The sequence below is a fragment of the Staphylococcus sp. GDY8P196P genome (assembly GCF_017891705.1).
GTDB lineage: Bacteria > Bacillota > Bacilli > Staphylococcales > Staphylococcaceae > Staphylococcus > Staphylococcus ureilyticus.
The window spans coordinates 1-42,279 of the sequence record NZ_JAESJS010000004.1 but is presented as its reverse complement, the minus strand read 5'-3'; the positions used below and the strand labels follow the sequence as shown (position 1 = coordinate 42,279).

At 33.3% G+C, this 42,279-nt stretch carries 27 protein-coding genes and 1 riboswitch; of the genes, 8 read left to right on the top strand and 19 right to left on the bottom strand.

Going from position 1 to position 42,279, the window contains the following annotated elements; translation table 11 throughout:
• The coding region (locus tag KA814_RS02870) for an Ig-like domain-containing protein (protein WP_210122663.1) at positions 1-4,151 on the bottom strand (4,151 nt) is incomplete at its 3' end.
• A gap of 375 nt (positions 4,152-4,526) precedes the next feature.
• Here KA814_RS02870 and KA814_RS02865 point away from each other — a divergent pair.
• On the top strand, positions 4,527-4,940 hold the full coding sequence (locus KA814_RS02865; RefSeq protein ID WP_046206960.1) for a DUF2871 domain-containing protein: 414 nt from the start codon (positions 4,527-4,529) through the stop codon (positions 4,938-4,940).
• Positions 4,941-5,005: 65 nt separating this feature from the next.
• On the opposite strand, the gene KA814_RS02860 is transcribed toward KA814_RS02865, so the two are convergent.
• Positions 5,006-5,746 carry a sulfite exporter TauE/SafE family protein gene (locus KA814_RS02860; RefSeq protein WP_046206959.1) on the bottom strand — a complete coding sequence of 247 codons (741 nt, stop codon included), beginning with the start codon at positions 5,744-5,746 and terminating at the stop codon, positions 5,006-5,008.
• A gap of 370 nt (positions 5,747-6,116) precedes the next feature.
• On the opposite strand from KA814_RS02860, the gene KA814_RS02855 reads away from it, so the two are divergent.
• From KA814_RS02855 to KA814_RS02845, 3 genes are read left to right on the top strand one after another with little or no spacing between them, the layout of a single operon-like run.
• Entirely contained in the window at positions 6,117-7,043 is a 927-nt protein-coding gene (locus KA814_RS02855; RefSeq protein ID WP_046206958.1) for a VOC family protein, read from the top strand.
• A gap of 12 nt (positions 7,044-7,055) precedes the next feature.
• A complete protein-coding gene (locus KA814_RS02850; protein WP_064210014.1) occupies positions 7,056-8,117 on the top strand; it encodes an LLM class flavin-dependent oxidoreductase in 1,062 nt (353 codons plus the stop codon).
• A gap of 12 nt (positions 8,118-8,129) precedes the next feature.
• A complete protein-coding gene (locus tag KA814_RS02845; protein WP_046206956.1) occupies positions 8,130-8,696 on the top strand; it encodes an NADPH-dependent FMN reductase in 567 nt (188 codons plus the stop codon).
• Between the two features lie 198 nt (positions 8,697-8,894).
• Here the strand turns inward: KA814_RS02845 and KA814_RS02840 are convergent, their stop codons facing one another.
• From KA814_RS02840 to KA814_RS02790, 11 genes are all read right to left on the bottom strand, one after another.
• Entirely contained in the window at positions 8,895-22,295 is a 13,401-nt protein-coding gene (locus KA814_RS02840; protein WP_210122662.1) for a GA-like domain-containing protein, read from the bottom strand.
• A gap of 291 nt (positions 22,296-22,586) precedes the next feature.
• Positions 22,587-23,573: a choloylglycine hydrolase family protein gene (locus KA814_RS02835; protein ID WP_064209980.1), complete on the bottom strand. Its 987-nt coding sequence runs from the start codon at positions 23,571-23,573 to the stop codon at positions 22,587-22,589.
• 125 nt (positions 23,574-23,698) lie between these two features.
• On the bottom strand, positions 23,699-24,232 hold the full coding sequence (gene nrdG, locus KA814_RS02830; RefSeq protein ID WP_064209979.1) for an anaerobic ribonucleoside-triphosphate reductase activating protein: 534 nt from the start codon (positions 24,230-24,232) through the stop codon (positions 23,699-23,701).
• Positions 24,229-26,079 carry an anaerobic ribonucleoside-triphosphate reductase gene (nrdD, locus tag KA814_RS02825; RefSeq protein WP_064209978.1) on the bottom strand — a complete coding sequence of 617 codons (1,851 nt, stop codon included), beginning with the start codon at positions 26,077-26,079 and terminating at the stop codon, positions 24,229-24,231. Before nrdD ends, nrdG begins: the two co-directional genes overlap by 4 nt.
• A gap of 165 nt (positions 26,080-26,244) precedes the next feature.
• Entirely contained in the window at positions 26,245-27,243 is a 999-nt protein-coding gene (locus KA814_RS02820) for a ThiF family adenylyltransferase (protein WP_064209982.1), read from the bottom strand.
• Positions 27,243-28,010 (bottom strand): thiazole synthase, encoded by a 768-nt coding sequence (locus KA814_RS02815; protein WP_046206951.1) that lies wholly within the window; start codon positions 28,008-28,010, stop codon positions 27,243-27,245. The genes KA814_RS02820 and KA814_RS02815 overlap by 1 nt, the downstream gene beginning before the upstream one ends.
• Position 28,011: 1 nt before the next feature.
• A complete protein-coding gene (gene thiS, locus KA814_RS02810; protein WP_046206950.1) occupies positions 28,012-28,212 on the bottom strand; it encodes a sulfur carrier protein ThiS in 201 nt (66 codons plus the stop codon).
• 39 nt (positions 28,213-28,251) lie between these two features.
• Positions 28,252-28,845, bottom strand: a complete 594-nt coding sequence (locus tag KA814_RS02805; protein ID WP_081254298.1) for a thiamine phosphate synthase — start codon at positions 28,843-28,845, stop codon at positions 28,252-28,254.
• A gap of 76 nt (positions 28,846-28,921) precedes the next feature.
• Positions 28,922-29,034: riboswitch (TPP riboswitch) on the bottom strand.
• 155 nt (positions 29,035-29,189) lie between these two features.
• Positions 29,190-30,677 (bottom strand): xylulokinase, encoded by a 1,488-nt coding sequence (gene xylB / locus KA814_RS02800; protein ID WP_064209977.1) that lies wholly within the window; start codon positions 30,675-30,677, stop codon positions 29,190-29,192.
• 339 nt (positions 30,678-31,016) lie between these two features.
• The gene (locus KA814_RS02795; RefSeq protein ID WP_210122661.1) at positions 31,017-31,940 is read right to left on the bottom strand and encodes an AEC family transporter; all 924 of its coding nucleotides are present in this window, start codon (positions 31,938-31,940) and stop codon (positions 31,017-31,019) included.
• A 285-nt stretch (positions 31,941-32,225) separates the two neighbouring features.
• The gene (locus KA814_RS02790; protein WP_155390634.1) at positions 32,226-32,396 is read right to left on the bottom strand and encodes a hypothetical protein; all 171 of its coding nucleotides are present in this window, start codon (positions 32,394-32,396) and stop codon (positions 32,226-32,228) included.
• A gap of 633 nt (positions 32,397-33,029) precedes the next feature.
• On the opposite strand from KA814_RS02790, the gene KA814_RS02785 reads away from it, so the two are divergent.
• A complete protein-coding gene (locus tag KA814_RS02785; protein ID WP_064209976.1) occupies positions 33,030-33,851 on the top strand; it encodes a helix-turn-helix domain-containing protein in 822 nt (273 codons plus the stop codon).
• Positions 33,852-33,900: 49 nt separating this feature from the next.
• Here KA814_RS02785 and KA814_RS02780 read toward each other — a convergent pair whose 3' ends face one another.
• From KA814_RS02780 to KA814_RS02765, 4 genes are all read right to left on the bottom strand, one after another.
• Complete coding sequence (locus KA814_RS02780; RefSeq protein ID WP_046206947.1) at positions 33,901-34,467, bottom strand: DUF4064 domain-containing protein; 567 nt, start codon at positions 34,465-34,467, stop codon at positions 33,901-33,903.
• 121 nt (positions 34,468-34,588) lie between these two features.
• Complete coding sequence (locus tag KA814_RS02775) at positions 34,589-35,041, bottom strand: MarR family winged helix-turn-helix transcriptional regulator (RefSeq protein ID WP_046206946.1); 453 nt, start codon at positions 35,039-35,041, stop codon at positions 34,589-34,591.
• Between the two features lie 21 nt (positions 35,042-35,062).
• The gene (locus KA814_RS02770; RefSeq protein ID WP_064209974.1) at positions 35,063-36,496 is read right to left on the bottom strand and encodes a YhgE/Pip domain-containing protein; all 1,434 of its coding nucleotides are present in this window, start codon (positions 36,494-36,496) and stop codon (positions 35,063-35,065) included.
• A gap of 264 nt (positions 36,497-36,760) precedes the next feature.
• Positions 36,761-37,234, bottom strand: coding sequence for a peptide-methionine (S)-S-oxide reductase (locus tag KA814_RS02765; RefSeq protein ID WP_064209973.1), 474 nt, complete (start codon positions 37,232-37,234; stop codon positions 36,761-36,763).
• Between the two features lie 134 nt (positions 37,235-37,368).
• Here KA814_RS02765 and KA814_RS02760 point away from each other — a divergent pair, with 134 nt between their 5' ends.
• The 3 genes from KA814_RS02760 (at position 37,369) to KA814_RS02750 (ending at position 40,402) form a co-directional block, all read left to right on the top strand.
• Positions 37,369-37,587, top strand: coding sequence for a hypothetical protein (locus tag KA814_RS02760; RefSeq protein WP_046206943.1), 219 nt, complete (start codon positions 37,369-37,371; stop codon positions 37,585-37,587).
• A 289-nt stretch (positions 37,588-37,876) separates the two neighbouring features.
• Positions 37,877-38,824: an oxygen-dependent tRNA uridine(34) hydroxylase TrhO gene (trhO, locus tag KA814_RS02755; RefSeq protein ID WP_046206942.1), complete on the top strand. Its 948-nt coding sequence runs from the start codon at positions 37,877-37,879 to the stop codon at positions 38,822-38,824.
• 660 nt (positions 38,825-39,484) lie between these two features.
• Positions 39,485-40,402, top strand: coding sequence for an AEC family transporter (locus tag KA814_RS02750; protein ID WP_046206941.1), 918 nt, complete (start codon positions 39,485-39,487; stop codon positions 40,400-40,402).
• Positions 40,403-40,533: 131 nt separating this feature from the next.
• On the opposite strand, the gene KA814_RS02745 is transcribed toward KA814_RS02750, so the two are convergent.
• Positions 40,534-41,373, bottom strand: coding sequence for a YitT family protein (locus KA814_RS02745; protein WP_046206940.1), 840 nt, complete (start codon positions 41,371-41,373; stop codon positions 40,534-40,536).
• 371 nt (positions 41,374-41,744) lie between these two features.
• On the bottom strand, positions 41,745-42,279 hold a 535-nt coding region (locus KA814_RS02740; RefSeq protein WP_204170978.1), incomplete at its 5' end, for a transglycosylase family protein.

Below are 42,279 nucleotides of genomic sequence, written 5' to 3'. Positions count from 1 at the left end.
GTTGTTGTCGCTTCTTCTGATGTATTACCATCTTTATCTTTAGAAGTAACTATAATGTTTTCTCCACCATCTAATTTGACATCTGATGGAATTTCAATCGTATAGTTGCCTTGATCATCAGCTGTGCCTGTTGCCGTTTTACCGCCTGGGAATGTCACTGTGACCGTTGAGCCTGGTTCGGCAGTGCCACCGATTGTTGTATCTTCGCTTGTTACTTCTTTCACCGTCGGTGCATCTGGTGCTGTTGTATCTTTAACCGTTGTTTTAACTGGTTCTGTTTCATTACCAGCATCGTCTGTAGATGTAACTTGTATTTCTTCGCCGCCTTCTAAACTAACTTCATTCGGAATTGCTATTGTATAATTTCCTGTTTCATCTGTTGCACCAGTAGCTGTTTCACCATTTGGAAATTTGATTGTTATTGTAGAATTTGGTTCTGCTGTCCCACTAATATTTTTATCTTGGCTAGTTACACCATTAACCGTTGGTGGTGCAGGTGCTGTTGCATCTGTTACTGTTGTTGATCCAGCATGAGAAACATTACCAGCACTATCTTTTGATGTAGCACTGATCGTTTCTTTACCTTGTAACCCTTCATTTTCTGGGATAGTTACATTGAAATTCCCATCTTGATCAGCATTAGTTTCCACAACTTTGCCACTTGGGAATGTCACACTAACTGTCGAATTTGCTTCTGCTGTGCCTTTAACCTCTGTACTTACACTTGTCACATGGCTTATTTGTGGTGCATCTGGCGCTGTTGCATCTATGACTTGAGTGCTACCTTTTTGAGAAACGTTACCTGCTTTGTCCTTCGACGTAGCTACTATCGTTTCCCCACCTTGTAATCCTTCGTTTGCTGGTATATCTACTGTGAAGTTTCCATCTTGATCTGTTACTGCATCTACAACTTCGCCACTCGGGAATGTCACACTAACTGTTGAATTTGCTTCTGCTTGCCCATTCAATTGCTTACTATTACTATTGACGTCATTTAATGTAGGAGCATCTGGAGCTGTTATGTCTGTTACTATACGCGTCGCAACAGGTGATTCATTACCTGCTTTATCTGTTGCTATAGCTTTAAATACTTCGCCACCTTGAAGAGTGACACCACTTGGTATATCTACTGTATATTTACCCTGACTGTCAGCAGTTATTGAAACTTTACCACCACCTGGGAAAGCAACAGTTACTGTTGAATTAGGTTCTGCTGTACCAGTTACTTGTGTGGCTTTACTTGTTATTGGATTTATCACTGGTGCGTCTGGTGCTGTCGCATCTGTTACTGTAATTTGATCTGAAACTTCACTTGTTTTTCCACCTTTACTAGCTGTTGCAGTTAAAATAGTTCCAGCTTTCAATGGTTGATTCAATGTTAAAGAGGCAGCTGAACCATCATTAGGAATTTGAACTTTTCCAATTTCAACATTGTTATTATCTTTAACCGTAACAGTTGCACCCGCTGCACCATTAACTTTAATTACTGTATCATTGTCATCAACTGGATTAATTGATGGTGTTGGTACCTTGGAAATATCAATAACTTCGAATGTATTCACTTCATCATTTTCATAATTAGGTGAATCGATTGCGATAGTGTAGGTGCCCTCAGGTGATTGTGGTATAGATACTGAGAAAGTGCCATCAGGATTGACTGTTGATGTACCAATGACTTTTCCAGTTGCATCTAACACTTTTGCAGTTTGAGTTGCTGCACCTTCTTTTAATGGAACTGACCCAGTTACAACTCTAGCCTCATTTGTAATATCAGCCGCATCAGGTTTACCAACTAATGGTGACGTTTTATAATTGATAACTTCATCACCATCATTTTTACCATCTCCATCTGTATCTTCGTTTTCAGGATCTGAAAGTGATACTTGTCGTTCATATCGATCTAGTAAACCATCTTTATCATAATCTTGTAGTGCTAAAGTTGAAGTCCCTAACGTATTATTTATTAAAAGATTATTACTATCAGTTAAATAACCTGCGAAAGTAAAATCTTCTTTTTGTTTTGTTGTTTCTCGAATAAGATTACCTTCAGAATCATATTCCGCATCTTTAGTTAATATATTATTTACACTTTGATTTAATTTAATTACAATACGAACGCCTACTGTTTCAGGTAAAGAATTGTTAAACTCGATTAATTTATTTAAGTCATTACTAGTAATTGTGCCATTACCGATACTATCAAGCTGTAAATCAGCTACTTTGTCTCCAGCATGATAGGTCTTGTCAAAGCCTGAAAGACCTTTGTAGTCATATGTGTGTAGTTCTACTCCTTCAATATAAGGTAATAAATCTTTATCTATTTGATAGTTATATGACCATTGTTTTCCTTTAGCTTTAGAATATGCGAAAATACCATTTTTCATTATTTGTTGATCAATCAGTATTCCTCCGTGTTCTCCCACAGAACCATCATATGTAGCAGAGCCGCTACTTGCTTTAAATGCATTACTATTTTCTTGAGAAAGGTTATTTTCTAATTGACTTAAATCTTTGTCAGCTGTAGTTAAGAAATAACCGCTACTTTCAGAAGTCTTAACAATTTTATTAGATAGTGAATCTCTAACAAACATTTGATAATTCAACTTATTATTACTTAATTCTCCAGATGCATTCAAAATGTTACCCACTGTATCATCTAATTCTATTTTACCGTTAGTCGCTGTATACTGTGATAATATTTCAGCGCCTCCGAACAAACCATCATTTGCTCTGATAAAATTAATTTCCCAAGTATTAGTGAAATCACCGTTTTCATCTTTTAATCTTATAAATTCAACAGGGGTATTTCTACCACTAGGATTAGCAGATATTTTTGTGACATGACTTGCTATTTTCGGATCCAATTTCAGATCAATTTTATAGCGATCTCCTGAATTTGAGCCTGACATGTAACTATGAATGTCAAAAGGAATGACATTGCTGTCTAGAGTCTTTTGTGAATCTAACTTACTTGGATCAAAAATCAATGATGCAAATGTATAGTTGTCCATATAGCCCAGTGATTTTTCAACTTTTTCATTTTGTTCTACTGCTGCTCGTAATGCAGTTGGCGTAGCCATTGAACGCAACAAAGTACGTTTTGGAGTGGCTAACGTTTTCGCTTTATCTTGTTCATTCGAAAGTTGAATAATTGAAGCCTTTAAAATTTCAATATTTATTGCTTCATCAGTTGTATTTTTATAATCAATATCAGTGTTTTCTAAAATTGCTTTAGTATCTTCTGTTGAAAGTTGACTATTTAAATAATCTTCAACTGCCTTTTGTTTATTCTCTGTTTCTGACAGTTGTTTTGTTAATTTTGATTGTGTGTGATTACTCGTTTCAGGATTTTTCGTCATTTCTGTAGTTTTTTCATCATCAGAAGATGGTTCAGTTGATGGTTGTTTATCATTTTGCCCATCTAAATTTTCTGTTCTAGTGCCTTCTTTTGTATTATTAGAAGTGTCAGGATTTTTTTCTAGTGATTTTTCAGTTGGCGCTTCATTGCTAGATACATCTGTATCTTTTGTTGTTTCTGTTGACGTCTCATTTGTTGAATCTTTTACTTTATTGTTATCCGTTGTTGTTTCATTACTTTCAGTTGCTCTTTCTTGATCAGATTCTTCTTTGTTCGTACTATCTTCATCTAAATGTGAAGTATCACTGTTTTCATCTTGTTTTGTTTCAGATGTATCTGCTTTTTCTGTTGTTTGTTTATTCAAAACCTCATTTGTAGATTCATTCTCGTTTGTAGACTCATTAGTGTTATTATATTCTTCTTGTTGACCTAAGGTTGCGTCGTTATTATCTGGCTCTTTTTGATCCTTACTTAGATCATTATCAGTTTCTTCTTTTTGTAATTCATTTTTAGAATTTTCTGTCTTTTCTTTAGTAACATTGTTTTCACTGCGACTTAACGTTGTGTCATTTTCTTCTACACTTTTTATGTCTTGCACATCAAGTGCTTCACCTTTATCTGAATCATTAGCCTTATTATCATTCGTAATTGAGTCTAATTCAGCAGCTTTTGCTTCACTACTTACTCCAAATACAAGTGTCGCCCCAATCAATAATGATGCTGTTCCAACTGTAAACTTTCTAATAGAGTATTTATTTAACCTATTAGGTAAAAATCCTTGTTTGTTTTTCATCTTTTCCCACCTCAAAATAAACTTTATCACAATTTAATTCTACTCAATTAATTCGAAAAATCAAGATATTTCTTAAAGGTAAGTTATTAATATGAAAAAATGTCGCAAATTACAGTTGTTCGCCATTTTAAATTTATATGTTTTAGCATGCCACAATCAAGATATTTTCAATATTGTCAATTTCTATATAGTTTCAGAAATTCTGTTTTACGAACAATTTTCTCCATTAAGCATGATAAAAAAATTGTTTTAAATTGTAAAATTAATTAAACAATGAAATGCCATACAAAAATAAAGAAGTTTTCAATCGTTCATATAGAGTTCACAATCTTACCTTATATTTAAATTAAACATTCATTACAGGAGGTCGTTAAAATGAAAAAATTAATGTTCAGTTCAGCATTTTATACATTATTAGGCATGCTAAGTGGTTTATTTTATAGAGAGATGTCAAAAGCAGAAAACTTTAGTGGTTATTCGCAATTAAATGTAACACATACACATTTACTTGTTTTAGGTACAATTATGTTTTTAATATTTATGGTGATAGAACATCAATTAAAACTTACTCAACACCACACTTTATTTAACTATTTCTTTTATGTCTATCATATCGGTGTATTATTAACGGTTGCTATGCAATTTGTTAATGGTATAGCAACTATGAAAGGTTTTGAAGTGAGCCCTGCTATTGCTGGTATTTCAGGATTAGGTCACATTGCTATTTCTATCGCTTTCATTTTATTCTTTGTATTATTAAATAAAAGTATTAATGTCAATTCTAAATAAACGTAGATATAATTAAAGGTCGAATCACATTTCTAAACATAGAAATCGATTCGACCTTTTGACTTTCATATTAACAATAGTAAAAAACCTAAAATTATAATAAACAAGTAAATCCATTTTTCAAAATTATGATAAGTCGTATGGTTTATAAGATACTTTCCAACAACAACTGAAATAATCAAACAAGGTATGCTCAATAAAAATAATGATACCGTTTGACTGGTCCATATTCCTCCAGATGCTTGACCGATCACTACGAATATCGCTGTAATTAAAAAATGGGCTTGTATTGTACTTCTAAAATCTTTAATATGCCAAGGCGCCATTGTGCCATAAATGACAACTGGTACACCATGTGAATTATACAAACTTCCTAATACACCTGAAATCATACCTGTTAGGCTTGGCCATATGTTAGATTTTAATATGATATTATATCTATTTTTAAAAAAGGTAATTTTTCCAAACGCATATATACCATATAATATTAAAAATAACCCAAGCATAATTTGTATAAATGAAGTTGCAATATGTTGTAAAATCAAAATACCAAGTGGAACACCTAATAAACTCCCCAACAACATTAATAATAGTACTTTAATTTTTATATTTCTATAATCTAAAAATATATTTAAACTCGCTACTGTTAGTCCAGCCAACCCCACCAGTGAAATAGATGTATGTAGGTTTAATCCTATCAATGCTAAAAGTGGCATACTCACGAGTGCTTCCCCAAAACCAAAATATGTTCTGACTAATCCACCTAAAAATATAGAAATCAAAATGTAAACTAAAAATAAATCCATGCTTTAACTCCTGATTCAATGCGTCATCCATAACAGCCATATCTCTTCTATTAATATTATGTTACTTATTAATTTATTTTGTTAACACTTACTAACGCTTATAATAATAACATTTCATAAACTATCAAATTGATTATATCAAACTTTCATTATAATATTTTAAAAATCAGAGCACGCTTTATTCTACTATCATTCATAAACGCTCAAACTTGCTTTTTTTCTATAAAGGAAATATATTATACAAAACTAGTATATTTTTTATACCGTTAGTGTTTAATCTACACGATAGTGGTTATGAGTATTGAGAAGTTTTATTACTATCATACTTAAAACACAAGCAACTAGAAAGTTTATTACGAGGAGGTATTATATGAATATCGTTGGTCACCATCACATTTCAATGTATACAAAAAACGCTCAAAAAAACAAAGATTTTTATACTCAAATTTTAGGACTAAGACTGGTTGAAAAGTCAGTTAACCAAGACAATCCTAAAATGTACCATTTGTTTTTTGGAGATGAAATTGGTTCGGCTGGGACACTATTAAGTTTTTTTGAAATACCACTTTTAGGAAAAAACCGTCCAGGAACTGATTCTATATATCGCTTATCATTACTTATACCTGACGAAAGTGCTTTGAATTTTTTTAAAGAAAGATTAAGTCAATTCAATATTACATGGACACCGTTAGTTTATTTAAATCAGCCTGCCATTACCTTTAAAGATATAGATGGTTTGGAGATCATTTTATTAGTTAATGACAATTATTATACACCGAATGCTTGGAGAAAAAATCCATATACTGAGATACCTGAGCAATACCAAATTTTAGGAATGGGTCCTGTAGAACTAAGAGTTAAAAATGCTCAAGCTACACTCGATTTTTTAAAAAATAGCTTATCATATACACTTAGAAGTGATTTAAACGAAACCGTGATGACTTTAGATCATAACGGATTATATACTGATTTTGTTATTGTAGAACAACAAGGTGAACGTGCTCGACCTGGCCAAGGTTATGTGCACCATATTGCTGTTAATACACCAAAAGATAGTGATTTAAATTCAATTCATAAAATAATAGAGCAACAACCTGAAAATAACTCAGGAATTATAGACCGATATTTTTTCAAATCTTTATATTTTAGACAAAACCGTATTTTATACGAATTTGCCACGGATGAACCCGGGTTTACAGTAGATACAAAAATAGAAGATTTGGGTAAACATTTAAATTTACCAGACTTTATGGAACCACAACGTACAGAAATTGAAAATAATCTACATGAATTATAGAAAGGTGATTATATGGCACAGTTAAAAATGAATGAAAATACTCCATTAGAATTTGGACTCTACTCATTGGGTGACCATTTATTAAATCCACATAATGGAGAAAAAGTGAGTTATGAACAAAGAATTAATGAACTTATTGAAGCTAGTCAATTAGCTGAACAGGCTGGTATTGATGTATTTGGTATCGGTGAAAGCCATCAAGAACATTTTACAACACAAGCACATACAGTAGTTTTAGGTGCCGTAGCACAAGCCACTAAAACAATAAAAATTTCCAGTTCTTCTAGTATTATAAGTGCTGCAGATCCTGTAAGGGTATTTGAAGATTTTGCTACTTTAGACTTAATTTCACATGGCCGAGCTGAAATTGTAGCAGGTCGTGCTTCACGAACAGGTATATTTGATTTATTTGGATTAGATTTGAATAATTATGATGAACTTTATGAAGAAAAACTTAATTTATTAATGGAATTAAATAAAACAGATAAAATTACTTGGTCAGGTAAATTCAGACCTGATTTAAATAATATGAAGATTTTCCCACGTCCAATTGATGACACATTACCTATTTGGCGTGCAGTCGGAGGACCTCCAGCAAGTGCTATCAAAGCAGGTAGGCAAGGAATACCAATGATGATTACAACACTCGGTGGTCCAGCAATGACTTTTCAAGATTCTATAGAACAGTACAGATTAGCTGCAAAAGAAAATGGTTATGATAATTCACCTGAATCTTTACCAGTATCAACAGCAAGTTTATTTTATACTGCTGACACTACTCAAGATGCTTTAAAAGAATTCTACCCGCATCTAAATGTTGGAATGTCATTTATCAGAGGTGCAGGTTATCCAAAACAACAATTTGCAAAGGCCCCTGACTATAGAGATGCCTTAATGGTTGGTAGCCCACAACAAATCATTGAAAAAATTCTATATCAACATGAGTTATATAATCACCAACGATTTATGGCACAAATTGATTTTGGCGGTGTTCCATTTAATAAAATTATGAAAAATATAGACCTTATAGGCAATGAAATTATTCCAACAGTAAAAAAACATTTAAGAAAGTAGGTCAATGATACTATGAATATTGTATTACTATCTGGCTCTAGCGTTGGTTCAAAAACGCGTACTGCTATGACATATTTGAATCAAGCACTTATGAATCAAGATGATACACACCATATTAATTTTATTGATTTAAAAGAATTAGAACTAGTGTTTAGTGATGGCAGAAATTATTTAGATTACAATGGCGATACATTATATCTTACGCAAACTTTGATGAATGCTGATGTCATTTTTATCGGATTCCCAATTTTCCAAGCTTCTATTCCCGGTACATTAAAAAATGTATTTGATTTACTACCAGTTAATGCATTTAAAGATAAAATAGTAAGTATACTTGCAACTGCAGGATCGCCAAAACATTATCTCATCCCAGAAACACAACTAAAACCAATATTAGGTTATATGAAGGCACATATTATGCAAACTTATGTATTTATAGAAGAACGCGATTTTTCAAATAATGAGATTGTAAACGATGATATTTTATTTAGGATAGATGATTTAGTTTCATCTACATTACGTACTTCAAAAGCATATGCACAAGTTTTGAAAGAAGAAGAAGATCAATATGATTTCTAATTAATGATCATCAATATATTAAAATTCACGGTTACTAAGTTTTAAGACTTATTTTGTTTACATTATTAGGAACAAAATAAGTCTTTTTTAATTACTATATACCATTAATTTTATTAAAAAAGCACTTTGGAGACTAGACTTTTAATCTAATCATTCCAAAGTGCTTATAAATCCAATGAAACTTTTTAAATTTTAAACTTAATGTTCTGTGTTTTTATCACTTTTTAAGTATCTTCTATAAACAATCATTAATCCTAAAATTCCAAATAGAATTTCGAATGCATAAGGGTTATTTTTGTCTAATCCACTATACGGTAAATTCATATTGAAATTATTTTCTTTGTTTGGATTTACAAATAAGTTTTTGTTTAATCCTTCAAGATTGTGATGATTATTTTGAACATTAAATTGACGTGAATGCATGTCTAGCAACTTATTATTTTTAGTCGCTTTTTCGTCATTTTCAAAATGACTTGAATTATATTTGTCATTTATTTTATCCATACCTAATGACTGTTTCTTATCTAATATACCATTACTATCTATATCTTTTACTTTTGATATTATTTCAGATGTGACTTTATCTAAGTTAGTCTGTAATTCAGCAATATTTGATGTACCGTTTGGCAAGTTACTTATTTTTTCTTTTGCAATACTTCTTAATGAATCTAATTTTTCAATTAGTTTGTCTAAGTCAGCTTGTTCACTTGGCGTAATCAAACCATCTTTTCTAATTTCTTTTATTTTATTAATCACTTTTGTTTGTGCTGCTTTGGCATCAGCAATTGCTTTTTTAGCTTCCGATACTTGTTTTGTATCTTGAACACCATTACTATCTGCATCATTTACTTCTGGTGACGTTACGGATGGAATTTCATTTAATTTTCTTTGTAACTCTGCTTTTCCTACTGTGCCGTTTGGTACTTTGGCTAACTTGTCTTTCACTGCTTGTTTTTCTTTATCTAATTTTTGAATCAACTTATCAATTTCTGCTTTCTCTTTTGGATTTACTAGTCCATCAGATTGAATCTCTGCTAGTTTCTTATCTACTGCTGCTTTTGTTGATTCTGTTGCTTTAATCGCTTTACTTACCCCTGACACTTGTTTTGTATCTAGGACACTATTACTATCTGCATCATTCACTTCTGGTGATGTTACGGATGGTATTTGATTTAGTTTTCTTTGTAACTCTGCTTTTCCTGCTGTGCCGTTTGGTACTTTGGCTAACTTGTCTTTCACTGCTTGTTTTTCTTTATCTAATTTTTGAATCAACTGATCTATTGCTGCTTTTTCTTTTGGATTTACTAGTCCATCGGATTGAATCTCTGCTAGTTTCTTATCTACTGCTGCTTTTGTTGATTCTGTTGCTTTAATCGCTTTACTTACCTCTGATACTTGTTTTGTATCTTGAACACCATTACTATCTGCATCATTCACTTCTGGTGATGTTATCGATACGATATTATCCAATCTTCTTTGTAACGTATCTTTACCCGCAGTTCCGTTTGGTACATTCTCTAATTTCTCTTTCGCTACTTGTTTCGCAGTTTCTAATGTTTGAATCAACTGGTCTATTGCTGCTTTTTCCTCTGGAGCCACTAAGCCGTCGGATGTGATTTCAGTTAATTTTTTATCCACTGCTGTTTTTGCTATTTCAGCTGCTTCTATCGCTTTTTCCGCCTCTGATAATTGTTCTATATCCAAGATACCGTTACTATCTGCATCATTTACTTCTGGTAATGTTACTGATGTGATATTGTCTAATCTTCTTTGTAACACATCTTTACCTGGTATGCCATCCGGTATAGTATTCAATTTATTTTTCGCTGATTGTTTGATTACTTTCAATCCAAAGATTAGTCTATCAATTTCGGCTGCTTCACTTGGAGTTACTAAACCATCGGATGTTATCTCAGACAATTTTTTATCCACTGATGCTTTTGCTTTTTCCACATCTTCTATGATATGAGACATTTCTAACAATTGGTCTGTATCTAAAACGCCATTACTATCTACATCGTTCATTTCTGGTGACGTTACTGATGTGATGTTATCCAATCTTGTTTGTAAATCATCTTTACCCGCAGTGTCGCTTGGTACGCTATTTAGCTTTTCTTTTGCCGTTTGTTTTGCGCTTTCTAATGTTTGAATTAACGTATCTACTTCAGATTTTTCATCTGGCGTTACTAGACCATCTGATGTTATTTCTGTTAACTTGTTGTCCACTGTCGTTTTTGCTTGTTCTGCATTCACTACGGCTTGAGACGCTTCGGATAATTGATCAGTATCTAGCACACCATTGTTATCTGCATCGTTCACTTCTGGTGGTGTTACTGATGTGATATTGTCCAATCTTGTTTGTAACTCGGCTTTCCCTGCGGTACCATTTGGCACACTACCTAATCTCTCTTTCGCTGCTTGTTTCGCGCTTTCTAATGCTTGGATCAACGCATCTACGCTCGCTTTTTCATCTGGAGTCACTAATCCATCTGCTGTTACCTCAGACAATTTTGTATCTATTGCTGCTTTTGCCTGTTCCACATTCACTACTGCTTTTCCTGCTTCAGAAATGTGTTGATTATCTCCATTACCATCACTATCTACATCATTTACTTCTGGTGATGTTACCGATGTAATGTTGTCCAATCTTGTTTGGAGCTCATCTTTCCCTATGGTACCGCTCGGTACGCTATTTAGTTTTTCTTTTGCAGTTTGTTTCGCGTTTTCTAATGCTTGAATTAACGCATCTACTTCTGCCTTTTCGTTTGGAGTCACCAATCCATCTGCTGTGATTTCAGTCAATTTCGTATCCACTGTCACTTTCGCTTTTTCCGCACTTACTACTGCTTGCGTTGCTTCAAACAATTGGTCTGTATCTAATTTACCATTACTATCCGCATCGTTTACTTCTGGTGATGTTACTGAAGCGATGCTGTCTAATCTTGTTTGGAGGTCACCTTTACCTGCAGTACCATTCGGCACACTTTCTAGTTTCTCTTTTGCAGTTTGTTTCGCGCTTTCTAATGCTTGGATTAACGCATCTACTTCTGCCTTTTCATCTGGTGTTAATAGTCCATCTGAAGTTATATCTGACAACTTAGTATCTACTACGGTTTTCGCTTGTTCTGCATTCACTACTGCTTGAGACGCTTCGGATAATTGTTCAGTATCCAAGACTCCATTACTATCTGCATCATTTACTTCTGGTGACGTTACTGATGTGATATTATCCAATCTTGTTTGTAAATCATCTTTACCTTCTGTACTGTCCGGTATATTATCTAATTTCTCTTTCGCTACTTGTTTCTCAGTTTCTAATGCTTGAATTAATACATCTACTTCTGATTTCTCATCTGGTGTTACTAAGCCATCGGATGTTACATCTGTTAACTTCGTATCCACTGCGGTTTTCGCTTTCTCGGCATTCGTTATTGCTTGCGTTGCTTCAGACAATTTCTCTGAATCTAACTTACCATTACTATTCGCATCATTTACTTCTGGTGACGTTACTGATGTGATATTATCCAATCTTGCTTGTAAATCATCTTTACCCGCAGTACCATTCGGTACATTGTTTATCTTCTCTTTCGCCGTTTGTTTCACTGTTTCTAATGTTTGAATTAACGCGTCTACTGAAGTTTTTTCGTCTAGAGTCACTAAACCATCTGCTGTGATTTCGGCCAATTTCATATCCACTGCGATTTTTGCTTGTTCGGCTTTCGTCACTGCTTGCGATGCTTCTGATAATTGCTCTGTATCCAACACGCCATTACTATCTGCATCATTTATTTCTGGTGATGTTACGGATGTGATATTGTCTAATCTTCTTTGTAATACATCTTTACCTGGTGTGCCATCCGGTACAGTATTCAATTTATTTTTCGCTGATTGTTTGATTACTTTCAATCCAAAGATTAGTCTATCAATTTCGGCTGCTTCATTCGGAGTCACTAATCCATCTGCTGTTATCTCAGACAATTTTGTATCCACTGCTACTTTTGCCTTTTCCACATCTGCTATGATATGAGAAATTTCTAACAATTGGTCTGTATCTAAAACGCCATTACTATCTGCATCGTTTATCTCTGGTGACGTTACTGATGTGATATTGTCCAATCTTGTTTGTAAATCATCTTTACCCGCAGTGCCGCTTGGTACGCTATTTAGCTTTTCTTTTGCCGTTTGTTTTGCGCTTTCTAATGTTTGGATTAACGCATCTACTTCGGCTTTCTCATCTGGAGTCACTAATCCATCTGCTGTAATCTCAGATAACTTCGTATCCACTGCGGTTTTCGCTTGTTCTGCACTTACTACTGCTTTTCCTGCTTCAGAAATGTGTTGATTATCTACAATACCATCACTATCTACATCATTCACTTCTGGTGATGTTACCGATGTAATGTTGTCCAATCTTGTTTGTAGCTCGTCTTTACCTACGGTTCCGCTCGGTACAGTGTTTAGTTTTTCTGTTGCCGTTTGTTTTGCGCTTTCTAATGTTTGGATCAATGCATCTACTTCAGATTTTTCATCTGGCGTCACTAAGCCGTCTGATGTTACTTCTGCTAGCTTATTGTCCACTGCTGTTTTCGCTTGTTCTGCATTCACTACGGCTTGACTTGCTTCTGATAATTGATCTGTATCTAGCACACCATTGCTATCCGCATCGTTTACTTCTGGTGACGTTACAGATGCAATGTTATCCAATCTTGTTTGTAAATCTGTCTTACCTGCGGTACTAGATGGTACGCTATTTACCTTCTCTTTCGCTGTTTGTTTTGCGCTTTCTAATGTTTGAATTAATGCATCTACTCCAAATTTTTCATCTGGTGTTACTAGACCATCGGATGTTACTTCTGCTAATTTATTATCTACTGCTGTTTTCGCTTGTTCCGCATTCGCTACTGCTTGCGTTGCTTCAAACAATTGATCTGTATCCAAGACTCCGTTACCATCTGCATCGTTTACTTCTGGTGATGTTACAGATGTTATGTTATCCAGTCTTGTTTGGAGAACTCCTTTTCCTGCAGTACCGTTCGGTACACTATTTACCTTTTCTTTTGCCGTTTGTTTCACGGCTTCTAATGTTTCAATTAACTGCTCTACTTCAGCTTTTTCATCTGGCGTCACTAAGCCGTCTGATGTTACTTCTTTTAGCTTATTGTCCACTACTGTTTTTGCTTGTTCCGCATTCACTACTGCTTGAGACGCTTCAGACAATTGATCTGTATCTAGCACGCCATTATTATCCACATCATTTACTTCTGGTGACGTTACTGAAGTGATATTATCCAGTCTTGTTTGTAAATCTGTCTTACCTGCGGTACTTGCTGGTACATTATTTATCTTCTCTTGTGCTGTTTGTTTCGCACTTTCTAATGTTTGAATTAATGCATCTACTTCGGCTTTTTCGTCCGGAGTCACTAAGCCATCTGCTGTAATATCAGATAACTTCGTATCCACTGCTGTTTTTGCTTGTTCTGCATTCGCTACGGCTTGTGATGCTTCTGATAATTGATCACTATCTAGCACGCCATTGCTATCTACGTCATTTATTTCTGGTGATGCTACAGAGGCGATGTTACCTAGTCTTGTTTGTAGGTCATCTTTTCCTGTAGTACCGTTCGGTACATTGTTTAGCTTCTCCTGTGCTGTTTGTTTCGATGCTTCCAATGTTTGAATTAGCGCATCTACTTCAGATTTTTCATCAGGTGTCACTAATCCATCTACTGTTACTTCTGCTAGCTTATTGTCCACTGCTGTTTTTGCTTGTTCTGCATTCACTACTGCTTGCGTTGCTTCAGACAATTGATCTGTATCTAACACGCCATTATTATCCGCATCATTTACTTCTGGTGACGTTACTGAAGTGATATTATCCAGTCTTGTTTGTAAATCATCTTTACCTGCAGTACCGTTCGGTACGCTATTTACCTTCTCTTTCGCTGTTTGCTTCGCTGTTTCTAATGCTTGGATTAACGCATCTACTTCGGATTTTTCGTCCGGAGTCACTAAGCCATCTGCTGTAATCTCAGATAACTTCGTATCCACTGCGGTTTTCGCTTGTTCTCCATTCACTACTGCTTGAGATGCCTCAAACAATTGGTCAGTATCCAAGACTCCGTTACCATCTGCATCATTTACTTCTGGCGATGTTACTGACGCGATGTTGTCTAATCTTGTTTGTAAATCATCTTTACCTGCAGTACCGTTCGGTACACTATTCACCTTCTCTTTCGCCGTTTCCTTCGCTGTTTCTAATGTTTGAACCAATGCATCTACTACTGATTTCTCATCTGGAGTCACTAAATCATCTGATGTTACTTCTGCCAATTTCGTATCCACTGCGGTTTTCGCTTGTTCTGCACTTACTACTGCTTGAGACGCTTCGGACAATTGATCTGTATCTAACATGCCATTACTATCCGCATCATTCACTTCTGGCGATGTTACTGATGCAATGTTATCCAATCTTGTTTGAAGATCAGCCTTACCTTCGGTACTAGACGGTACACTATTTACCTTCTCTTTCGCCGTTTGTTTTGCATTTTCTAATGTTTGAATTAATGTATCTACTGCGGCTTTTTCGTCTGGTGTTACTAGACCATCTGTTGTGATTTCAGTCAATTTCGTATCCACTACGGTTTTCGCTTGTTCGGCATTCGCTACTGCTTGAGATGCTTCGGACAATTGATCAGTATCCAAGACTCCGTTACTGTCTACATCGTTTACTTCTGGTGACGTTACAGATGAAATGTTATCTAATCTTGTTTGGAGTTCACCTTTGCCTGCGGTACCGTTCGGTACGCTATTTACCTTCTCTTTCGCCGTTTCCTTCGCTGTTTCTAATGTTTGAACCAATGCATCTACTGCTGATTTCTCATCTGGAGTCACTAAACCATCTGCTGTAATCTCAGATAACTTCGTATCTACTGCGGTTTTCGCTTGTTCTGCATTCGCTACAGCTTGAGACGCTTCGGATAATTGATCTGCATCTAGCACACCATTACTGTCTACATCATTTACTTCTGGCGATGTTACGGATGTGATGTTATCCAATCTTGTTTGTAGCTCACCTTTGCCTGTAGTACCGTTCGGTACGCTATTTACTTTCTCTTGGGCTGTTTGTTTTGCGCTTTCTAATGTTTGGATTAACGCATCTACTGCTGATTTTTCATCTGGTGTTACTAATCCATCTGATGTTGCTTCTGCTAGCTTATTGTCCACTGCTGTTTTTGCTTGTTCCGCATTAGTCACTGCTTGAGACGCTTCGGATAATTGGTCAGTATCTAGCACACCATTGCTATCTACGTCATTTATTTCTGGTGATGTTACTGACGCGATGTTATATAGTCTTGTTTGTAAATCTTCTTTACCCGCAGTACCGTTCGGTACATTGTTTATCTTCTCTTGAGCTGTTTCCTTCGCTGCTTTTAATGCTTGGATTAACGCATCTACTTCAGCTTTTTCATCTGGTGTTACTAAACCGTCTGATGTTACTTCTGTTAGCTTATTGTCCACTACTGTTTTCGCTTGTTCTGCACTTACCACTGCTTGAGATGCCTCAGACAATTGATCTGTATCTAACACGCCATTATTATCCGCATCATTTACTTCTGGTGATGTTACTGAAGTGATATTATCCAGTCTTGTTTGGAGTTCACCTTTGCCTGCAGTACCGTTCGGTACGCTATTTATCTTCTCTTTCGCCGTTTCCTTCGCTGTTTCTAATGTTTGAACCAATGCATCTACTGCTGATTTCTCATCTAGAGTTACTAAACCATCTGATGTAATCTCAGATAACTTCGTATCCACTGCTGTTTTTGCTTGTTCTGCATTAGTCACTGCTTGGTCTGCTTCGGACAATTGATCACTATCTAGCACGCCATTGCTATCTACATCGTTTACTTCTGGTGATGTTACTGACACGATGTTATCTAATCTTGTTTGTAAATCATCTTTACCTGCAGTACCATTCGGTACATTGTTTATCTTCTCTTGTGCCGCTTGTTTTGTACTTTCTAATCCTTGGATCAATGTATCTATTTCGGATTTCTCATCTGGCGTTACTAGACCATCGGATGTTACTTCTGCCAACTTCGTATCTACTGCTGCTTTTGCTTGTTCTGCATTAGTCACTGCTTGGTCTGCTTCGGACAATTGATCTGTATCCAAGACTCCGTTACCATCCACATCATTTACTTCTGGTGAAGTTACAGATGAAATGTTATCTAATCTTGTTTGGAGTTCACCTTTGCCTGCGGTACCGTTCGGTACGCTATTTACCTTCTCTTTCGCCGTTTCCTTCGCTGTTTCTAATGTTTGAACCAATGCATCTACTGCTGATTTCTCATCTGGAGTTACTAAACCATCTGATGTAATCTCAGATAACTTCGTATCCACTGCTGCTTTTGTCTGTTCCGCATTCACTACTGCTTGTGTTGCTTCAGACAATTGTTCAGTATCCAAAACTCCATTACTGTCTACATCATTTACTTCTGGTGACGTTACTGAAGTGATATTATCCAGTCTTGTTTGTAAATCTGTCTTACCTGCGGTACTAGATGGCACACTATTTACCTTTTCTTGGGCTGTTTGCTTCGATGCTTCTAATGCTTGGATTAACGCATCTACTTCAGCTTTTTCATCTGGTGTTACTAAACCGTCTGATGTTACTTCTGTTAGCTTATTGTCCACTACTGTTTTCGCTTGTTCTGCATTCGCTACTGCTTGTGATGCTTCGGATAATTGATCTGTGTCCAAGACTCCATTACCATCCGCATCGTTTACTTCTGGTGATGTTACTGATGTAATGTTATCCAGTCTTGTTTGTAGCTCTGTCTTACCTTCGGTACTTGCTGGTACATTATTTATCTTCTCTTGTGCTGTTTGTTTCGATGCTTCCAATGTTTGAATCAACGCATCTACTTCAGCTTTTTCATCTGTCGTCACTAATCCGTCTGCTATTACATCTGACAATTTAGTATCCACTGCGGTTTTCGCTTGTTCTGTATTCACTACTGCTTGCGTTGCTTCGGACAATTGATCTGTATCCAAGACTCCGTTACCATCTGCATCGTTTACTTCTGGTGATGTTACTGATGCAATGTTATCCAATCTTCTTTGTAAATCATCTTTACCTGCAGTACCACTCGGTACATTGTTTATCTTCTCTTGGGCTGTTTGTTTCGATGCTTCTAATATTTGAATTAACGCATTTACCGCTGCTTTTTCATCTGGTGTTACTAATCCGTCTGATGTTACTTCTGCCAACTTCGTATCCACTACTGTTTTTGCTTGTTCTGCATTAGTCACTGCTTGCGTTGCTTTAGACAATTGATCTGTATCTACCATGCCATTACTATCCGCATCATTCACTTCTGGTGATGTTACTGATGCAATGTTATCCAATCTTGTTTGTAAATCTGTCTTACCTGCGGTACTTGCTGGTACATTATTTATCTTCTCTTGAGCTGTTTGTTTCACACTTTCTAATGCTTGATTTAACTGGTCTACTGCGGCTTTTTCATCTGGCGTTACTAGACCATCAGATATTACCTCTGTTAGCTTATTGTCCACTGCTGTTTTTGCTTGTTCTGCATTCGCTACTGCTTGTGATGCTTCGGATAATTGCTCAGTATCCAAGACCCCGTTACCATCCACATCATTTACTTCTGGTGATGTTACTGACACGATGTTATCTAATCTTGTTTGTAAATCTGTCTTACCTGCGGTACTAGATGGTACACTATTCACCTTTTCTTTTGCCGTTTGTTTCTCTGCTTCTAATGTTTGAATTAACGCATCTACTTCGGCTTTTTCATCTGGTGTCACTAATCCATCTGATGTTACTTCTGCCAACTTCGTATCCACTACTGTTTTTGCTTGTTCTGCATTAGTCACTGCTTGCGTTGCTTCAGACAATTGTTCAGTATCTAGCACACCATTACTATCTACGTCATTTATTTCTGGTGATGTTACAGATGTGATGTTATCCAGTCTTGTTTGTAGCTCACCTTTGCCTGCAGTACCGTTCGGTACACTATTCACCTTTTCTTTTGCCGTTTGTTTCTCTGCTTCTAATGTTTGGATTAACGCATCTACTTCGGCTTTTTCATCTGGTGTTACTAGACCATCTGATGTTACTTCTGCTAGCTTATTGTCCACTGCGGTTTTCGCTTGTTCTGCATTCACTACTGCTTGAGACGCTTCGGATAATTGATCTGCATCTAGCACACCATTACTGTCTACATCATTTACTTCTGGTGATGTTACTGACACGATGTTATCTAGTCTTGTTTGTAAATCATCTTTACCTGCAGTGCCATTCGGTACACTATTCACTTTCTCTTGGGCTGTTTGTTTCGATGCTTCTAATGCTTGGATTAACGCATCTACTGCTGATTTTTCATCTGGCGTTACTAGACCATCAGATGTTACTTCTGCCAACTTCGTATCAACTGCTTTTTTCGCTTGTTCTGCATTCACTACGGCTTGAGACGCTTCGGATAATTGGTCAGTATCTAGCACACCATTGCTATCTACGTCATTTATTTCTGGTGATGTTACTGACGCGATGTTATCTAGTCTTGTTTGTAAATCTTCTTTACCCGCAGTACCGTTCGGTACGCTATTTACTTTCTCTTGGGCTGTTTGTTTCGCACTTTCTAATGTTTGGATTAACGCATCTACTGCTGATTTCTCATCTGGAGTCACTAAACCATCTGCTGTAATCTCAGATAACTTCGTATCCACTGCTGTTTTTGCCTGTTCCGCTTTTGTCACTGCTTGAGATGCCTCAAACAATTGTTCAGTATCCAAGACTCCGTTACCATCTACATCGTTTACTTCTGGTGACGTTACAGATGAAATGTTATCTAGTCTTGTTTGGAGTTCACCTTTGCCTGCAGTACCGTTCGGTACGCTATTTACCTTCTCTTTCGCTGTTTGTTTCGCTGTTTCTAATGCTTGGATTAACGCATCTACTGCTGATTTTTCATCTGGCGTTACTAGACCATCAGATGTTACTTCTGCTAGCTTATTGTCCACTGCGGTTTTCGCTTGTTCTGCATTCACTACTGCTTGAGACGCTTCGGATAATTGGTCAGTATCCAAGACTCCGTTACCATCTGCATCGTTTACTTCTGGTGACGTTACAGATGCAATGTTATCCAATCTTGTTTGTAAATCTGTCTTACCTGCGATACTAGATGGTACGCTATTTACCTTCTCTTTCGCTGTTTGTTTCGCACTTTCTAATGTTTGGATTAACGCATCTACTGCGGCTTTTTCATCTGGTGTTACTAATCCATCTGCTGTAATATCAGATAACTTCGTATCCACTGCGGTTTTCGCTTGTTCTGCATTCGCTACGGCTTGAGACGCTTCGGATAATTGTTCAGTATCCAAGACTCCATTACCATCTAAATCGTTTACTTCTGGTGATGTTACGGATGCAATGTTATCTAGCCTTGTTTGGAGATCATCTTTTCCTACTATGATATTCGATACATTATTTAATTTTTCTTTCGCTGTTTGTTTTGCGCTTTCTAATGTTTGTATTAACGCATCTACTGCGGCTTTTTCGTCCGGAGTCACTAATCCATCTGCTGTTACTTCTGCCAACTTCGTATCTACTGCTGCTTTTGTCTGTTCCGCATTCACTACTGCTTGTGTTGCTTCAGACAATTGTTCAGTATCTAGCACACCATTACTATCTGCATCGTTTACTTCTGGTGATGTTACGGATGTAATATCATTTATTCTTTTTCGTAATAAATCTTTATTAGTGAGGCCATTCGGTAGAGCGTCTAATACTTGTATTGCTGATGATTTAGCCTTTTCAATTTCTACATTCATTTTATCTATTTCGGCTTTTTCATCTGGTGTTACTAATTGGTCTTGCGTCACTTCACCTAGCTTTATTTTGGCTTGTTTTTGCACTTGTGTTGCTGCTTCTATAGCATCTTCTACTTTTTTGATTTTTGCTTTTTTCAAAGCTTCATTGATTGTTTCTGCCACTTCTTGGATATTAACAGCTTTATTAGTAATATTTACGCCTCTTAATACATTAGTGTCTGTAGTATCACTCAAGATATAACCAAATAATTTATCTTTATTCACATCAATATATTGATTAGCGTCAAAAGAAATGTAAAATTTTACTGATCCGCCTGATCCACCACCTCTATCAGGGTCACCATTTCCGCCACTGTTTGGACGTGTATATGAATAATAACCTAAATGATCTTGTCGTAGTACAACTCTTTGTCTACCTTCATAAACTGCTACGACCTGTTTAATTTTTTTATTGAGGCTATCATTTGGTCTTATCGCATAGTTTTCAAATCTATACGTTCCTCTACCTTTTTCTTTTGACAATTCCATTGTTGCTATTAAAGCTTCACCATCATGTAACACTTCATCTTTTACTATACCAAAATCATTTTTAGTTACATCATTTTGATTTGTAAATGTATATATACCTTGATAATTCGGACTGTCACGATTAGCTGTTAAATCTTTCATTTTTGACAGTAGTGTGTTTATATTATTCGCTTGACTCCCTGTGATTTTTCTATTTCTTGCTACAGAATAATCCCTATTAAAAATTCTGTCATAAGCCGCTTTATTATTTTTTAATGAAGTTTGTCTAAGAATATTTCTTAAAAACAGCTTTCTTTCTTCTTCCGTTAGTTCTCCTCTATTTCTTTCTACTTCATTAAGTGCCGTCGCAATATAATCTCCGGCTCTTAATGAATTATAAGATAATCTAGGTCCAAAGTAATGGTGATTATAGCTTATTCCATTATAGTATCGATTTCGGTCGATACTTCTAGCTACTCGAGTTTTTGGAATATATTGCTTTTCTGGTTGTTTTTCATTTTTGACGTCTTTTTCGTTCGTGCTCAAACCTTTTTCTGATTCATTTTTCTCTATATTATTATTAGACACTTCAACTTTCGTTTCAGTAACTCTATTTTCCATCGAAATCAAATTTTGAGTGACTGGTTGCTCTTTTTCGTTCAATTTCGAATTACTATTTATTTTAGTATCCGTATTTTCGGCAGTTGATGATTGTTTTTTATCTATATCTGGCTTTTTAGTATCTAACTCCTTTATTTCCTCATCGTTTTTTATTGTTTCAGGTGTTTTTTCTTGTTTATCATTTTGTATATCTTGTTCGTTTACATCTGAATGGTCTGGTTGTTCTTTATTTTCAATAATAGTATCGGCATTTGACTCGAATTGTTGCGACGTTATCTCAGTACCTTCCTCAACTGATTTTGTATCTTTTGAAGCACTTTTGTTTTCTGTTTTATTATCAATTTCAGCTTGGATGGGTTGTTGTACTGTGTCATTGTTACTCTCTTTTTCTAATATATTATTAAAATTTGAATCATTGTTAGTGTTCTCTTTATCTACTTTAGGAGGTATTTCTTTCACTTCTTGTTGTTCTTTTTGTAAAGTATCAGCTTGGGCTTCTTCACTATGTTGAAAAATTAATAAACTTCCTAAAAGTACTGAAGCTGTTCCAATCGTAAATTTACGTATGGAATATCTATTATTTCTCCTAGCCATATACTCTCTAAATATTCTCATTGTTATCTAACTCTCCTTTTCGATAGTAAAATCATTTTAGATGTTATTAAATTTAATACAATTTATCTTTCTTTAATCATTATAATTTTAAATTTAATGACCAACAGTACTTATAATGCGTCAGTAAAAAAGTTGAATTTTTAAGTAAAATAGTGAGATAAAAACTTTTTTCCATCAAAAATGATTGTTATTAAACATAAAAAGACACATAAAAAACGATCGTTTTTTATGTGTCTCATATTAGTTATTGATTGTTTAAAATTCATTCTAATTAAGTGCTCGCTTTAAATCTTAATTCAAGCGATTTATCGCTAATCCATCAGTTGGCTCAAAAATAGTCATTTCTTTTTTATTCAGTAAATCTTCTGATAAATGTAGTTCAGTAATTTTATTAGAGTTATACCATTTAATATAAAATGTACGTGTCGTTAAATTTAAGACCGTCTGATATAACGTATAATGTAAATCATTTTGTTCATCTCTAACTGCGCCTTTAGGTATACTCATAATTTCCAATAATTTAAAAGCGTTAAGTATGTCTTGTTCAGGACTGTTTGCTGCTTCTTCTAAATAATTTTTCAAGTAAGCAATACGAACAAATCTTTCTGATGATGTGTATCCACCTGGTAAGCCATAGGTGCCACCTTCATTGCCTAATGATTTTAAATTAATATTAGCAAAATTTCTTTCATTTGGTTTATGTGGTGAAATGTTTATATAATTTCTTAAATTTTCATAATGCCAATTCAAATCAGGATTGTTAGTCAAAACGGCAACTGGATTGTCATTAACGACTATTTGACCTTTATCAAAAGTGAGTTCTACCGTTCTACCCGTATCATCAGAAATATGATAATGTAACGGTGGAACTTCAGAGAGATCGTTCAAAGTATGTGCCACGACATTAACATTTTGTGCGTTTTTAATTAAATCAGCTATGTTTTTGTTATAACCTAGTATCCAATTTATCACTTCATTTTGAGCAATATTCATATAGCCTGCTTTAGTTTCATTTGCATAAGAAGCATAGCCTCTGAAATATTGTACTGAAACACCAACGCCATGCTCGTTAACACCATCTCCAAATAAAAATCCTTCCATATCGCTGCCAGAACCTACGAAGCCATACAATGTTTCACCTTTATACTCTACACGCGATTCCCAGTAATAGTGGCGTGGTTGAACCGCTGGATTACCTTTTAATTGATAAACAAAATCCATTGTTCGACCTAATATAGCTTGATGATTTTCAGACATAAATGAAAAACCTGTACACATTGCTCATACGCTCCTTTATTAGCAATTTGCTAAATCTATTTTTGTCTTAATTATGATTGTAATTAACTTTATATCATATTAATAGCAATTCGCCTCAATTTCAGGACACAGATATAACCACAATGTTAAATTATATACTCATGGATTCTACCATCGACTAATGATTTTTGCACATCGATCACACGTTGATTTAATGAACCTTTATAAGGTAAATTGGGTTTATATAAGTGATGCATGAAAGGACCGTCGACGAGTACATCTATAATTTTCAATAATTCACTTCTCTGAGATTGATCATTCCTTAAGTATTCAAATAAAAATCCAGTCCATACCCATAAGGTTTTGCTATGACCAAAACGTTGTCTAAATGCATGAGCACAATTGAGTGTTATATCTAAGTTACAAAATGGTTCCCCACCTAAAATACTTAAACCTTCTATATAATCAGGTTCGCAATTTTCTAATATTTCATTTAAAGTTTCAATATTAAATTTCTCACCATACTTAAAATTTTGAGCTGCTTTGTTATAACAATTTAAACATGCAAATGGACACCCTGAAACATATAAACTACATCTCACGCCTTCGCCATCTACGAAACTTTGTGACTCTATTTTGGCAATGTAACCTTGTCCATTAATGATATTTAGTATTGTCATATCGACTGGTCTTTCATGTGTTTTACTCTTGCACAAATTTCTTTATGTCTACCTTCGATTGTAGGACGTTGCACTGGATTACCTAAATAGCCACATGTTCGTTTTACTACATCTACGGTTTTAGGGTCGCTATTTCCACATTCTGGACATTGATATCCTGATGCAGTTGTTTTAAAATCACCTTTAAAATCACATAAACGACAATGATCTATAGGAATATTTGTTCCTAGATAACTAACTTTGTCATATGAATAATCCCAAACCGCTTCTAATGCTTTAATGTTATGGTCTAATTTTGGATATTCACAATAATGTATGTAACCACCACTAGCATAAAATGGATAATCTTTCTCAAAATCTATCTTTTCAAATGGTGTAATATCTTTTCGCACATCGTAGTGGAACGAATTTTGATAATACCCCTTGCTTGTAATATCTAATATATCGCCGAATTTTTCTCTATCTAATCTGCAAAAACGATCTGTTAATGATTCACTTGGTGTACTATATATACTAAACCAAATGTCGTAGCGTTCAGTCCATTCCAATTGATAAACTTTCATAGCTTTTAAAATTTGTAAGGTGAAGGCTTTACCTCTTGCAGTTTTTTCCCACTCAGGGCCATAAAAAACAGTAGCTGCCTCATACAGACCAATATAACCTATCGATAACGTAGCACGTTTGTTTTTAAATAATGACATAACACTCTCTTCATCACTTAAACGATGTTTAAACGCACCATTTTTATATAAAATTGGAGCGTTATCAGGTGTAGCTTGTTCCATACGTTTAATGCGATAAACTAATGCGTCGTGCATAATTTGCATTCGTTCATGAAAGATTTCCCAAAACTTTTCCATATCACCATCTGATTCTATAGCTATTCTCGGCACATTAAGCGTTACTACACCTAAATTACATCTTCCATTATTTTCTGCTTCACCTTGCTCATTTTTCCATACTGGTAAAAAAGAACGACAACCCATTGGCGCTTTAAAATCACCTAAAATTTCTACAGTTTTATCATAATTTAATATGTCTGGATACATTCTTTTTGTAGAACACTCTAATGCTAATTTTTTAATATCATAATTAGGGTCATCTTCACTAAAATTCACACCTTTTTTAATAGAAAAAACTAATTTAGGAAATATAGCTGTTATACGGTCTTTTCCAAGTCCTTTTATTCGTGTTTTCAATATCGCTTGTTGAATTTTTCTACTATATTCATCTATACCTAGACCAAAACCAAGAGTGACAAATGGCGTTTGTCCATTTGAAGTATAAAGTGTATTTATTTCGTATTCTAGACTTTCAATTGCGTCATTAATATCTTGGGTGATTTGATAATCAACATATGCATCAATATGTGTATCATCAACAAATTGTTGTGCCAATTTTCTATGTTTTGCTTCGTTATATTTTACGTAATCACTTAATAATTCGTCTACTCGATCAATGGTACAACCCCCGTATTGACTACTAGAGACGTTGGCAATAATTTGTACAAGCTGAGCAGAAGCTGTTTGAATTGATTTTGGCGATGTCACAGATGCATTGCCAATTCGAAATCCATGTTTCAACATATTTTTAGCATCAATTAAACAACAGTTAGTGAGTGGTTGAAATGGGTGATAATCTAAGTCATGGAAATGTATATCTCCACTTTTATGTGCTTCAGCTATATGTTTAGGTAATAAGTAATCCAAAGCATATGATTTAGATACAACACCTGCTGTTAAATCTCTCATTGTAGAAAAAGTGGCACTATCTTTATTAGCATTTTCGTTAATAACTGTTGGATCTTTTGTAATAAGTTTCGTTAAATTTTGTTCTAATTTATTCATTTTACCCCTTCTTTTCTATATATTGTATATAAACATAATTTATACCACAATATATAGTGTTTCAATGTTGAGAAGAGCTGTTAACAAATATGTCACAAATTTGTTACGATTTAAGAAACTTTAATTTTTATTCTAAAATTTTTGCTTTTGAGAAATGTAAATGTCCTATTTTATGCTTTTAGCAAAATGTGTATATAATGCTTGCGCCTGTCCTTCATCTTCCAAGCCATAAACATTCATACGACCATCTTTAAATAAAGTAATATCGATTTCGTTATAAGAAAGTAATTTAGCAAAGCTATTGGCCTTTTTAATTTTGGCAGGTAGGTAATGTGCATATTCAAAAATATTTTCATCGAAACGAAGCAAAAATGTATTGCCACATTGAGATTCTACGTTTGTATGTTGAGGTTGGTTCAGTAAATCATATCTCTGATGTACACAAATGCTACAATCGTCATTTTTAAGTTGGTTGATATTCACTGTATGGTACTGGATTGAAAAAGTATCTAGCGTTATTAATTTTTGAGAGAATCCAGATGCTGTTATCCAACGTAATAATTCTGAAACTTCCATGCTAGCTACTTGGTATATAACTGTAGGTAACACACCATTAATAGAACAACTTTCTGCAGATTCTGGCATCTTATCGAGCACACATTTTAAACATGGGCCTTTATAATCAATACCATAAACGGTACCTTGACTTCCGATTGCTGCCCCATAAATCCAAGGTATCGAAAATTTATGGCATACTTCGTTAATCAAGTATCTAATTTTAAAATGATCCATGCCATCCATGACGATATCAGGATTTGATTTTCTTAAAATGTGTTCAATGTTGGTGCAAGTTATTTCTTTGTATAATGTGTTGATTTTAATATTAGAATTTATATCTAACAAATGCTTTTTTAGTGCTTCCACTTTAGGCATCATCGTTTGTGCATCGTTTTCAGTATAAGTGGCTTGTCTATGCAAATTTGATAATTCTACAATATCCATATCAATAATCGTAAGCTCGCCAATCCCCATACGTGTTAATATTTCTGCACAATGACTTCCTAACGCTCCTGCTCCTACAATCATCACATGTGTTTGCGCTAGTTTACGCTGGCCTTGTTCACCAAAATTTTTATAGCGTATTTGACGAGAATATCTTTCCATCATAAAAATCCGATGCCTTCTGTTGGACTTGAAGCTTGAGCTGTGTACTTAACTGGTATTCTCCCTGCTTGATAACTCATTCTTCCTGCTTGAATACCCAATTTCATGGCTTCTGCCATTTTCCCTGGATCTTTCGCACTAGAAATTGCTGTGTTTAATAAAATGGCGTCGGCCCCTAATTCCATAGCATGACATGCATCTTTTGGTGATCCAACCCCTGCATCCACAATTACGGGTACATTGGCGCGTTCAATAATATAACGTAGATTTAAAGGGTTGTTTATTCCTCTTCCTGTACCAATAGGTGAAGCTAGTGGCATAATCGCGTGTACTCCTAATTCTTCTAAACGCTTAGCAAGTACAACATCATTTGAAATGTAAGGACACACTGTATAACCTTTTTCTAGTAAAACCTTGCACGCCTCATATGTTTCTAGCGGATCAGGTAGTAAGGTTTCCTGATCACCTATCACTTCTACTTTAATCATGTCACAAAGATTGGCATGATTAGCAATTTCTGCAATTCTTATCGCTTCCTCAGCTGAAGTTGCTCCAGCAGTATTAGGAAAAGTAACAAAATTTGATAAGTCAACTTTTGCTAAAGGATTAGGAAATTTCTCATCATATAAGTTCATTCGACGTACTGCAAAAGTTAAAACCTCTGTTTCAGATGCATTTATTGCCTCTTTTTGAATGGCTTCTGTTTCAAATTTACCAGTACCTAATAACAATCTTGAATTAAATTCAAATTTTCCTATTTTAAACATCTTATCCGCCTCCTACAAATTCTAATAATTCTAAACAATCTTTATCATTAACGATATGATTCTGAAATTGGTTTTGCTTAATTAATTTTTTATTATGTTCGACAATCACTCTTTTTTCGTCTAAACCAAGTGTTTGCAATACCTCTTGTATATTTAAAGGATTTTCAAATGTGAAATTATCACCATTAATAATGCAATGCATCATGATTCATTCCTTTCTCGCTTATTGATTAGTAAATCATTAATTTTGTGTTGTTTCATAATGTAACCATGCTCTGTGTAACGCTTGTACTGTTTTTATTGAGTGATTAAAAATAGAAATACCTGCGATACCTTGAAATCCCTTAGGCAAATGAGGCATAGTTGTTAAATTAATGCCACCTAATGCGATTACGGGAATATCACTTTTCAATGCTTCATTGACCTCACTAAATGATCTAGGGGTTAACCCCTTTTTAGACTTTGTTTCAAATACGTGCCCATAAAGTACAAAATCTAAATTTAAATCTTCTGCATATTGAATTGCATGGCTACTGTGTGTAGACATACTTATTTTTATGTCTGAACAATGTTGTTTTAAAGCACGGATTTGCTCATCATTTTCTCTAAAATGTATGCGTGATAAGCCGCAAGATTGGAGTACACGATAATCACTGTGAATAATAATTTTATCTTTTGGAAAATGTTGTTGCTTTAGTTGGTTAATCCATTCAATCTTCTCAGAAGTACACATCGGTGACCTGACGATGAGATAATCAATATAAGGTTCAATTTCACAATAATTCGCGCTATCTTTCTTGGTTAATTTATGATAATTGGTAATCGCAATAATCACTATAATCACTCCTAAAAATAAAAAAAACGTTACTTTTCCAAATAGGAAAAATAACGTTAATATGAACGGACTAATACGGTTTATAACGCCACTTTTCCTACGCCAGTACAAACTGGATCAGGTTCAAGGAATTCTAGCGTATCACGCTCGTCTCAGCCTTTTGTCATAAAGGCACTTCCAGTGGTCTAAACTTATCTCTATTTAATTGATATGCATTTTATGTTTATTTCATGTTTAATTTAACGTAAAAACTGTATTTTTTCAACCGTCTATATTTTTTAAGCTTTTTATTTTCCAGGAAATATCATAAGAAATAGTGACATAATTGCACCGATATTATAATTTTATTGCGATAACTTTAATAATTCTTTTGTTATTTTTTTGGTATCACCATAGATTTTTTTATATATTGCAAAATACTGCTTATATTGCATATGGTTTTCTATACATGGTTCAAATACTTTATCATATTGTATAAATTGTCTTACCATCTCAGCGGTATCATGAAACCACCCTACACCTTTTGCTGCTATCATCGCTGCACCCATACTTGGTCCCTCTTCATGCTTTAATTTATATACTTTAGCGTTGAAGATATCAGCTTGTAATTGAAGCCAAAAATCACTTTTAGCTCCACCACCAATAGAAGTCATTTCTTTAATTTTTTTATCATTTTCACGTAAATAATAGATAGATTCATATAATGCAAAAGTAATACCTTCAATAACCGCGCGAGCCATATCTTTAATCGAATGCATACGGCTTAAGCCAATAAAACTTCCTCTAATTTGACTATCCCCATGAGGTGTACGTTCTCCTGATAGATATGGTGCATATATTAAACCATTACTCCCTATAGAAGACTGTTTTGCTTCATCCAAAATTTGACTATAAGTTAAATTTGGAGCGATGTTTTTTTGAAACCATTTCAAACTATCTCCTGCAGCTAATATTACTCCCATCGCATAAGATTTTTCAGGGAGTACATGATTAAAATGATGTATATTGTGATAATAAGTACCCGTATGCTCAGAATCACACGCTAGTATCACACCAGAAGTGCCGATACTACATAATGTATCGCCATCGTTAATAACACCTGCACCTAATGCACCACAGGCATTATCTCCACCCCCAGCAAATACTGCCACATCATCACCTATACCTAATTCATCTGCAGTTGAAGTATTGATGTACCCTACAAAATTTTGTGATTCAATTAAATTGGGACATAATTGGTATACACCATAATACTCACAAATTTTTTTATTCCAACACTTATATGCTATATCCATTAACAACGTGCTTGAGCCATCAGAATATTCCATATTTATCGTATCTGTGAATTTAAATCTCACATAATCTTTAGGCAATAAGAACACATTTGCTTTGGACCAAATCAATGGTTCGTTTTCTTTTACCCATAACAACTTAGTTAATGTAAATCCTTCTAACACAGGATTATCCATTACATATTCACCAAATTGCTGTTTTATTTGTTCGCATTGAAAAGTGGATCTTGTATCATTCCATAAAATGGCATTTCTAAGTGGTTGAAATTGATGATCAAGCAGTACTAAACTGTGCATTTGGCCAGAAAATGAAATACCTTTGACCTTCATATTTGCTAACTTTACAGAATTTAATAAGTACTTAATGCAATCTTTAGATGCTTTAAACCAATCATCTGGATTTTGTTCACTAAAACCTGTTTGTTGATTAATAACATCGATGGGTTCGCTGACGCTATCTAAAACGTCACCTCTTTTATTAATAACAATGGCTTTAACAGAACTTGTACCGATATCTATGCCTAATACAATCTCTTTCACATATACCATCCTTCAATTTATAGTTATTTTCAAACTATTTATTTTAAATGTCGTTCACGCTATATTTATAGCACAATAAATTTGAAAATAAAAATTATTTTTACAAATAAAATATTTTCGATTCAATTTTTATACAATAGACAAACAAGGATATTACATGGTTTAAGTTTGATATAGCAAGAAAAGTGGCATTAAAATTTTCAGCACTTTAAATACATCAGTGATTTTTTAATTCATAAAAATTTGCTAAAAACTGAAATAAAAAACGCCAAGATTTAATTTTTATATCTCAGCGCTTAAACGTATTGGTAATGATAATTCATATAACTTTTTATTTATCTAAAATAATAATTTAGAAGCATAAATAACAATTACCACAGTAATTGAACTTAATAAAGTTGATAAAAAGACAAGTTCTGCTGCAAGTTCAGGATGATTGTCATACTCTTGCGCTATCACAGAACTATTTACTGATGTTGGCATTGCTGAAGCGATAAAAAGTGTTTGTGCAATCACTCCTTCAATACCCATGATTTTTATAATGATTAATGCGATAGCTGGTCCAATGACTAAACGTACAAATATAAAAATATATGATAGTGACCACTTGAAAGTAAAGTTTATATTCGCAATTTGTGCTCCTAGCATGATTAAAGCAATTGCAATAATCGCATCTGCCACATAATTAGCTGGCGTCCAAATAAATTCCGGTATGGGGATATCCGCATAATTTAAAATAATTGCAAGTAACAAAGCGTATAGCACTGGCATTTTAAAATACCCTAACATCGCTTTTAACTTTCCAATTTGTGCAGACTGTATTGCAAAAATGCCATACGAAAAAGTGAAAATATTTTGTAATGATAAAACGATGACTTGAACAGACATCGCGAGTGGATCTCCCTTAAACACTAAGTCATTAACTGGTACACCATAATTTCCAGAATTAAAAAATAATACACTATTGGTTAACGTCGTAGCTTCCCCTTTATCCCTCTTGTTTATTAAAGTTAAAGCTTTGCCCACGATATATAAACAAATTATGTATATTATAAAGAAAACTACAATATATAATAATAAATGTAATTCAAAATTTGTCTTATAAAACTTTACAAAAATAAATCCTGGTACAAACACATATATATTTAATTTCGCTAAAGTTTTTAAATCTAGTGTGAACTTTTTCTGTAAGATAAATCCCAATACAATCATTATGAAAATAGGTAATAATACACTTTGTAATATATATATCATTTCACTCATTATATAACACTTCCTTGTAAGAAAATTTAACACTAGACATATTTCATTTGTGTTTAAGTTAAATTTAGATATCTGACCATTAAAATTATGTCGTTGATATACTTTGAAAATATAAAAATTAGGAGTGAAATAAAAATTGATAAATTAGAAATCAATTTTATATTTCAACTCCTATATCGTATCAATAGAATGCTAAACTTTGCTTTGTTCATACTATTTTAATATGTGCATGATTTAATGGAGCACTTTACTATTTAAAGAGGTTTATAACAATAAAATAATGAATTATTCATCTTTACGGTTATCCTCATTGCTATTAGTCGTATTATTTATGTGCTTTTGATCATCGTTATTATTTTCTTGCTCTCTTTTGTTTCGTTTTTTTTCTTCCAAAATTGACATAACTATAAAGCCAATAACCAATAGCGGTGTAAGTATACCAATCATCATCATCATTTAGCTCACCTCATTCGTTAATTTCAATTTAATGTCTATATTAACCTTTACTATCAATTTACATGTTTTTATTATCTTCCTCAATAGAACAACTTATTTTATTGCATTTTAATTTAGTTTAATAACAATCCAATTTATGCTACTTGATTTGATATTACCCCAATTTGTATACAGCATTTTATTTTTTGGACGCTAAACTCACTAAAATGCTACTTTTATGATTCTCATTTTATGGAAATCAATACCCTATGACATCTTGCTAATTAGCTGGAATACTGACTTAATACAACGCTAAAAATATTTTCAATTATTCAGTACTTCAAAATTATTCACGAATTGTTCGAATTTATCACTATTTTTACGCTCAATAATAGAATATATTATAAACAGATGTAAAAATTATCCATTTTTTTAGTTTTAGAATTTTATTTTATTATAATTACGCAACATTAATTGACGTATTAATTTTAAAAAGAGTACTATTTAAATAAATGAAATTAAATTTAAGTATATCTACATTTCCAAAACAAATTTATTGCTCTCACTCCCAATACCTTAATACTTAATCTGATTCTCATTTTACATAAATTGATGCTAACTTTTCTAGCAACATTTAAGGAATGGAGGGTTTCAATGGATTATAATCACATCATTTATGATGAAGGTGATCAATTAGAACATTTAAATACACCTAACTTTTCCAATATATATTTGGTTATTTCAGGTATGATTCATTTCCAAAAAGTAAAATCAAATTTTATATTTCATCGAGGCGATGTATTTGTGGTATACGATTTCGAAGAAAATCTCATTGTACATCGAGAAGGTATGCTTGCTTGTATTTCAGTAAATAATTTAAGTTATCATCGTTTCACCTTAATCAATCGAGAAAATCTTCTAGAAAAATATAAATTAAGTAAGTTGATTACCGAAACTTATATTACAACTTTAAAAAATATTTTAGAAAATAATTTATTTAATGGAGACATCGGAGTTATTAAATTAATTAATTACCTCAATTCATCTCAAGCAAATATATATGGTCAGTTGACTTACTCGAATAAATTAATTAAAAACGTTGTAGAATATATTAACCAACATTACAAGCAACCATTAACGCTTAATTTACTAGCTAAAACATTTTACGTAAATAGTAGTTATTTATCTAGAGAATTTTCAAAAAAAATGAATATTTCATTAATCAAATACATTAAAAAAGTTAAAATCTATAGTTTATCTAGGGATTTATTAACAAATGGCAATAGCGAATCAATTTGGGTAGATTATGGGTTCCGTTCATACAATACTTATTTGAGAGATTTCAAAAATGTGATGCATATGACACCAAAAGATTTTATAAAACAACATAATTCTAAAAATACAAATACGAAGATAGAGCCACATCAATTATATAACCAACTCCAATTAATTTTAGATACAATCAAATCTGAATAATATATAAAAAATCCAAGTTTACCTATCAAAGGCAAACTTGGATTAAAAATTAATATTTATATTTATTATCCTCGTCAGTATCGGAATAATTTTCTTTGATTTTTTCTTGTTCGTTCTCTTTTTGATTTTCAGATAATACATATGAGTTATTATGTTCATTTACTTGTGACCCATCTTTGATAAAGGGATTAGCATCATCTTCTTCATCTCTGCTATAAATAGGTTTTTGAGGTTTTCTTACTAGCAACATGATACCGGCTACTAACCATAAAATGGCAGTAATCCAGTTACCGATTAATGAAATAACACCCACAATGATTAATAAAATGCCAGCAGCTTTGGCTTTTTTACCAATTAACACTGCACCAATAATCGCCACTATAAGTAGCACAATAGATAATACTAGTCCTGCAGTTACCAAGGCACTTAACATATTAATAACCGCTTCTCCATTTTCATATGTGATTGAACTATCATCTTCCATCATTGCTTGTATCATTGCATTTTTATTGTCACCATTTCCAATTAATGGTAAGAATATTGCCAGAACAATTACACCTAATAGCTGTAAACCAATACCAATCCAGGCAAGTATACGTTCAGCTGTTCTTTTCATTATGTTTCACCCCTAATCAAAAATTTATATTTTTCAGTTAGTATACGCTTGAAATTATATCATTTAGTATACTAATCCTGTAGCTACAAGTCCATGTATAACTCATTTAATTGCTTAGTAATTATTTACTTTTTCTAAACGCTTCATCGATTCGTTCCAATTGATTTACAAAATCTTCTATTTCTTCAAGTGAAAATTGGTTACCTAAGCGATTTTTCACTGATTCACTCATTGCTGAAGTCGCTTGTTTTAAGAAACTTTCACCTTCTAAACTTAATTGGACTAATTTAATTCTTTTATTGTTTGAGTGTGCCCTTTGCACATAACCCATTTCTTCAAGTTTACCGATTCTTTTTGAAGCAGCTGTTTTAAATATATTTTGTAGCCCAGCTAACTCATTAATCGTAACTTGACCTTTTGTTTGAATAATTCTCATCGCTTCAATTTGTTCTCTTGAAAGTAGGTTTGTGAGAGATGATTCATTCACCATTTCAATAATTTCTTTGTTTAAATACAGCATCACGATTTGAAATTTGGTTATCGCTTTCTCAATCGATGCATCTACATCATTCATCACTTTATCCCCCTTTATAAGTTACTTGAATTCGATAGAAAGTGGTAATTTTTCACGTTTATTAAACCATAATAAAACTAAATATTGTAAAATCATCATTACGATAATGATTCCGATAAGTAGAGCTACAACAAATCCAAAGTCGAAGTGACCTGCATTAGTGAATATTGCTTCTCTATATCCTTGAATAGCATAGGACATTGGTGAAAATGGATGTATCCATCTATAGAACGTTGCAGAAAGCTCTATTGGGAACATACCTTCACTTGCACTCAATTGTAAGATTAAAAGAATCATTGATATAAAGAGTCCTATTCTATCTAAGAATAATGTTAGGAATGATGTGATTGTAATTGCTGCAATAGCCCATAATAACCCTACTAATATAAATTTCCAGACATTACCAACTGACATATTAAATACAAATAATACCCAACTACTCATGAACAATGCAGATAACGCACCTTGAACAATATATAATGCAAATTTTCCTAAAGTTTGTCTTATTGAAGTTGTAGATTTATCAATCGTTTTTCTCAATGGATAAATCGCACTAAACGATAGCGCACCAACAAATAAACTTACACTTGCCATATAAGGAACAATTGTTGCACCATATTCATCAGCATTCGTCGGATTATTTTCTTTTACTTTAGTAACATCATTAAGCGCTTTTTCATTTTCGGATTCAAATGAAACATTGTTTTGCTGACTCACTGCGTCGTCTATTTTTGATTTTAATTCGTCATTATTAGCCTGAAGCTCTTTCAACCCATCTGTTACTTGCTGATTTCCTGATAATAACTTTTGAGCTGGTTGACCTACCATCGGCGCCATTTGTTGAATACCATTTGTCACTTCTTGATTACCATCAATAAGTTGTGTTTCTGCATCAGACATTTGCCCTAATGCATCAGATGTATCTTGATAACCTGATTGTGATTTTTTAGCACTAGCGAATAATTCATTCAAATAATTTGATCTAATATTATCTTTTATAGATTCAGTCACTGTATTGATAGCTGAATTTGCAGATTGACTGCCCGTATAGCTAGAGCCTGGGTTCACCTTAGTTTCCAGATTTATTTTTTTAGGATTTTCATCTAAAATTGTCGTTGCATTGGATGAAGCATTCTTGGGAACGATAATTGTTCCTACACTTTCACCTCTATTCAATTGCTTATCTGCTTCTTTTTCAGAAACAACTTGAAAATCAAACTTATCATTATCTTTTAATTTGTCTACTAAATCATCACCGATAGTAATATCTTTATTATTAAGCGTTGCTTTTTCATCATGGTTGACAACAGATATTTTTAGATTTTCTGTCTTGTCGTATGGATCCCACATTGAACCAACAAACAAAGCTACATATAGCAATGAAATAAGCGATATAGCAATTAAAGAGACCACTAACATTTTATTTTTTAAAATAAATTTAAATTCATTCAACATTTTCCAACTACCTTCCTTTAATCGTACATCCCGTGTACTATAAGATAAAAAAAGACTAAAACAAAAATATTTGTCTTAGTATAATGCGTATGACTAAGTATTTAAAGGGATGAAAATACATTAGTACACCCCATGTACTTTTAGTATATTACGCGCCTTAAATTTAAATGTCAAACCCTTTTTTCAAAAATTTTATGGTTATTTTTTATGAAAATGTTTTCAAAATATACAAAGAAGTTTTACTTTAAAATCTATATTGTTTCATCACTTTTTATACTTATTAATAAGTCCTTTAGGTATATGACAGTAGTCATTTGGAAATTTTGATAATCTGTCTTGATGTGCTTCTGCACTTTTAACATAATTCGTCAGTGGCAATACCTCTGTGGCTATAAGATGATGATCTTCAATTGCATCTATGTATGCCTGTGCTTCTTTTAAATGTTTTGCGTCTTCACTATATAAGCCAGTTCTATATTTTAATCCTATATCTTGACCTTGTTGATTTACACTATAAGGGTCAATAATTTCAAAAAGATACCCCATTAAATCAGAAACAGATACTTTTTCCGGTTCAAAACTCGTTTTAATTACTTCTACATAACCATCATATTCTCCATCAAGTGTATGCGTAATACCATTTGCCCTACCAGCTTCTGTTTGAATGACACCTGGTAATGTCTTAACGAATGCCTGAACACCCCAAAGGCATCCACCTGCTAAATATACAGTTTCCATACTATCCTCTCCTGCTTTATTTCATTGATTAATAAAAGTATAGCCACCTCAAGCATATGATGCAAACGCCTATATATTGATGGTTTATTTTTTGTTAATAGGGAAAAATATAATAGAGAATAAGGAGGTATAACATGCCTAAAGTTAAAGAAAGATTATTAGAAGATATTGAAGAAAAGCCTTCAAGAGCTGACAGTGATTTTAATTCAGAGAAAGAAATGCAACAAAATGCTTTTGAACGATTAGGCAAAGATGTAGTGATTATAGAAACACTTTCTATTATGAATATTATCTTTGCTATCAGTACAATTAGTTTAGTAGTTGCACTTATCTTTACAAATAAAAATAAGTAAATTTATAAACATGTTCTTTTCATTGATAATAAATTTGAAAAGAACATGTTTTTTATCATAATTCAAATGCTCTTCAAAAATTTTTTGACAATATTTAGTTTTACAAAATTTTTAAATTGAATATTGTTCCTTTTTTGTTACAATATAGTGAGGAGAATTTCGTCCTTTTATAAAAGCATATAGCAAACATTCATAATATCATTATGAATGTTTGCCGCACGACATCACTAAACTATTAATTTTATATAAAACTATTATAAACAGAAATAAATTAGAGGAGAATAGAATTATGGATTACAGAGTATTATTGTATTATAAATATACAACGATTGAAGACCCAGAAACATTTGCTACAGAGCATTTAGATTTTTGTAAAGATTTGGAGCTTAAAGGACGTATCTTAGTATCAACTGAAGGTATTAATGGTACTGTATCAGGAACAGTTGAAGCAACAGAAAAATATATGAACGCATTACAATCAGATGAAAGATTCAAAGGAATTACTTTCAAAATTGATGAAGCAGATGGTCACGCGTTTAAAAAAATGCACGTGCGTCCTAGAAAAGAAATTGTAGCATTAGATTTAGAGCAAGATATTAACCCTAAAGAACTTACTGGTAATTATTTATCACCTAAAGAATTTAAAGAAGCATTATTTGATGATGACACAATTGTTATCGATGCGCGTAATGATTATGAATATGATTTAGGACATTTCCGTGGTGCGATTCGACCTAATATTACTCGTTTTAGAGATTTACCAGACTGGATTAAAGAAAATAAAGATCAATTTATGGATAAAAAAATCGTCACTTATTGTACTGGCGGTATTCGCTGTGAGAAATTCTCCGGTTATCTATTAAGAGAAGGTTTTGAAGACGTCAGCCAACTTGAAGGTGGTATCGCCACTTATGGAAAAGATCCAGAAACAAAAGGTGAGTATTGGGACGGCAAAATGTACGTATTTGACGAACGTATCAGTGTAGATGTCAATCAAGTTGAAAAAACTGTTGTAGGTAAAGAATGGTTTGATGGGACACCTTGTGAACGTTACATCAATTGTTCTAATCCTGAATGTAACCGTCAAATTTTAGTATCTGAAGAAAATGAAGCACGTTATTTAGGCGCTTGTTGCCATGAATGTGCTGAACACGAAAATAATCGCTATGTTAAAAAACATGGTATTAGTGATGAAGAAAAAGCAAAACGCCTAGAAAACTTTAAACAACTTGTCTAGTAAATGATGCTTTGAAACACTGTATGAACATACGATAATGTCATACAAAATATTAGACATATCTATCAAGTTAACAAAAAAATAGTCTGGGACATAAAGTTCTTGGACAAGTGAAAAGGCAATTTCTATATTATTTCAATAGAAATTGCCTTTTTTCAATACTGTTTTAATTATAGTTAGCTCATTGAGTTACTACTTGGATTGATATAGTGTTTTATTTTTTAAAGTATTTAACGTAAAAGTACATATGAATACATTGTATTTTGGCGAGACGTTTGCTGGAACAAGACAATCTGAAGACGAGACAGACTGAATCTGTCCCTAAGAAATCGAGCCAACAATATGCTGCAGTATTGAATAATCAAAGAAACACTCAGATGGATTGAATTAAATCATATGAGTGTTATTTTTCTAGGGTTTATGTTTCAGTACCTTGTTTTTTTAAAATTACTTTTTTTACATAATTAGCTACCGCACGCTTTATATTTATTGAGATTTTTACATTTCACTTACTATTTGAGCAACATAATGATAACCTTTACTTATCAATTCTAATTATTAAGATTTATTTTACTTATAATAAATATGTGCTAACGTAAAAGTAAATGAATATTGCATTATTTTTCATCACATAAAATTTTTAGAGATAGAAGGTTGCTTATGTTTATTTTTATTCTTTCAGAAGTTATTTTGCCTATTTTACTTCTGATATTGTTGGGTTTAATACTTCAAATAAAATTTTCTTTTAATCTTAAACACTTTTCCACTTTAATAACATACTGTTTAATGCCGGCATCAGTATTTGTAAACATTTACCAAATTAACATTGATATACCTTTATTACTAAACATAATATATTATATTATCATTTTCAGCGTTATTTTAATTTTACTTGGCAATTTAATTTCTAAATGTCTACATTTGGAAAAAGGAGAAAGTGCTGCTCTAAAAAATAGTATTTCGTTAATGAATTCAGGAAATTACGGGTTACCAGTCAGTCAACTCGTATTTAGTCATAATCCAATCGGTGTCTCAGTCCAAATTTTCATTTTAGTATTTCAAAATTTACTCACATATTCTTATGGTATGTATAATCTACTATCAGCTAGTAAATCAATGGCAGATATCACACGCGGATTTTTACGTCTACCAGTTTTTCATGCACTTCTGCTAGGAATTATCTGCCAAGTTTTTACTGTTAAGCTTCCCAAAACGATTTTAATTCCCCTCGATCAACTCTCTGATGGATTTGTAGCTATAGCACTGATTTTGTTAGGAGCACAACTTGCCAGAATTAAAATCAACTTTTTCCATCGCGTTATTTCATGGTCACTTATCGGTCGTTTAATAATAAGTCCAATACTTTCTTTAGCAGTTATCTATTTATTAGGCTTAGACGGTGTTGTAGCACAATCACTTTTTATTGCTAGTTCTTTTCCTACTTCAAGAAATACTTCTACGATTGCCATGGAATATCAAATTGAACCGGAATTACATGCACAAATTGTATTGTTTTCTACATTATTTAGTATTTTTACAGTTACCACTGTTATCTTTTTATCTCGTATCTTATTTTAAAAATTGGTAATGATAACATATTTATCCCATAACAAATGCGCATATAAAAATACCAGCCATCCAATATATAAATGAAAGACTGGTATTTTCAAATTTTTGTAGTTAATTTGAAGATATTTGCTTTTCTATGCTTATTGTAATTTCATAAATCCATTTCCTAGGACATCTCGTACATCATGGATTACTAAAAAGGCATTTTCATCATGACGATTTACAATTTTTTTAATTCTAGCTAACTGATTTTGAGGAACGACTACGTAAAGCACATTCGTTTCTTTTTGTTGATATCCTCCTACACCATTTAACAGTGTTGAGCCACGACCTGTTTCTTCATTAATTTGTTTACTAATGTCTGCATTAAAATCTGAAATAATAGTAATTGCTTTTTTAGGATTAAATCCTTCTATTACAAAAGACATGCTTTTTTCAACGATAAACAACATGACAATAGTATAAAGTACATTTTGTATAGGTAAGACAAGTAAGAATGATAAAACTATCAATGAATCAAGTATAAATAATGCTTGTGACGTTTTAATTTCGCTGTATTTGTTTATAATTTTTGCAATAACTGAAGTACCGCCCAATGTACTACGGGCAGATATCACAAATCCTGTACCGATACCAATGAGCACGCCTGAAAAAATAGTATTGATAAAATCAGACTCTAAATTTAAATTAAAAGATTCAGTAATACCCAAGAAGAATGAACTTGCAACCACAGTAATCAAAGTATAAAGTGCAGTTGTTTTACTTAGATATTTCCAACCAACACCAATTAATATGATGTTAATGATAAGTGTCGTCAACGCTGGAGAAAGACCTAAAGTATATTTTAGATTCAAAGAAATACCGACTGTGCCACCTTCTCCTAAATTTGAAGCTAAAACAAAAGAATTGACGCCTATTGCAATTAAAAAAGTACCTAAAAGACAAAAACAAATATTTTTCAGATGAATTTTATATACCATTGAACCAACACCTCTTTCTATAAATTAATCTATTTTTTGAACAACCATTTTCTTAACTATACTTCGTCCATTTTGCTTTCAACACAAAAAGAAACTTTTCAGCAATAGCTAAAAAGTTTCAGAATTACAATTTCAAATTATAATTTTTTTAATACAGAAAACATAATAATAAAAATACGTATGTTTTTCAATGTATGCGGGTTATGTTGAATTATAAGTATATAATGTTTACTTCAATTTATTATAAGCTGTTTAATATTATGCTCTAATTTAATCATTTTCATGTTCCACTAAAAAATGAAAAATCCCTAGATTCTATAAAAGAACCTAGGGACTGATGATACAATATTTCAAAATTAAATATTATTTTATTATGCAGTAACCCACTGTGAAGCACCTTCAGATTCATATAAATCCATTGCTGCTTGGTCTTGTACTGATTCTGGTGCTTCCGTTGGTGATACACCTTTATATTCATCTGGTGCTACTGAATCCCATGTACTTTGTAGGAATTGATATTTACCTGCTGCACCTGAAGATGGATTAACTGCTTTTAAGTCGCCACCTGATTCACGTTGCGCGATTTGTTTCAAGTGATCGTTCACGTCTACAGATGAACCACTTGATGCTTCACTTGAACTACCTGTTGATTGTTGTGATGAAGCTGCTTCTTGTTGTGGTTGTTGCGTTTGCTCAGTTTGAGGTGCTTGCTCTTGTGCTGGTTGTTCTGATGAAGCTTGTTGTGGTTGTGTTTGGTCTTGAGTTTGCGGTGCTTGTTCTTGTTGTCCTGCATTAGTTGTTGATTGTGTTGATGCATCGCTTAATCCGTTTGAACCTTCACCATAGCTCCATGACCAATTTGTACCATCAGATTCAAAGTTATAATTTAAATTATCTTGATTAAAG

Coding starts and splice junctions, on each gene's coding strand:
- KA814_RS02865 (WP_046206960.1), top strand. CDS start 4,527: ATGAAAAAATTAATGTTCAGTTCAGCATTTTATACATTATTAGGCATG.
- KA814_RS02845 (WP_046206956.1), top strand. CDS start 8,130: ATGAATATTGTATTACTATCTGGCTCTAGCGTTGGTTCAAAAACGCGT.
- KA814_RS02840 (WP_210122662.1), bottom strand. CDS start 22,295: ATGAGAATATTTAGAGAGTATATGGCTAGGAGAAATAATAGATATTCC.
- KA814_RS02795 (WP_210122661.1), bottom strand. CDS start 31,940: ATGAGTGAAATGATATATATATTACAAAGTGTATTATTACCTATTTTC.
- KA814_RS02745 (WP_046206940.1), bottom strand. CDS start 41,373: ATGGTATATAAAATTCATCTGAAAAATATTTGTTTTTGTCTTTTAGGT.
- KA814_RS02855 (WP_046206958.1), top strand. CDS start 6,117: ATGAATATCGTTGGTCACCATCACATTTCAATGTATACAAAAAACGCT.
- nrdD (WP_064209978.1), bottom strand. CDS start 26,079: ATGAATAAATTAGAACAAAATTTAACGAAACTTATTACAAAAGATCCA.
- KA814_RS02750 (WP_046206941.1), top strand. CDS start 39,485: ATGTTTATTTTTATTCTTTCAGAAGTTATTTTGCCTATTTTACTTCTG.
- KA814_RS02765 (WP_064209973.1), bottom strand. CDS start 37,234: ATGGAAACTGTATATTTAGCAGGTGGATGCCTTTGGGGTGTTCAGGCA.
- trhO (WP_046206942.1), top strand. CDS start 37,877: ATGGATTACAGAGTATTATTGTATTATAAATATACAACGATTGAAGAC.
- thiS (WP_046206950.1), bottom strand. CDS start 28,212: ATGCATTGCATTATTAATGGTGATAATTTCACATTTGAAAATCCTTTA.
- nrdG (WP_064209979.1), bottom strand. CDS start 24,232: ATGACAATACTAAATATCATTAATGGACAAGGTTACATTGCCAAAATA.
- KA814_RS02820 (WP_064209982.1), bottom strand. CDS start 27,243: ATGGAAAGATATTCTCGTCAAATACGCTATAAAAATTTTGGTGAACAA.
- KA814_RS02770 (WP_064209974.1), bottom strand. CDS start 36,496: ATGTTGAATGAATTTAAATTTATTTTAAAAAATAAAATGTTAGTGGTC.
- KA814_RS02815 (WP_046206951.1), bottom strand. CDS start 28,010: ATGTTTAAAATAGGAAAATTTGAATTTAATTCAAGATTGTTATTAGGT.
- KA814_RS02780 (WP_046206947.1), bottom strand. CDS start 34,467: ATGAAAAGAACAGCTGAACGTATACTTGCCTGGATTGGTATTGGTTTA.
- KA814_RS02760 (WP_046206943.1), top strand. CDS start 37,369: ATGCCTAAAGTTAAAGAAAGATTATTAGAAGATATTGAAGAAAAGCCT.
- KA814_RS02850 (WP_064210014.1), top strand. CDS start 7,056: ATGGCACAGTTAAAAATGAATGAAAATACTCCATTAGAATTTGGACTC.
- KA814_RS02775 (WP_046206946.1), bottom strand. CDS start 35,041: ATGAATGATGTAGATGCATCGATTGAGAAAGCGATAACCAAATTTCAA.
- KA814_RS02835 (WP_064209980.1), bottom strand. CDS start 23,573: ATGTGTACAGGTTTTTCATTTATGTCTGAAAATCATCAAGCTATATTA.
- KA814_RS02785 (WP_064209976.1), top strand. CDS start 33,030: ATGGATTATAATCACATCATTTATGATGAAGGTGATCAATTAGAACAT.
- KA814_RS02860 (WP_046206959.1), bottom strand. CDS start 5,746: ATGGATTTATTTTTAGTTTACATTTTGATTTCTATATTTTTAGGTGGA.
- KA814_RS02790 (WP_155390634.1), bottom strand. CDS start 32,396: ATGATGATGATGATTGGTATACTTACACCGCTATTGGTTATTGGCTTT.